The sequence below is a fragment of the Shinella sp. BE166 genome, from assembly GCF_051201095.1.
Taxonomy (GTDB): domain Bacteria; phylum Pseudomonadota; class Alphaproteobacteria; order Rhizobiales; family Rhizobiaceae; genus Shinella; species Shinella lacus.
Map to the genome: position 1 here is coordinate 280,751 of NZ_JBPEHL010000004.1, position 53,119 is coordinate 333,869.

The 53,119-nt window shown below is 61.0% G+C and carries 69 protein-coding genes and 2 pseudogenes (2 of these 71 cut by a window edge); 40 read left to right on the forward strand and 31 right to left on the reverse strand.

The annotated features are described in order from the left end of the window. From J2Y63_RS12010 to J2Y63_RS12090, 17 genes are all read right to left on the reverse strand, one after another. Nucleotides 1-198 carry the 5' portion of a hypothetical protein gene (locus tag J2Y63_RS12010; protein ID WP_435266245.1) on the reverse strand. 66 nt of this gene lie to the left of the window's left edge, so the window shows 198 of its 264 coding nt (coding positions 1-198); the start codon lies at nt 196-198; its stop codon lies off the left edge, out of view. Between the two features lie 14 nt (nt 199-212). Then, complete coding sequence (locus tag J2Y63_RS12015; protein WP_435266246.1) at nt 213-764, reverse strand: hypothetical protein; 552 nt, start codon at nt 762-764, stop codon at nt 213-215. 517 nt (nt 765-1,281) lie between these two features. After that, complete coding sequence (locus J2Y63_RS12020; protein ID WP_435266247.1) at nt 1,282-2,313, reverse strand: hypothetical protein; 1,032 nt, start codon at nt 2,311-2,313, stop codon at nt 1,282-1,284. 3 nt (nt 2,314-2,316) lie between these two features. Continuing rightward, entirely contained in the window at nt 2,317-3,027 is a 711-nt protein-coding gene (locus tag J2Y63_RS12025) for a phage adaptor protein (protein ID WP_435266248.1), read from the reverse strand. 45 nt (nt 3,028-3,072) lie between these two features. Beyond that, complete coding sequence (locus J2Y63_RS12030; RefSeq protein ID WP_435266249.1) at nt 3,073-3,315, reverse strand: hypothetical protein; 243 nt, start codon at nt 3,313-3,315, stop codon at nt 3,073-3,075. 55 nt (nt 3,316-3,370) lie between these two features. After that, a complete protein-coding gene (locus J2Y63_RS12035; RefSeq protein ID WP_435266250.1) occupies nt 3,371-4,618 on the reverse strand; it encodes a P22 phage major capsid protein family protein in 1,248 nt (415 codons plus the stop codon). 41 nt (nt 4,619-4,659) lie between these two features. Continuing rightward, complete coding sequence (locus tag J2Y63_RS12040; RefSeq protein WP_435266251.1) at nt 4,660-5,559, reverse strand: hypothetical protein; 900 nt, start codon at nt 5,557-5,559, stop codon at nt 4,660-4,662. A 47-nt stretch (nt 5,560-5,606) separates the two neighbouring features. Next, nucleotides 5,607-7,664, reverse strand: coding sequence for a portal protein (locus J2Y63_RS12045; protein WP_435266252.1), 2,058 nt, complete (start codon nt 7,662-7,664; stop codon nt 5,607-5,609). Then, a complete protein-coding gene (locus tag J2Y63_RS12050) occupies nt 7,664-8,977 on the reverse strand; it encodes a phage terminase large subunit (RefSeq protein WP_435266253.1) in 1,314 nt (437 codons plus the stop codon). Before J2Y63_RS12050 ends, J2Y63_RS12045 begins: the two co-directional genes overlap by 1 nt. Beyond that, a complete protein-coding gene (locus tag J2Y63_RS12055; protein ID WP_435266254.1) occupies nt 8,949-9,257 on the reverse strand; it encodes a hypothetical protein in 309 nt (102 codons plus the stop codon). The genes J2Y63_RS12050 and J2Y63_RS12055 overlap by 29 nt, the downstream gene beginning before the upstream one ends. Nucleotides 9,258-9,721: 464 nt before the next feature. Next, complete coding sequence (locus J2Y63_RS12060) at nt 9,722-10,369, reverse strand: transcription termination/antitermination NusG family protein (protein WP_435266255.1); 648 nt, start codon at nt 10,367-10,369, stop codon at nt 9,722-9,724. 174 nt (nt 10,370-10,543) lie between these two features. Further along, nucleotides 10,544-11,074, reverse strand: coding sequence for a helix-turn-helix domain-containing protein (locus J2Y63_RS12065; RefSeq protein ID WP_435266256.1), 531 nt, complete (start codon nt 11,072-11,074; stop codon nt 10,544-10,546). Further along, entirely contained in the window at nt 11,071-11,247 is a 177-nt protein-coding gene (locus J2Y63_RS12070) for a hypothetical protein (protein ID WP_435266257.1), read from the reverse strand. Before J2Y63_RS12070 ends, J2Y63_RS12065 begins: the two co-directional genes overlap by 4 nt. Continuing rightward, complete coding sequence (locus tag J2Y63_RS12075; RefSeq protein ID WP_435266258.1) at nt 11,244-11,603, reverse strand: hypothetical protein; 360 nt, start codon at nt 11,601-11,603, stop codon at nt 11,244-11,246. Before J2Y63_RS12075 ends, J2Y63_RS12070 begins: the two co-directional genes overlap by 4 nt. Before the next feature lie 33 nt (nt 11,604-11,636). Continuing rightward, on the reverse strand, nt 11,637-12,023 hold the full coding sequence (locus J2Y63_RS12080) for a hypothetical protein (RefSeq protein WP_435266259.1): 387 nt from the start codon (nt 12,021-12,023) through the stop codon (nt 11,637-11,639). Then, nucleotides 12,020-12,331, reverse strand: coding sequence for a VRR-NUC domain-containing protein (locus tag J2Y63_RS12085; protein WP_435266260.1), 312 nt, complete (start codon nt 12,329-12,331; stop codon nt 12,020-12,022). Before J2Y63_RS12085 ends, J2Y63_RS12080 begins: the two co-directional genes overlap by 4 nt. An 18-nt stretch (nt 12,332-12,349) precedes the next feature. After that, nucleotides 12,350-12,697, reverse strand: a complete 348-nt coding sequence (locus J2Y63_RS12090; RefSeq protein ID WP_435266261.1) for a hypothetical protein — start codon at nt 12,695-12,697, stop codon at nt 12,350-12,352. Nucleotides 12,698-12,768: 71 nt separating this feature from the next. Between J2Y63_RS12090 and J2Y63_RS12095 the strand changes: the two genes are divergently transcribed. Next, the gene (locus J2Y63_RS12095; protein WP_435266262.1) at nt 12,769-12,999 is read left to right on the forward strand and encodes a hypothetical protein; all 231 of its coding nucleotides are present in this window, start codon (nt 12,769-12,771) and stop codon (nt 12,997-12,999) included. 1 nt (nt 13,000) lies between these two features. On the opposite strand, the gene J2Y63_RS12100 is transcribed toward J2Y63_RS12095, so the two are convergent. The 4 genes from J2Y63_RS12100 to J2Y63_RS12115 all read right to left on the reverse strand — a co-directional run bounded on the left by J2Y63_RS12100 (nt 13,001) and on the right by J2Y63_RS12115 (nt 14,242). Continuing rightward, nucleotides 13,001-13,198: a hypothetical protein gene (locus tag J2Y63_RS12100; RefSeq protein WP_435266263.1), complete on the reverse strand. Its 198-nt coding sequence runs from the start codon at nt 13,196-13,198 to the stop codon at nt 13,001-13,003. Further along, entirely contained in the window at nt 13,195-13,518 is a 324-nt protein-coding gene (locus J2Y63_RS12105) for a hypothetical protein (RefSeq protein WP_435266264.1), read from the reverse strand. Before J2Y63_RS12105 ends, J2Y63_RS12100 begins: the two co-directional genes overlap by 4 nt. A gap of 143 nt (nt 13,519-13,661) precedes the next feature. After that, nucleotides 13,662-13,988: a hypothetical protein gene (locus J2Y63_RS12110; protein ID WP_435266265.1), complete on the reverse strand. Its 327-nt coding sequence runs from the start codon at nt 13,986-13,988 to the stop codon at nt 13,662-13,664. After that, nucleotides 13,985-14,242 carry a carph-isopro domain-containing protein gene (locus J2Y63_RS12115; RefSeq protein ID WP_435266266.1) on the reverse strand — a complete coding sequence of 86 codons (258 nt, stop codon included), beginning with the start codon at nt 14,240-14,242 and terminating at the stop codon, nt 13,985-13,987. Before J2Y63_RS12115 ends, J2Y63_RS12110 begins: the two co-directional genes overlap by 4 nt. A gap of 92 nt (nt 14,243-14,334) precedes the next feature. On the opposite strand from J2Y63_RS12115, the pseudogene J2Y63_RS12120 reads away from it, so the two are divergent. The 16 genes and pseudogenes from J2Y63_RS12120 to J2Y63_RS12195 all read left to right on the forward strand — a co-directional run. After that, nucleotides 14,335-14,403: pseudogene (locus tag J2Y63_RS12120) on the forward strand (hypothetical protein); the annotation flags it as partial. 144 nt (nt 14,404-14,547) lie between these two features. After that, nucleotides 14,548-15,012 (forward strand): S24 family peptidase, encoded by a 465-nt coding sequence (locus J2Y63_RS12125; RefSeq protein ID WP_435266562.1) that lies wholly within the window; start codon nt 14,548-14,550, stop codon nt 15,010-15,012. A gap of 612 nt (nt 15,013-15,624) precedes the next feature. Then, nucleotides 15,625-15,801 (forward strand): hypothetical protein, encoded by a 177-nt coding sequence (locus J2Y63_RS12130; protein WP_435266267.1) that lies wholly within the window; start codon nt 15,625-15,627, stop codon nt 15,799-15,801. A gap of 54 nt (nt 15,802-15,855) precedes the next feature. Beyond that, nucleotides 15,856-16,056, forward strand: coding sequence for a hypothetical protein (locus tag J2Y63_RS12135; RefSeq protein WP_435266268.1), 201 nt, complete (start codon nt 15,856-15,858; stop codon nt 16,054-16,056). 55 nt (nt 16,057-16,111) lie between these two features. Beyond that, on the forward strand, nt 16,112-16,651 hold the full coding sequence (locus J2Y63_RS12140) for a hypothetical protein (RefSeq protein WP_435266269.1): 540 nt from the start codon (nt 16,112-16,114) through the stop codon (nt 16,649-16,651). Between the two features lie 39 nt (nt 16,652-16,690). Next, nucleotides 16,691-17,092, forward strand: a complete 402-nt coding sequence (locus J2Y63_RS12145) for a hypothetical protein (RefSeq protein ID WP_435266270.1) — start codon at nt 16,691-16,693, stop codon at nt 17,090-17,092. 174 nt (nt 17,093-17,266) lie between these two features. Then, entirely contained in the window at nt 17,267-17,422 is a 156-nt protein-coding gene (locus J2Y63_RS12150; RefSeq protein WP_435266271.1) for a hypothetical protein, read from the forward strand. Next, nucleotides 17,422-17,673, forward strand: a complete 252-nt coding sequence (locus tag J2Y63_RS12155) for a hypothetical protein (RefSeq protein WP_435266272.1) — start codon at nt 17,422-17,424, stop codon at nt 17,671-17,673. Before J2Y63_RS12150 ends, J2Y63_RS12155 begins: the two co-directional genes overlap by 1 nt. Before the next feature lie 2 nt (nt 17,674-17,675). Beyond that, complete coding sequence (locus tag J2Y63_RS12160; RefSeq protein WP_435266273.1) at nt 17,676-18,197, forward strand: siphovirus Gp157 family protein; 522 nt, start codon at nt 17,676-17,678, stop codon at nt 18,195-18,197. Beyond that, nucleotides 18,197-19,114 carry a phage recombination protein Bet gene (gene bet / locus J2Y63_RS12165; protein ID WP_435266274.1) on the forward strand — a complete coding sequence of 306 codons (918 nt, stop codon included), beginning with the start codon at nt 18,197-18,199 and terminating at the stop codon, nt 19,112-19,114. The genes J2Y63_RS12160 and bet overlap by 1 nt, the downstream gene beginning before the upstream one ends. Beyond that, nucleotides 19,114-19,617, forward strand: coding sequence for an HNH endonuclease signature motif containing protein (locus tag J2Y63_RS12170; RefSeq protein WP_435266563.1), 504 nt, complete (start codon nt 19,114-19,116; stop codon nt 19,615-19,617). Before bet ends, J2Y63_RS12170 begins: the two co-directional genes overlap by 1 nt. Further along, nucleotides 19,607-20,068: a single-stranded DNA-binding protein gene (gene ssb / locus J2Y63_RS12175; protein ID WP_435266275.1), complete on the forward strand. Its 462-nt coding sequence runs from the start codon at nt 19,607-19,609 to the stop codon at nt 20,066-20,068. Before J2Y63_RS12170 ends, ssb begins: the two co-directional genes overlap by 11 nt. Before the next feature lie 11 nt (nt 20,069-20,079). Continuing rightward, a complete protein-coding gene (locus J2Y63_RS12180; RefSeq protein ID WP_435266276.1) occupies nt 20,080-20,634 on the forward strand; it encodes an HNH endonuclease signature motif containing protein in 555 nt (184 codons plus the stop codon). After that, the gene (locus tag J2Y63_RS12185) at nt 20,627-21,046 is read left to right on the forward strand and encodes a hypothetical protein (protein WP_435266277.1); all 420 of its coding nucleotides are present in this window, start codon (nt 20,627-20,629) and stop codon (nt 21,044-21,046) included. Before J2Y63_RS12180 ends, J2Y63_RS12185 begins: the two co-directional genes overlap by 8 nt. Further along, on the forward strand, nt 21,043-21,237 hold the full coding sequence (locus J2Y63_RS12190) for a hypothetical protein (protein WP_435266278.1): 195 nt from the start codon (nt 21,043-21,045) through the stop codon (nt 21,235-21,237). Before J2Y63_RS12185 ends, J2Y63_RS12190 begins: the two co-directional genes overlap by 4 nt. A 223-nt stretch (nt 21,238-21,460) precedes the next feature. Next, nucleotides 21,461-21,877 carry an HNH endonuclease gene (locus tag J2Y63_RS12195; RefSeq protein WP_435266279.1) on the forward strand — a complete coding sequence of 139 codons (417 nt, stop codon included), beginning with the start codon at nt 21,461-21,463 and terminating at the stop codon, nt 21,875-21,877. Between the two features lie 198 nt (nt 21,878-22,075). Here J2Y63_RS12195 and J2Y63_RS12200 read toward each other — a convergent pair whose 3' ends face one another. Next, nucleotides 22,076-23,401, reverse strand: a complete 1,326-nt coding sequence (locus J2Y63_RS12200; RefSeq protein ID WP_435266280.1) for an ISL3 family transposase — start codon at nt 23,399-23,401, stop codon at nt 22,076-22,078. 72 nt (nt 23,402-23,473) lie between these two features. Next, a complete protein-coding gene (locus J2Y63_RS12205; RefSeq protein WP_435266281.1) occupies nt 23,474-23,737 on the reverse strand; it encodes a hypothetical protein in 264 nt (87 codons plus the stop codon). Nucleotides 23,738-23,822: 85 nt separating this feature from the next. Here J2Y63_RS12205 and J2Y63_RS12210 point away from each other — a divergent pair, with 85 nt between their 5' ends. From J2Y63_RS12210 to J2Y63_RS12220, 3 genes are read left to right on the forward strand one after another with little or no spacing between them, the layout of a single operon-like run. Further along, complete coding sequence (locus J2Y63_RS12210; RefSeq protein WP_435266282.1) at nt 23,823-24,239, forward strand: hypothetical protein; 417 nt, start codon at nt 23,823-23,825, stop codon at nt 24,237-24,239. Next, entirely contained in the window at nt 24,226-24,615 is a 390-nt protein-coding gene (locus J2Y63_RS12215) for a hypothetical protein (protein WP_435266283.1), read from the forward strand. Before J2Y63_RS12210 ends, J2Y63_RS12215 begins: the two co-directional genes overlap by 14 nt. Further along, nucleotides 24,602-25,288, forward strand: coding sequence for a hypothetical protein (locus tag J2Y63_RS12220; RefSeq protein WP_435266284.1), 687 nt, complete (start codon nt 24,602-24,604; stop codon nt 25,286-25,288). The genes J2Y63_RS12215 and J2Y63_RS12220 overlap by 14 nt, the downstream gene beginning before the upstream one ends. A 1-nt stretch (nt 25,289) precedes the next feature. Here J2Y63_RS12220 and J2Y63_RS12225 read toward each other — a convergent pair whose 3' ends face one another. Next, entirely contained in the window at nt 25,290-25,439 is a 150-nt protein-coding gene (locus J2Y63_RS12225; protein ID WP_435266285.1) for a hypothetical protein, read from the reverse strand. Between the two features lie 13 nt (nt 25,440-25,452). On the opposite strand from J2Y63_RS12225, the gene J2Y63_RS12230 reads away from it, so the two are divergent. The 9 genes and pseudogenes from J2Y63_RS12230 to J2Y63_RS12270 all read left to right on the forward strand — a co-directional run bounded on the left by J2Y63_RS12230 (nt 25,453) and on the right by J2Y63_RS12270 (nt 29,955). After that, complete coding sequence (locus J2Y63_RS12230) at nt 25,453-25,875, forward strand: hypothetical protein (protein WP_435266286.1); 423 nt, start codon at nt 25,453-25,455, stop codon at nt 25,873-25,875. Beyond that, a complete protein-coding gene (locus J2Y63_RS12235; protein ID WP_435266287.1) occupies nt 25,872-26,081 on the forward strand; it encodes a hypothetical protein in 210 nt (69 codons plus the stop codon). The genes J2Y63_RS12230 and J2Y63_RS12235 overlap by 4 nt, the downstream gene beginning before the upstream one ends. After that, entirely contained in the window at nt 26,078-26,416 is a 339-nt protein-coding gene (locus J2Y63_RS12240) for a hypothetical protein (RefSeq protein ID WP_435266288.1), read from the forward strand. The genes J2Y63_RS12235 and J2Y63_RS12240 overlap by 4 nt, the downstream gene beginning before the upstream one ends. After that, on the forward strand, nt 26,409-26,852 hold the full coding sequence (locus J2Y63_RS12245; RefSeq protein WP_435266289.1) for a hypothetical protein: 444 nt from the start codon (nt 26,409-26,411) through the stop codon (nt 26,850-26,852). The genes J2Y63_RS12240 and J2Y63_RS12245 overlap by 8 nt, the downstream gene beginning before the upstream one ends. Next, nucleotides 26,842-27,240 (forward strand): HD domain-containing protein, encoded by a 399-nt coding sequence (locus tag J2Y63_RS12250; RefSeq protein ID WP_435266290.1) that lies wholly within the window; start codon nt 26,842-26,844, stop codon nt 27,238-27,240. The genes J2Y63_RS12245 and J2Y63_RS12250 overlap by 11 nt, the downstream gene beginning before the upstream one ends. 189 nt (nt 27,241-27,429) lie before the next feature. Beyond that, nucleotides 27,430-27,627, forward strand: a complete 198-nt coding sequence (locus J2Y63_RS12255; protein ID WP_435266291.1) for a hypothetical protein — start codon at nt 27,430-27,432, stop codon at nt 27,625-27,627. After that, a pseudogene (locus J2Y63_RS12260) lies at nt 27,624-27,770 on the forward strand (helix-turn-helix domain-containing protein); the annotation flags it as partial. The gene J2Y63_RS12255 and the pseudogene J2Y63_RS12260, both read left to right, overlap by 4 nt. Before the next feature lie 14 nt (nt 27,771-27,784). Continuing rightward, complete coding sequence (locus J2Y63_RS12265; RefSeq protein WP_435266292.1) at nt 27,785-28,786, forward strand: tyrosine-type recombinase/integrase; 1,002 nt, start codon at nt 27,785-27,787, stop codon at nt 28,784-28,786. 554 nt (nt 28,787-29,340) lie between these two features. Further along, nucleotides 29,341-29,955 (forward strand): hypothetical protein, encoded by a 615-nt coding sequence (locus tag J2Y63_RS12270; RefSeq protein WP_256120923.1) that lies wholly within the window; start codon nt 29,341-29,343, stop codon nt 29,953-29,955. 197 nt (nt 29,956-30,152) lie between these two features. On the opposite strand, the gene J2Y63_RS12275 is transcribed toward J2Y63_RS12270, so the two are convergent. Continuing rightward, nucleotides 30,153-31,055 (reverse strand): M10 family metallopeptidase C-terminal domain-containing protein, encoded by a 903-nt coding sequence (locus J2Y63_RS12275; RefSeq protein ID WP_435266293.1) that lies wholly within the window; start codon nt 31,053-31,055, stop codon nt 30,153-30,155. A gap of 692 nt (nt 31,056-31,747) precedes the next feature. On the opposite strand from J2Y63_RS12275, the gene J2Y63_RS12280 reads away from it, so the two are divergent. Then, nucleotides 31,748-33,232 (forward strand): nucleobase:cation symporter-2 family protein, encoded by a 1,485-nt coding sequence (locus J2Y63_RS12280; RefSeq protein ID WP_435266294.1) that lies wholly within the window; start codon nt 31,748-31,750, stop codon nt 33,230-33,232. Nucleotides 33,233-33,370: 138 nt separating this feature from the next. Continuing rightward, a complete protein-coding gene (locus J2Y63_RS12285; RefSeq protein ID WP_435266295.1) occupies nt 33,371-34,402 on the forward strand; it encodes a sensor histidine kinase in 1,032 nt (343 codons plus the stop codon). 43 nt (nt 34,403-34,445) lie between these two features. Here the strand turns inward: J2Y63_RS12285 and J2Y63_RS12290 are convergent, their stop codons facing one another. From J2Y63_RS12290 to J2Y63_RS12300, 3 genes are all read right to left on the reverse strand, one after another. After that, nucleotides 34,446-34,580 carry a hypothetical protein gene (locus tag J2Y63_RS12290; RefSeq protein WP_256120919.1) on the reverse strand — a complete coding sequence of 45 codons (135 nt, stop codon included), beginning with the start codon at nt 34,578-34,580 and terminating at the stop codon, nt 34,446-34,448. Between the two features lie 120 nt (nt 34,581-34,700). Then, nucleotides 34,701-35,849, reverse strand: coding sequence for a galactonate dehydratase (dgoD, locus tag J2Y63_RS12295; protein ID WP_435266296.1), 1,149 nt, complete (start codon nt 35,847-35,849; stop codon nt 34,701-34,703). A 16-nt stretch (nt 35,850-35,865) separates the two neighbouring features. After that, on the reverse strand, nt 35,866-36,621 hold the full coding sequence (locus J2Y63_RS12300; RefSeq protein WP_435266297.1) for a FadR/GntR family transcriptional regulator: 756 nt from the start codon (nt 36,619-36,621) through the stop codon (nt 35,866-35,868). Between the two features lie 166 nt (nt 36,622-36,787). Here J2Y63_RS12300 and J2Y63_RS12305 point away from each other — a divergent pair, with 166 nt between their 5' ends. Both J2Y63_RS12305 and J2Y63_RS12310 read left to right on the forward strand, forming a co-directional pair. After that, on the forward strand, nt 36,788-38,317 hold the full coding sequence (locus tag J2Y63_RS12305; RefSeq protein WP_435266298.1) for a UxaA family hydrolase: 1,530 nt from the start codon (nt 36,788-36,790) through the stop codon (nt 38,315-38,317). Between the two features lie 180 nt (nt 38,318-38,497). After that, nucleotides 38,498-38,872, forward strand: a complete 375-nt coding sequence (locus tag J2Y63_RS12310) for a tudor domain-containing protein (protein WP_256119765.1) — start codon at nt 38,498-38,500, stop codon at nt 38,870-38,872. A 48-nt stretch (nt 38,873-38,920) separates the two neighbouring features. Here the strand turns inward: J2Y63_RS12310 and J2Y63_RS12315 are convergent, their stop codons facing one another. Beyond that, nucleotides 38,921-39,271, reverse strand: a complete 351-nt coding sequence (locus J2Y63_RS12315; protein ID WP_435266299.1) for a VOC family protein — start codon at nt 39,269-39,271, stop codon at nt 38,921-38,923. Between the two features lie 10 nt (nt 39,272-39,281). Further along, nucleotides 39,282-40,319, reverse strand: a complete 1,038-nt coding sequence (locus tag J2Y63_RS12320; RefSeq protein ID WP_435266300.1) for a GntR family transcriptional regulator — start codon at nt 40,317-40,319, stop codon at nt 39,282-39,284. Nucleotides 40,320-40,527: 208 nt separating this feature from the next. Between J2Y63_RS12320 and ilvD the strand changes: the two genes are divergently transcribed. Beyond that, nucleotides 40,528-42,363, forward strand: coding sequence for a dihydroxy-acid dehydratase (gene ilvD / locus J2Y63_RS12325; RefSeq protein ID WP_435266301.1), 1,836 nt, complete (start codon nt 40,528-40,530; stop codon nt 42,361-42,363). A 43-nt stretch (nt 42,364-42,406) separates the two neighbouring features. Here ilvD and J2Y63_RS12330 read toward each other — a convergent pair whose 3' ends face one another. Further along, a complete protein-coding gene (locus J2Y63_RS12330) occupies nt 42,407-42,811 on the reverse strand; it encodes a GFA family protein (protein ID WP_435266302.1) in 405 nt (134 codons plus the stop codon). 84 nt (nt 42,812-42,895) lie between these two features. Between J2Y63_RS12330 and J2Y63_RS12335 the strand changes: the two genes are divergently transcribed. The 6 genes from J2Y63_RS12335 to J2Y63_RS12360 all read left to right on the forward strand — a co-directional run. Next, nucleotides 42,896-43,357 carry a MarR family winged helix-turn-helix transcriptional regulator gene (locus J2Y63_RS12335; protein WP_435266303.1) on the forward strand — a complete coding sequence of 154 codons (462 nt, stop codon included), beginning with the start codon at nt 42,896-42,898 and terminating at the stop codon, nt 43,355-43,357. Between the two features lie 81 nt (nt 43,358-43,438). Then, nucleotides 43,439-44,173, forward strand: a complete 735-nt coding sequence (locus J2Y63_RS12340) for a DUF899 domain-containing protein (RefSeq protein ID WP_435266304.1) — start codon at nt 43,439-43,441, stop codon at nt 44,171-44,173. Nucleotides 44,174-44,201: 28 nt separating this feature from the next. Continuing rightward, entirely contained in the window at nt 44,202-44,978 is a 777-nt protein-coding gene (locus J2Y63_RS12345) for a VOC family protein (RefSeq protein WP_435266305.1), read from the forward strand. A gap of 187 nt (nt 44,979-45,165) precedes the next feature. Next, on the forward strand, nt 45,166-47,418 hold the full coding sequence (locus J2Y63_RS12350; protein WP_435266306.1) for a methyl-accepting chemotaxis protein: 2,253 nt from the start codon (nt 45,166-45,168) through the stop codon (nt 47,416-47,418). A gap of 105 nt (nt 47,419-47,523) precedes the next feature. Next, on the forward strand, nt 47,524-50,853 hold the full coding sequence (locus tag J2Y63_RS12355) for a DUF2126 domain-containing protein (protein WP_435266307.1): 3,330 nt from the start codon (nt 47,524-47,526) through the stop codon (nt 50,851-50,853). A 36-nt stretch (nt 50,854-50,889) separates the two neighbouring features. Next, nucleotides 50,890-53,119: the 5' portion of a circularly permuted type 2 ATP-grasp protein gene (locus J2Y63_RS12360; protein WP_435266564.1), read on the forward strand. 164 nt of this gene lie beyond the right edge of the window; 2,230 of the gene's 2,394 nt are visible here — the first part of the coding sequence; its start codon is at nt 50,890-50,892; its stop codon lies off the right edge, out of view.

Below are 53,119 nucleotides of genomic sequence, written 5' to 3' on the forward strand. Positions count from 1 at the left end.
CGGATCCGCGGAGCACTCGGGCGCATCGGTGAAATCACAGGCGATGAGCGTGCCGGTCGGGATCGATGGCCACCACCAGAACTTGTTGCCGACGCCGACGAGCACCTTGACGAAGCTGCCCTGGTTGCCGGCCGGCGTCGTGGCATTGATGAGCCGGGTTTCGCCGTTGATGACTTTTTCGTAAATGACCTTTGCCATGGTGGTTCCCATCGTTAGACGACCCTTGTGATCTGGATGCAGATGTTGCCCGGATCGGTGGGCACTCCATCCGCTTCGGCGGTGATGACGAAATAGTCCTCGTAGCGCTCCGAGACGTAGACCCTGGAGGCGTGGTTGAAGCAGAGGACTTGGTAATCCGTGGTAGGCTGTGGCTCGGCGAAGAACACCCAGTAGACGCCGATATCGAGACGGAAGCCGCCCGCAAGCTGCGTCGACGGAACGATAGCCGAGACCGCCTCATCCGCGATTGTCATCGTCGCGAGGGCGTAAAGCTGCGGCGTCTCGGGCACATAGACCGGGGCATCCTCCAGTGTGTGCACGAACTGCACCACCTCGCCGACGCGCTCGACGGTGGTTGCCGTGATGACCTTGCCTTCAGGCACCGGGTCGGCCTCAGCGGGCACATACAGCCCCCAGTCGGCAAGAGCGCCGGCCGACCATAGCTGCTCGATGTGCAGCGGGTGGCAAACAGCATCATCGCCATCACCGATAGGCTGGCCGGTCCAGACGACAAAGCCGTCAGACGTTTCGAGATAGAGCGTCATGGATGCCTCACCTAGCCAAACCGCTGAAGAAGTTCCAACTCACTCACGGCAAGGGAAGCGTTCCCGTTGTTAGCTGTGACGTTGAGACGATGATATGAGAAGGATTGTGGCGACGGCACCACGAACTCTCTCACGACAGGAGGCGACCAACCGGTCTGACCGGAAATCGTGTCCAGATTCGTCCACGATGAACCATCGTTCGAGCCTTGCAGGGTCCAGTCCCTTGGCGCCGCGTTACCGGGCAACCCTGTCGCAATGCGAATGCGATATTTCCAGACAACAATTGCAGACGGAGTCTGCCGCTGAACCCAGCCTGTCGCCGATGGGGTCACCCAACTATCGCCGGATGCAGCGTTTATCTGATCAAGCGCCCTGTAATACGCGTATCCTCCGGAAACCGCGCTCCCAGTGGCAACATGCCCTGCGGGTGCGGTGTTGCTGGTCATTGCGGGGAGCGACTGAGTTTCCTCGTAGGTATACCCACCCACCCCCATCAGCATGCCGTCAGAGAGCATCGTCATGCCGCACCAACAGCGCGAAGCGAGTACCGAATGACCGTCGAGGACAGAACATGATAGTCGATGCAGGACGTCACGCCGGCCGTGGTATTGATCGACGGAGCAGATGCCGAGCCGAGCGCCTTCCAGTTCGATCCGAAGGACAGCGTCCTGCCGCCCGTGCCGTCCTGCGTGAAGGTGATCGTGCCCTTCTGGTTGATCTGCGTTGACTGGTTCGTCGGGTTAGCCAGCGTGCCGTTGTGGCCGAGGGTAAGTGTGAAATCGTTGTTGTCGGCAAGGTCAGGCGTGATAGTCGTGCCGCTGGTGAGCGTGGTGGCGGAGGCGCGCTGCGGCTTGCTGAACTGCTGGGCAACGTCGGTTTTTGCCGTATCCGCGTCATAGCCTTGGACGGTGGACCCAATAGCGGCGGCCTGAAGTGCGGAGTCAGCTTTCGCGCCTTGCGCTGCTGTCGCGAGCCCTGAGACAGTTAGGCCGGCATCTTTGATGAGCTTGCCCGTCGTGCCGTCGAATACCGCGATGCGCTCGTTTACGGCTGAGGCAGGGCCTACAACGTCGCCAACACCAGGGGCGGGCAGATTGTCGATCGCGTCCTGAATTGCCGCCATCGTGGCAATCTGGTCGGTGTCCGTGCCAAGCGTAGCGGTGGGCGCCTCTGGAACTCCGGTGAGAACCGGTGAATCAAGATCGGCCTTTGCAGCAAGGGCAGGCCCTATCGCGATCCCGCTGTCCTCGATGGCTTTGCCGCTCGTATCCGAGAAGACCGGTACGTTCCCCGCAACGGAGCTTGCCGGCCCCTCAACGTCGCCAAAGCCTGTGCCCTGTGCGTTGATGATCGGGTTGAGCGGGTCCAGAGCGTTGATGGTGACGTTCGAGCCGGCCTGGACGTTGGTGATTTTCTCGTCGAGCTTGGACTGTGTTTCCGTGCTGGTCCAGAGGTTGCCGGCAGAACGTACCGCCGTGCCAAGCTCTGCCGCCCTCGTGCCCGGGTCCGAAAGCCATTTGATGAGGGAGTCGATGAACTTGATTGTCATGGATCAGCCAGCCACAAATTCGGTGTCGTCGATGACGTATTCGTATCCGTCAGGAAGCGGGCCAAGCCCGGTGGAGCCGTAATTGCCCTCGCCGCAGCGACCGCGCCCTGCCGAGGTAAACATCGGGTCCACGGTCAAAATTGACTGCTTCGATCGGCTCAGGAGCGTGCGGGTCTCTTCAATGAATTCATCGAGGAGCGCCTTGTACGGGCCGGCCAATTGCGCATCGCGGACGAATGCGCCGCCCCAGACAAGGGAGGCCGCGAGATAGACATCGGGATGATCGGTTAGAAGCTTGTTGGTCGGGACGTCAGCACTGAGGGCAAAACGGCCCTGATACCGGAACCGGAACCGATATGGCTGGTCTAGCGGGCGGTCCATCCTGATCGTGTCGCCGTCAAGCGCCCAAAATCCAGGTTTCCCCGTGCTGTCAACGTCGTTGAACGCTCCAGGAGGCCGCACCACAAAATCGTATTCATCACCGAAATCTATCAGCTTCAGAACGATCGGGGCCACGATGGAGAGGGTCGAAACGTCGATATTTCGCGAGCCCGCAACACCGGTCAGGATAACATCCGTCTCGACGATCGAAAGTAGGCGGTTCAGCCGGGCCTCGGCCAGGGAAATGAACAGCGGGACGTCGCCCGCGATATCATTCCGGTCCATAAAGGACTGAACGGCGGTCGTCAGCTCGGTATAGTTGGTGATCGCCATATCATGCCCTCACAGAAGGGAAACGGGGGCCGAAACCCCCGCTCATTACGATGCGATAAGGCCCTTGGCCTTGAGATCGGCATCTGCTTTGCGGATCCACGCCACGATGGCGTCGGCCTGCGCCTGGCTGAAGCCGAAGGGCGTCGTGCTGGTCGATGCGGTAGCCGCCGGCGCGGTGTAACCCGTTGCCTGGATCGACGGGGTAGCGCCGAAGAAGGCGACCTTGTCACCGGACTGGCCGACGACAATGCCATCGGAGCTTTTGTCGGAAAGCTGCTTGGGAGCCATTTCCATTACCTCATATTGTTGGGAGGAGAGTGGCCGGGCCCGGAGGCCCGAACCGTTAGGCCGTGCCCGAAATACGGGTGGCGAGGCGCTCGTCGATGACCTTCGTCCCGTACAGGATGTCGAGACGCCATGCGCTTTCGTCGTTGACGCCGTCATAGACCGGGATCACGCGGACACTGGTGCCCTTGTAGGTCTGACGGCTGACGTCCACGGCGCCAGGGGGCTTCTCCAGAGGAACGGAGACGAGCGCGAAGGCATTCTTGTGGAAGATCATGTTCTGGCGGTAGCCGGTGGAAGCGGCGCCGATGAACGTGACGGCCTGGTCGTTCAGGTTGGTGACGCCCTGAACCGAGACGTTCTGGAACGGACCGTTCCAGATCATCGCCGGGGTGATGATGAGGTCGGTTTCCGAGCCCACGCCGACGGCGTCTTGAACGACGGTGAAGTGCTTCAGGAACGCCAGCGGCGCCTTGGTCACGGGATTGACCGCATAGACACCGGCAATGGTGAACACGTCACCGGCCGCGATGGTCTGCGTTGCGCCGCCGAGAGCATCGACGTGGATGGTCTGGAGGTTGGTGTCCTTCACATCCGCATAGCTGATCGTGCTGGCCGTGATGGACAGGTCGATCAGGATGGAGCCGGATCGCGAACCGGTGGTGTGGGTCGCGACGTTCTGCGTCATGTACAGATCGACACCGCCCACCATGCCGGACTGGCCTTCGCGATAGGCCGGCTTGTTGATGGTATCGTTGTAAAGGTTGGTCTGGGAGCCGACGAGCGCCCAGTGATCGGCCGGGCAGAGAACGCCCGTACGGCCATCCTGCGGCACTGCGCCTTCGTCCAGACGCTCGGGGCCCTTGGCGAAGTCCTGGAACGAGTTGATAAGCTCGCCCGGAGTGCCGACCCAGTTGGAAACGCCCGCGTAAAGGGCATGCAGGTCGGTATCGACCTTGTTGGCCAGCTTCACCATTGCCGGCTTGATGACGCGCTCGGAAAGTGCGTCAATCTTGAGTGTGAGATCCTGGGAGGTGAACTTGAAGGCGACGTGCTTGCGCTTGTCCACCCGGATCGTGGTCTTGCCTTCGATGACATCCTGGACGGCCATGGTGGCGCCGTCGGTCACCTCGAATTCGGTCGGCTTGCGAATGGAGATCGTGTCGCCGACCTTGTAGCCGTTGATGTTCTTCGAGAACTCTTCCTCGTAGCCGCGAAATACCTTCTTGGCCATGACGAGTTCGTTGTCGAGGATGCGCACCGCCTCTTTGGCGATGATATCCGCGGTAAGCGTAGTGTTTGCCATGATAATGGTCCTCTGGGCGGTCTATGCCGCACGCAATGGGGTTAGCGTTGGGCTCGCGCTCTCTGCGCTGCCTCCTGCCGGTTCCGGTGCGCGGCGAACTCGTCCATGTCCATCTCACCGAGCGACTTCCTTGCTGACACGCCGCTCTTTGCAGAGACCGTCGTCAGTGGCGTCACCGTGGATGGAGCAGGCTTTGAGGTAGCCTGTCGCTGAAGGGCTTTGTTGCCGACGTATGCGAGATACAGCGCCTTGTAGAACCTGGGGCTCAGCGATGATTTGATTTCCTCGGCCGTAAGACCGAGATCGCCCAACGCAAAGGACTGAATTTCGACGTCGAGCTGTTGGGTCCAGCCCTTGATTTTTTCCTGTGCGAACTTCCGAGTCTCATCGACGCGGGAACTGAAACCAGCCTCTGCATCGGCAATGCGCTTCTGCTCGGCCTCCGTCAGCTTTCCGGAGATTGTATGCTGCGCTTCCTTGAGCTGCTGGAAGCGCATGTACTGGGCCTGCGCTTCTACCGGGTCTTCCCGATTGAACCGCTGCCAGTCAACGTTCTGGAATTCCTGAAGCTGGCTGGTGATCTGGACGAGAACGCCGCGGGCCTGAAGTTCGTGCTCGGTCGCCTGCGACCTGATTTCGAGTTGCTTCTGGGCTTCGGCGATCTGCCGGCGCTCTTCAGCGGCGGCTTGCGTCTTCTGCGTGTAATCAGCGCTCTTGAGGAACGCATCCTTGAACTTGCCGGGGACTTTAAGGGTCTCACCATCAAGCTCGATATCGAAAAGCTCGGTCAGGTCCGCGCTGTCCTGCTCTTCGCCTTCCCCTCCGTTATCGTCGGGCTCAAGGTCCGGGCTGTAAAACCCGTCGCCCTTTACCTCCGGCGCCTGCGGTTCGATTGCTGGGGTCTCCAGTTCGTTGGCAATAGCCGTCAATTCTTCGCCCATGGAAGTTCTCACTCCTGTTTCAGGTTGGTGATAGAAGGATGCGCCGCTTACCCTTGGCGCGCGGGATTTTGCTGCTGGCGCTCAAACTGCCAGTCGCTGCGTGTTCCGGCATCGACAGTCTTGGCCGCGTCGAAGCGCTGTTTCTGTTCGTCGAGCTTCATGTCGCCGACAACCTTCATGCGGTTGGTTTCGGCGTTGAACTGGTCGATGGATTTATCGGCCTTCAATGACTCGACTTCCCGCTGAAGCTTCTGGATCAGCTCCATACCCTGCTGGACCTGCTGCTGGAGCTCCGGCGGCACCTGCTCTTTCTGGAGCGCCGGGTTAACCGACTGGAGGCGCTTTGCGATTTCGTCGGCTCCCGGCCAGTCGAGGTTCTTGGCAACCAAATCGCCGATAAGAGGTGCCGAGTCGGGATAGGACCGAACAAATTCGACCATCTGGGCCGCCGCCTCTTCGCGCCGGGTTGTATAGCTTGGGCCGGTCGTGACGGTCAGATCGTACTTGCCAACGGTAAGATCGTGCATCGCCATGACAGCAGTCTGGATCTTCTGCCCGTATTCATCCTGCTCTTCTTGCATGACGGGCTGGCCGCTCTCGTCCTGCTGGGGAAAGGGCTTGTTGATCTGTTTTTCATCCGGCGTTCCGTCCTCGCCGATGACGCGGACAACTCGCTCCGAGGTGTAGACCTTCGGGATGAGGTCGATCAGCACGCGGCCCGTATGGCGGATGGCTCGGGCCAGGTTGTCGATGAAGTGGAACGTCGCTACGTCCCCTTCTCGCTGGCGGGCCATGATGGCTTTGCCGCTGGTCTCATTAGACCTGGCGCCGAGCGAAGCATCATAAAGGCCAATAATCGCCTTCATGTCATCAGCGGCGTTCAGAGCCTCTTGAAGGGCGCCAGCCGCAACACCACCGTCGAGCGGCTGGCGCTGCGGGGGTGCCTTGCCCTTGGCAAACTCGATATGCGACCACGACTTAGTGTTGACGGACGACCACTTGTCCTCATCAACGGCAAAAGCGCCCTCTTCACCAATAAATGGGACGCGAGGGGCAAGCGCGACAAGCTCGGTGCTGGTCGTGCGCCAGTAGTTGAACATCCTCTGCGCGTCTTTGGCGCTATGGATCAGGCTCCGGAAATACCGCTTTCCCTCGACGACAATCTCGTCGCCGTAAACCGGGATGATCGGGATGTAACGGCCCGGCCAGACGCGCTCTTCAAGGACATCCGCCCCCGACATGATGGTCTGCGTAACCTTGTGCGACTTTGCTTTTCGGCTGGTAACGACCTGGATGGCGCCTACTTCAAGCGCTGTGGCGAGATTTTCATCGGCCGCCATCTCCTCTTTCGAGACCACCCGGCCATCGGAAAGCTTGAAGATTTCGCGCTCGACCTCTTCGCGGTGCCACCATTCGGCGATCAAAACGCCGCCGTCTTCGGCGCACTTCTGATCTTCTGACCACGCTTCGGACCACGCGTCACTGTCAAAATCGACATCAACCTGGCCACCATTAATATTCGTCTTGCCCTTGTAACGGCTTTTGAATTCCTCGCGCGGGATGCGATCGACGACAAAGGCGTCGTTCCAGTCGCACGAGTCGGCTGACATGCTGTCTGGATCGCCATAAACCGAGAACTGGTTTGCGATGCGCTCAATGCTGAGGTCCATCTCAAACGCGTCGTCGTAGGCGTAATCGAGGCCTACGCGCCAGTAACCGAAGCCGCCGGCAACGCTCTGTTCGATGGCAGTATCGTAAGCGACGTCAGCGTTCGATGTGTATTCGATGTTTCTGATCAGACCGTTGATGACGTCGGCCGTGGCAACATCAGCCCCGCTATCGACCGGGTGAACCTTGATGGACGGCTTGTTCTGCCGCGCATCGTTCACCACCTGCCGAATGAACGCATTCATTTTCGAAATGGTGAGGCAAGGGCGCCCTTCCATCTCGCGCTGCTTAACCATCTTGTCCGGCCACTGCTCTTCCAGCCGGGAGAACTTGATATCGTCGAGCGCAGTCAGCCGGTTATGGCTGTCGGCGTCCGAGCAGCGCTGGAAGGCTTTCTTCCCTGCGCTCAGACGCTCTGACATTTTGTCTTCAGCCATCAGCCCATCCATCCGCCAGCGCCGTAGCGTTGCCGTTGCTCTGGTTTCTTCTGTCGAGGTTCTTCGTAGGCCACGCACATGAGCCCGAATGCGTCGGCGCCGTGCGATGCCCAATCGTGTTCAGGGCCAAGACCGATGTTGCGGGTCTCGTCCTTCTTCTCGTGATACCAGCCGAGCGCATCGCGCCCCGCTTCCGTCGTCTCTTCGTTAAACCAGATGGCTGGGAACAGCCTGCGGGCCGCTTCAATACGAGCTGCCGCGGCGCCCTTGCCCTGGTTCGGAATGACCGTGACGTCGTAGCCGGCGTCTGTCAGCGCACTCTCGTATGAGACGGCGTAAACCTTGTCTTGCGTGCTGCCGTCATGAGGAAGCCAGAACTGCGCCTTGTCTGGCGTGAGGCCTTTGCCGCGGAGCCATGCAAGATGCGTAGCCAGCGGCTGTCCCTGCGCCTCGTAATAATCAAGGACCCGGATTTCCCTTCCGACGAACTGAGTAACCCAGATGACAAAGCTGTCGGCTTTCGCCCCCGTGCCGCCGATATCGACGAACAGGCGAATGGTCATCAAGGGGTCAGCCGAGACGCGACCTATACGGCCCTCTGCCTTGGCTGCTGTCAGGTGGCTTGCGAAGTAGGCGCCGGAAGCTACCGTCACGTACCCGCCTTCCCACACATGATCATAATCGTCTGGCGTCATGCGGAGGCAGTCGAGGCGTTCCTGCTCAAGCTCCGCGCTAAACCACGGATTGTCCCGCCAGTTGGCATTAACGACGATGGCGCCAGTCGGGATTTGCGGCCCCCTGAGCATCACATCAACCGGATCGATCTTCCGACGAGCGTTCCAGCTCCACCACATTTGAGCACCTGGCGCTCGCATGGTTGGGCGAAGCATCTTGATCGAGGTGGCGGAAGCAGATTGAGCCTCTTCCCACCAAGCCCGCTTGAAACCCTCCAGTGACTTGATCGACTCTGCCGTATAGTCCTGCATCCCCTTGAAGATGATCAGGCCATCTCGCGGCGTTGCGATGCTATCGCGGTAGATCTTGAAGCCATCGGCCTCACCAAGGCGGCAATCGTTCAGCTTTGCCTCGATCAGCGCCTTGGACGATTGGGCAAGGTCCTTCTGAACCTCACGAATACAGACGCTTCGAAGCCCCTCACCCGATATTCCCGGTTCCGCAAGGCTGTCCTCAATGAGCAGGCCGCCGAAGAAGTGGGACTTGCCGGACCCTCGGCCACCCCAAGCGCCCTTGTCACGGGCAGGCTCAAGAAGCGGCTCGAAGACCTCAGCGGTCTCGATCGCGAGGACGGACAATGCGGCGCTCGATTGTGTGGATCATCTTCAGCGGGTTTTCTTCGTCCCCTGAAATTTGCATGGGGAGAACTTTCCCTAGAAGGCTCATGAACGGGCCTGGGTTAAGTCTGGCCTGCTGCGTCAGATACTCGACTATATTGCCGCCGCCGGCTTTCTCTGCCGCCTGGATGATCGCGTCCTTGAGGAGAGCAGTCGTCTTGTTCGGGGAGCCCTTCGGCCGCCCCATGCCAGCGCGTGGCGGCTTTCTATTGACCACTACTTTAGTGGGCTCGTCATTCATTTGCAGCACTCCCGAGGGTTGGTGCTTGTTTGCGGTTATGCCCGCTCTTTCAGGATGATCTTGCCAATGCGGCAATGGCGGTCGATCGAGTTGACCACCGAGCGCTTTGCCTTGACCCTGTGCCGCTCGCTCAATCGGATAAAGCCGCAGACGCTGTCAAATTTAGCCCCGTCTCGATCTGCATGGAGAATGGCTGCTGCTCGTTCTCGGTGTACGGAACTTCATCCCACCAGGAGCGAGTGGTCATGTCATGCTCCTTGCTTGGGAGGGGTTAGAAGTACCGGACAAGCGCGATGATCGAGACGACAGCGATGATGTAGTCCTTGCGGCATTCGGGGTTGAATTTTGGCACTGTTCTCCCAACGCAAGGTGGTGAATTACCCTGCATTGGCCCGGCGAGTGTTGCCCTCATTAATCGAGGTCCGCGATCAGAACAGCCAAATCACCAAACAATCCCGTAGAAACTAAGCGACTTTATCGATTTCCGCAAGAGTCTCAGCGGCGTCAAGCGCGTCGAGCTGGGAGGTTATCGACAAAACTCTATCGCGAACAACCTCACTAAGTCGTCCAGCAACCTGATCAGCGTATTCGCGCATCGGCGTTTTGACGCTCCTGCCCTTCGGGAGGATTTTTTTGAGCTGCCCACGAAGATAGTTTTGCTTGTTGAAGCGTGCCCGCTCGATGTCGGACCACTCCTGTAGCATTCTGGACTGCTCCGCCTGGAACTCTATCAACATCAGCTCGGAAATCATGCTCTCTGGAAACCTCGCCGGCCCGGACTCCTTGGTATGCGAGAGAACACACATGACAGCATCAACCGCCCTCACCTTCTCGAACTCCAGGACGGGGAGATGCACGAACGCGTACCCGACAAGGAAGGGATATCGCTTTGCAATGAGCTTGTTCGTCCTATGGTGGCGCGTCCAATTCCAAAGAGATGGCATGAAGACGTCAATACCCTCCTGGCGCAATTGCCGTTCGAGGATACTCTCACCCTTCCGTCGCTCTGCCTCAGCTCTCTCTTGTTCGGTGATGTTCGCCGCGATGGGTAAGGGCCGCGCCATCCGTTGCGTCCCAGGTTTTGCGCGGACCGCGTACCAGTTGCTCGCCATTGTCACCCCTGATCCCATAGCGGTCTTGCCGTTTTCACCGCGCGCTTCATCAATTGGCAAATCTTCCTCATGCAGTGCTCATCGTTCGAGCCTGCACGGTAGTCGTCGATAATCCGGTGGATTGCCGTCTCCCTGCGCTTTCGGTCTCCGTTGGCGCTCTTGATGGCCTGGAGGTCAGGCTTTGCATTCATGGAGCTTCTCCATCTTCCTGACGGCGTGAATGATCGATGTATGGTCGCGACCACCGAATATCCTGCCTATCTGAGGCAATGACAGGTCTGGACGAGCCATCTTGACCGCGTAGATGCAGGTATGCCGGGCCTCAACCACCGCGACCGATCTCGATACCCCCATAATCTCCGCATATGTGATGCGCGGGAAGTCTTCGAGCGCAGCCATGATGATCTCCACCGCCGGCCGACGCTCCACGGTTCCGTCGCTGGTGTCCGTCAGACTCCGAATGGTCTTTTCGTGAGCCCTGATGATGAGATCTTTCTCGTTTACCGCGTGCAACAGGTTGCGATTGTCCACCCGCATCTCCAGAACCTTTTGCGAGAGCCGGGCTATCTCATCATGGAGCTGCTTGCGCTCGACGATGTTGATGCCCGCTATCTTCCCGCCCATCAGCCGCTTGTGGATCTCGTTCGCGCTGGCCTTCTGAGCGGCCTCGCTGACAAACGCCTTTGCCGATACCTGGATGTTCACGCCGCCTTCTCCTTCTTCTTCACCGGTCCCCAGACCTCCTCCGTGCTCCATAGGTGTGTAGAGCCTACAGGCCACTTTCCTGCTCGGAACTTCTCCCACGTCACGTCTGTCGCTATAAGCTCTCTGCCGTCTTGCTTGGCTTTGGAACGCTGGAGGATGCGGTGGTCTGTCATTCTTCCACGGCTCCCCTTGTGTTTATGGGGGATGGCTCCTCACAATCGCGGCAAAGCTGGTGCCGAGCCTCTTTGCCCGACCCATTGCAGGTCTGGCATTCGGCATTGCCCCATCGTGGATCGAGCGGGTGCGGCATGAATTCGACGGGGTCGACCGGGCTTTCTCCATCCCAGTCCCACCAGTAGTTTCGCTCTCCCTCGGTCCACGACGCCTCATAGAGGCGGCCGTCCTCATCGCGTACCCAATAGCGATCGGAGTAGCGCAGGGTGATGCCGACCTCGGCAAAGTCCTGCACGTGCGTAAAGGTCTTGTCGGCCTGCACGATCGGCAACCAGCGCGCGATAGCGTCACTCATTGGCCTGACCTTTCGTATCTGTGGCGGAACCGCTCATGCCCCTACCCCCACCTTCAGCAGCACCCGAGCCCGCTCCGCCATCTCTGCCCGCTTGGCGGGGTCGATCTGCACGACGTTCGTTTCTTGCTGGCGGCGAGCCATAGCTTCGGAAACGCGCTGCTGATACTGGCGCTCCGATACGGCCAGATCCTCGTAGGCACCACGGTTGAGCCAGGTCGATGAAAGCGGCACGAATTCCCGATCTCGCTCCTTGATGGTGCGGAAGAAGTAGGTTGCGCCGTCTACGATGTCCTGCGGTTCAGCGCCGGCCTTGACGTGCTTGGCGAATGTCTCGCGTGCCAGTCCACGGCCGTCCGTATGGCGAGCGTGTTTTCGCCAAATCTCCCAGAATGCCGGGAAGCCTTCGGGTTCCTGTCTCATGCAACGATACCCCATTCCTTCAAAACAGTGATCGGCTCATCTCGGCCGTGGGTGACGGCGAAGCGAATGTCGTTCGCCTTGCAAAGAGCCTCGAACTCCCGCTGCGGCGCGGTGAGCTTCCCCACATCGGTCTTCAGTTCGATGTATCCGTGAACACCGGGCCCGATGACGATCAGATCCGGCAGGCCCTTCGTCAGCCCGTGTTGACCGAAGGCTCCCATGTTCGGGATCGTGGCGACAAGCGTGTTCGGCTTGCCGCATGATTTCCAGTGCGAGACGACGGCCTCGTGGATGTGGGACTCCTTCACCGCATCACCCCCTCGGCCCTATCCGCGAACTTCCGCGCCTTGGCTCTCCATCGACGAGCGAGCCGCAACCGTATCCGCAGCGGCAAGTATCTCGTCCAGCGTAGCCAGACGGGCACGTAGTTCGACCTGTTCACGTTTGTGCTCCTCGATCAGCGCCGCTCTCAGCGCGTCCAGTTCTTCTCCATCCACCCGACGAGCTGCGCCCTCCTTGAGGGACCGGGCCCGCCGATAGGTGAATTCCTTTACGACCCGCTTTTTGCAGAACGCATAGGCTTCCCTGATCGCGGCCTTGGCGGAGCCGTACCGCCAAAGCGGAAAGGCCTCCTCGAATAGCTTCTGTGCCTTTGCCGTGTCCGTGATCGACATAACCTTGTCCTGCTGTGACAACACCTTGTCCGTTCCCTTCGCTAAGTTGCTCGGACCAACAGGAGCAACACATGACCAAGGGAGAAATCATTCCATTCCAGAGTGGGGACGAGACGGGCCGCTTCCGTGTTACGAACGGCGAGTTACCCGTCTCGTGCCCGGCCGCCGCATCTTCTGGCGGGTTCGAGAACTTTGACCACCTCGGCGAAGCCATCATGCCGGTCATCTTGCGCCTGCAAGGACGGCTTCCGAGGGTAAGAGTGAGGGCGACGGAAAAGGGAGTGAAACCGCCGCCCTCGTGACCTAAGCTGCGTGGGAGGAGGTGCGCGCTCTGGCCAACTGGATTACGTTGCTCTCGCCGTTCAGCTCTCTATCCAGGCTATCGACGAGGAAGCTGGTGAGGTCACCTTCCGGCGCTCCTGCCCTATCGTCGTCGTCATCGTTGAGGAACTTGCTTATGAGGGTGTGGAGGTAGGTGGAGATGCGGGTGAGGATGGTCATGCCGGGATAGCCTCCGCCGGTATACCGAGACGGTCTGCGACGATCGGGTGATGTTCCCGAAGCCATGGACCGAGATCATGTTCGGTCTCATCCATGTGCTGGAACCACGGGTATTCCTCGCCGTAAAGACCGTTCAAGTCGGCATAGGCGTTAGCGGCGGCGTAGCATTCCGGGTGTGTGTAGGTGCCGAAAACGTCACCCTCGTATTTTCCGAACGTGTACTCGGCCCGGCTCCCGGCTTCGACGCGCTTACCACACTGCTCGCAGCAATGATGCTTGCTAACAGCCTTGATTGATTTCGAACTCCAGAAGTCGGTCATCTCACACCTCGGAAGGAAATTCATGAACGTGTTTGGTGACATGGCCGGGAGTACGACGTGACTGCCGCCGCACGTCCGTCCGTTTCCACATGTCAGCTCCCTGCGTGGCCTCGATTGCATCTTGTGCGTCGAGGTCACGCGGGTCATTCGGAGACCTTCGGCGGTGCAGGGAGCGGCAGCCAGTGGGTCCAAGGAATAACCAGATGCGTCATGAACACCATCAGCGCATCATCGAACCCGATCTTGACGGAGAATTTGTCTCCATCCCACTCCCCGACCATAGTGGCACCTCCACCATGCCATTCCTCGTCGCTAAATCGAGCAAGGACAATATTCGAACCATCTCTCGGAGCCGTCTCGATCGGCTGCCACTGATCTCTCGGCGCGGGGGCCATGGCCCGGTTCATCTCGGGATGATTGGCGTATGGCCTGAGAACGGCGCCCATCTGCTGCTCGGCAAAGTTCTTCATTGCGTCGTCTCCCGTTGTTCTGTGCGCTTGGACGACCGCTTCCGCTTCTTAGCCGCCTTGGTGATCGAGACCATCCGCTCCAGGGTGAGATCCTTCCCTGCGGACTGCGCTGCCTTGATGAAGGCGGGCCAGTGCTCAACCGGGATACTGTCGCGCCGCTTCATTTCGGAGATCGTCGAAGGGCCGACGCCGAGGATACGAGCAACCGCTGTGTTGCCGCCGAGTTTGGATATGATGTCGTCTACCGTTTTCATGACACCATATATGTCATGAAAAACACGGCCATGTCAACATGATTTATGTTGCGAGGGAATGTATGTTGAGACCCATGGCTGAGTTTAAAGAAATGGGTGATCGCCTCCGGCAGGCGCGTGTTGCTGCTGGGTTCCGTAGCGCCGGAGACGCGGCCGACGCTTTGGGGTTGTCGGCGTCTACCTATCGAGCCCATGAGAATGGACAAAACAGGTTCGATCTGGATCAGGCCAAAGTCTATGCTAAACGATTTAGCTGTGACGCCATCTGGCTTTTGTCAGGTGTAGATGCTGGAGTCAGCATACCAGTGACGGATTCCGTCGTTCATTACCTTCCCAACGCTAAGATTAGGGATAGACTACCCTCGGTAGATGGGCCGAAGATACCTGTTTACGGCCAAGCAGTGGGTGGAGTGAACGGGGAGTTCATAATGAACGGGTCTGTGTTGTTCGAGATAATGGCTCCGCCATCGGTCTCGGGCGTCAAGGGTGCGTACGCTGTGCAAATTACTGGTGACAGCATGTCGCCGCGGTATGAGGATGGGGAAATCGCGATCGTGGACCCTACGCGCCGAGTGAAGCGCGGGGATTATGTGATCGTCCAGGTCCAAATGGAGGAGGAAGGCCCACTTCTTGGGTTTGTGAAGAAGTTCATAAGCCACAACGCGGAAAAGCTGACTCTTGAACAGTTCAATCCTGCCCAGCAGCTCACTTTCCCCCACCAGGCAGTGGTTTCCGTGCACTACATCGGTCTCGCCGGCCCCGATTTCTGATTTCTTCGCGGATTATACAAGCTCTAAGTAGCTGTTATTATATCCCCTGTCCTTGAGTTCAGCCCGGTTCGAAGACACAGAAAGCCCTACGCACCGATAACGATGCGCGGCTCTCTGTGCCTGTCCTTTGAGACGAACCTCGGACATACGACACATCCCCGCTACACCATATGACGGTGCATAGCCTTCGCGGTTCATGGCACGTTTCTTTTGGCTAAGGAGCCTCATGCGCTGGGATCGTGCTCCCTTTGTGCTTGCGCAGCCCTCTGGTTGTTAACGCTGACCAGCCAGCATGACACACCGCCTCGCACTCTCGACGATAGAAGGGCCCAACAGTGCCACCGGCTTCTATCATCAAAGGCTTGGCAACGAGCTGACGTAATGGTATAACGTCGCTACTGGTTTCGGTCGCCAAACCATTCTCACCAGTCACCGCCCCGAGGTCTTTCCCGACCTGCGGGGCTTTCTCTTTTATGCTCCTTGATTCGTCGGCAGTCAACATGCTCGATGTTATTTCACATCAGGCAACATATTTCGTGTTGACATGGAAAATGTTATGTGCGAGTAATTGGTCATCGAAAGACGAACACCAGCACGAAGCAGGAGACGAAAATGGAAAAGGCAATCTTCAAGAACCGCGAAGCCGCCGCCGCTCTGATGGCGAAGACCGGCAAGACCTGGACCACCGTTTCGACGAAGGGCGGCGTATTCGTCCGCGCTCTGATGCCTTGGGGCTGGTCGTTCATCACGACCGTCAACGTCGCTCACCTCGAAGCAGGTGCTTACTGACCAATCCCGGCCGATCTGCTGGATCGAAAGACGGAACGAACCCCGGAGACGAAGATGACCAACGCAAAGACGATCGAGATGGCCCGCAAGATGCTCAGCGCAGGAAATGGCGCCGCCTATGCCCGCCTGATCTCCGGAGCGATCCGATCCGCAATGAGCGACAGGGCTGCAAATGCTTTCCGCAAAGCGGTCTCCGAAGATGGTGCTGAACGTTTCTTCGACAAGCTCGACACCTCCTGCCCGACAGCGGCCTAACGCATTTTTACGAACCCCGGAGACGGGACGGCGAACACAGAGGGAAGACAAGACGATGCAACTGACCACCGCAGCACAGGAATTGCATCAGCTCCGTAAGGAGCTTGAGCAGCACGTCGCATTGTCCAAGAAGCGCGAAGACGAATTGCGCGGGCAGATCAAGCTGCACGCCAACGTTCTTTCATCCGCCGAGCAAGGCTTGGATATCGAAAAAGTTGGCCTCGCGAAGACGGTAATCTACGTCAACGGCAGCTATGATCGCGCTGGCCAGGATCGTGCGTCTGTCATTCAGGATGCCGTCAAGCAGTTGGCGACCGGTGATCCAGTCCGTCAGTTCTACGGCGATCTGTGGTCGCACTACTTCGGAACGAAGAACTATGACCGGTGGAGCGGGCAGCGATCCGATCACCAGTACGGTTACGGCCCAGGTCACGGAAGCATCGTGTTCCGCGTCGGCATCGTCGAGGACGTTCGCAAAAACCGCTCACAGGCGGATCTGACGGCCGAAGAGATCGAAGCCGCGATCTACTACCTCACAAACATCAAACGCGTCCAGGACGCCGAGGCCGACGCCGCCAAACAGGCCGCCGCCTAGCAATTCACATCCGCCCATGCGGCGCCAGAGGACAAGACGATGGCAAAGGAAATGCACCGCTCCCAGTTCTGCAATGCCCGCGAGACGATCCTCGTCAAGCTCGGGTGGGCTGATGGCTTCACCTTCGACGAGACCGACAACCACGGCAAGGTGTTCGAGACCGTCTCGGACGCTGTCACCTACCTCACCATGGATCATGCCGTCGAATACCTGCGCTTCGATCTCGATACCCTAACGGCCGAGAATGTCACCGAGGAGTTCGCCACGGAATGGCTGCGGAAGTTCGAGGGATCGCCAGAGGACGAGGATTTGCTCCCGACCTACGTCCGCACCTCGGAAGCCTGGGATGCGTTCTGCGAGGACTACACCATCCGCAATGGGATGGCCTTCACGCAGCGGAGTCACGGAACCCACCGCGTTTCCGGCGGGAGGGTGGCATGAATAGCGTGTATCTAGTTGTTCGCCTAAACGAAGATGACAGCATAGCGCAAATACTATCCGCTCATCCGAACAATCAGACGGCTGTGAGCGCCGAACGATTCTACAGATCCTACGAAGGAAAGAAGATCGATAGACTTCGCACCGACATCATACAAGTAGATTTTGAGGTTTGATGTGGACACCTTCACCATCCTCAAGAGCCAATCCGCCTACACCGGCAAGATGGCGACAGTCTTTGCGGTTGTCGCCGGGGTGATCCTCTTCTCGTTCTGCGCTTACGTCGGTGGATCTCGACAGGCTGCGGCATACGAACTGGCAGGGAGGGTTTGATGAGCAAGAAGTCCCATAAGTCGGCCCCGTTCATGTGCGGGCAGTGCAAGCACGGCTTCAATTCGGAACGGGCCGTAAAGGATCACATAAACGGCTCTCACCCAACCGTAAGAGGCGTCGGGATTTTCAGGTGCATCTCCAAGGTTGACGGGCCTGACTATGAAGAGTCGTACGCCGATAGGGCAATCGCCGCATCCCTAGCGATGGCAATGGGCGATCATACCGACGACGCTTGGCTGTTGGGAGAGTAATCATGGCGAACACAGCGTATTCCATCGCCCGCAATACCGAGGCAGCCAAGAAACTCCTGTTGAACATTCGCGCCGGCGGCGACGGCGACGACGCGGAGCTGATCGCGGACGCCATCGAAGGCGAAACCGGCCTCCTTGAAGCAATTGGCGAGGCGCTGGACACCATCGATGAAGAGGAAGTGATCCAGGTCGGCCTCAAGGCCAAGGAAGGCGAATTCGCCGCCCGCCGGCTTTCTTCCGAGAAACGCGTCGAGCGGATCCGGGCATCGATCGAGCAAGCCATGCTGGCGACGGAACAGACATCGTTCCGCCTGACAACCGGGACAGTTACGCTGTCGAAGCGTGCCCCGGGCCTCATCATCAGCAATGAGCCAGACATTCCGGCTGAGTTTTGGATCGAGCAAGAACGCCCCGCTCCCAAACTCGACAAGAAAGCCGTTCTGCGCGCGCTCAACGACAAGAAGGCTGTCCCGGGCGCTGGTCTCGACAACGGTTCCTACACCCTGTCAGTTAGGAGGAAATGATGAACGAGATTACTAAGTTCGATCTTACCGCCCGTCAGTTGTCTCTCGTAAAGGACACGGTTGCGAAGGACTGTAACGCCGACGAATTCAACCTCTTTATGGAAGTTGCGCGCGCCAAGGGGCTTGACCCTTTCCTCGGGCAGATCATCCCTATGGTCTTCTCCAAGGATAAGGCCGACAAGCGCAAACTCACGATCATCATAAGCCGTGACGGCCAGCGCGTCATTGCGCAGCGCTGCGGTGACTACCGTCCTGCCAGCAAGCCGCCGGAGTACGAGCGCGACAAGGATCTGATTTCAGCGCTCAACCCGCAGGGTATCGTTTCTGCGACGGTCTATCTCTGGAAGCAAGACCAGAAGTCCGGCGACTGGTACGAGGTTGCCGGCCAGGCATTCTGGGAAGAGTTCGCGCCCGTCTCTGACGAATGGGTCTACGACGAAAATGCGGGAAAGAGGAAGCCTACCGGCAAAAAGGTGCTCGACGGTTCCGGCAACTGGTGCCGCATGCCTCGCCTTATGGTCGCCAAATGCGCCGAGATGCAGGCCCTGCGTGCTGGGTGGCCCGAGCAGTTCACCGGTCTCTATGACGAGGCCGAAATGGATCGCGCCAAGGTTCTCGATCTATCCGCGACCGAGATCGTTGAGCACGAACGTGAAGAACATCGCCTGAAGGCAGTAGGAGCAAAGGACGCAATCACCGTCACCTGGGGCGACAACTGGACGTTGGAAAACGTCCCCGTTGGTCAGTTGGCCGATCGAGCGATCGAATTCATCAAGGCCGAGCCAGCCGACAAGGTTGCCAAGTGGCGCGATGCCAACCGCGAACCATTGCGCGAGTTTTGGGCTCGCAACTCCGGCGACGCGCTGGAGGTGAAAAAAGCCATCGAGGCTAAACTCAAGAAGCAGGAGGCCGCGTGATGCCCGCTCCCTGCCCTCCCTTCAAGAGACTGCTCAGCGGATATACCGAGAACGATAAAACTGGATGCTGGGAGTGGACCGGGCATAAATATCGTAACGGATATGGCGTGCTGAAAGTATTCGGCCGTGACGTATCAGCTCATAGGTATTCTTACGAGCTTCATAACGGGCCGATAAAGGCCGGGTTCTCGATCCTGCACTCCTGCGACAATAAGAGCTGCATTAACCCTGAGCATCTTCGCCAAGGAACTCATGCCGAGAATATGGCGGAGGCGAAGGAGCGCGGCCTGATGAAGTCAAAACAGAAAGGGCGCCCTAGCCCTGCCAAAGGTATTCGGAACGTGAGCGCAAAGCCAGTTTACGTTTTGGGCCGCGTCTATGGAAGTATGAATGAAGCAGAACGAGAACTGTGCTTGGGAAGCGGAACTGTTCGCTTCTGGACGCTAAACAACCCCCAAAAAGCTAAGTTGATCAGCCGGGAGGAATACCAGAATGCTCAATAAATGCCTATTCATCGGCCACGTCGGCGCCGATCCCGAAATTAGATCAACGCAGAACGGCAAACGCATTGCGAATATGCGTCTTGCCGTTACCGAAAAGTGGCGCGACGGCGACGGGAACCGGAAAGAAAAGACTGAATGGGTTTCGGTCGTGATCTTCTCCGAAGGCCTGTGCAAGATCGTCGAGGCCTACGTAAAGAAGGGCTCCAAGATCTATATCGAGGGCGCTCTCCAGACCAGAAAGTGGCAGGACCAGGCCGGCAACGACCGGTATTCCACTGAGGTTGTCCTTCAAGGCTTCAACTGCGCTCTGACGCTGCTCGATAGCCCAAGGGGTGAGGACAAGTCGAGCGGGGACTACGGGAAGGCCAGCGGGCGCGAGCAGGCGAAGAAACCTGAGCGGGACAGCTACGGCAACGACCCTGATCCTTTCGACGACACAATACCGTTTTAGGGGGTGCTCAAATGGCCAAGACCGAACAGCTGCCAAGCTTGCAAGATGTGTTGAAACGCCTGTCTTACGACAGCAGCACTGGATTGTTCATATGGAAAGAGCGCCCGAGATCGGACTTCGGATCCGATAGAGCATGGAATGTGTTCAACGCTTCGTGGAAAGGCAAAATCGCCGGGCACACCAGCACAGACGGATACACGCGTATCGAAGTAGACGGGCGAAACATACGGGCTCATCGCCTAGCTTGGTTTGTCGCCACGGGCGAGTGGCCCAGGGAAATCGACCACATCAATGGTGATCGCAAGGATAACAGAATTGCCAACCTTCGAAATGTTAACAGGCGAGAGAACAGCCGGAATAGATGTATTAGGAGTGATAATACCACAGGGGCCACTGGTATTTTTTGGTCAGAGAAAACCAACCGGTGGATTGCAAAAATCTCATCTGATCAGGGAGCGTTCTTTATAGGAGCTTACCCGGAATACGGCGATGCAGTATTTGCAAGGAAAGTTGCCGAAAAATGCTTCGGGTACCACCAAAATCACGGGAGGAAAGCCAATGGCTAAGTCAGAATTTGCTCCCGTCTACTGCCTACGCCGCGGCGACACCCTCATAGGGGAAATGGAAGCCGACCGGGAATGGATACGCCAGCAGCCGCACGATCAGCGCATCAAGGTTGCGCTCTCCACCGGCCGCTCTCCGTCGAAGCTCCGTTTCTACTGGTCGTTCCTCGGCAAGGTCGTCAAGGCAACGCACTGCGCCCCGTCCACGGAGACCCTGCACGACGTTGTGAAGCTGCATACCGGCTTTGTCACGCCGGTCATGGTTAAGGGCTTCACCGTCGCCGTCCCGAAATCGATCAGCTTCGCCAGCATGACGGAAAGCGAATTCAACACGTTCCTGGAGACGGCAATCGAGTGGATTGCCCAGACCTACGGTATTACGCCGGAGATGGCTTTTGCGGAGGAAGCGGCATGAACACGATCATCCGTCGCGTCGTGAACGCCTGGATCCTCTGGCGCATCGACCGCCGCCTCTACCGGGCAAACCCAAAACTCCGTACGCGCCGCGCCGAAATCAAGGCCGCCCGCAAGTCCCACAAGAGCACAAAGCCCCTGCTTGATGAGCAGCAGCGGGAAATGCTGCGCATGCTGAGGAGTGGCCTCTGATGGGCAGATACATCAACCTCAAGCACGAGTGCGACTATTGCGGCGAGCTAGCGCGTCGGGAGCGCCACCCCGATGTACCGGCAACCTGGCACGACGGCCAGCCCATCAAGCCTATCCGTAACAAGACGCTCGGCATCAAGTGCGCCGATTGCCAGTGGGCGAGCTTTGATGACTTTTGCCAGTCGCAGGGATGCAGTGCGTCAAATCCTGTGAGGTACTACCCATGAGCCGCGCTATCCCCGAATGGACTGGCAAGCACGACGATGCCGCTATCCCCGGTGACGTAAAGCTCCGTATCTGGAACCGCGCCAAGGGCTTTTGCGAGATTTGCACCCGCAAGATCCTGGCCGGCGAGCCGAAGCACTTCGACCACATCAAGCCGCTGGCTGATGGCGGGCGCCACGCTGAAAAGAACCTGCAAATCGCCTGTGTCGCGTGCCACGCCGATAAGACGGCAGCCGAGGCGACGGAGCGGGCGAAGGTCAAGGCGGTGGCGAAATCCGTGCTTGGTCTCAAGGCCAGTCCGGCAAAACCTCTGCGCGGCGCGGCATTCCCGAAATCATCGAAGCCCGAGCGCCGCGACCCCAACAAAGGTCTGCCGGAATTGCCGCGCCGCAAGCTATACGAGGAGCGAGCATGAGGAAAACCCGGAAATTCTCAGGCCCTGCCACCGGGTGGGGACCGGAAACCGCCCGCCGCAAAATTTGCACACACCTCACGACGGAACTTCTCCAGCGGGTCAGTGACGAAGCTGAGCGCCGTGGGCAGTCCATTTCGGCCACTATTGCTGCTTTGGTGCAGTCCGGCCTTTCCCAATCCAAAGGACCGGAAGCATGGGCTATCCGGATTTAGGTGTGGAAAAGCCCCAATGATCCATCATCCTCACATTGTGGACATCAATGGTGCAAGGGCGGCACAAGAGCCGCATCTTGCCCGGATGGTTCGGGTCCTCTTGGATCGACGAGTGGCTCATGTCGTTCTCAAATCGTCGAAGGCACAACTCGCAGACAACCAAGGGCTGGCTTGTGAGTGGCTGGGCCAGCACCGCCTTCGCTCTGATCTTCGGAAAGCGGTACCCTCGACCAGCCCGCGCAAAGTCTTTCACAAGCCTGTTCCGAGCTTCGGTGTAGGCGTTGGTGAAGGGGCGCTTGAAGTAGTTGAATATCTCGACATGCCAGTCACGCACCGTCTTGGCGAGGTCCTTGAACTCCGGGACGGTGTCCGGAATGGATTTCTCCCACGCCACAAATCGCCGCTCGGCCTCGGCCCGATCATTCGTTTCCCAGATCGCGTAGAACCCCTCCTTGGCGTTCCAGGCATCGTTCAGGAGCGGGTTGTTGAGCAACACGCCGTCCAACAGGAAACGTCGCTGGACGGTGAGGTTCTTCCCATGCGCGTGGAGCAAACGGCGTCCACGATGCGGGTTCCGGCGGTCCCGCTTGTTCGTGGCCGTGCGACGAAAGCGGTTGCGGACGGCGTCGAGCTTGCCGTTCGCTTTGCTGACGATGTGCCACTTGTCGACGACGCAGATTGCCCACGGCATGACCTCTGCGACGACGTTTCGGTACGCGCCCCACATATCCATTGTCACCACCTGGACACGTTCCTTGTTCGGGAGGTTGTTCATCCAGCGAACGACAGCCTGTTTGTCCATCGAGTCGATAATGTCGAGCAGCTTTTTGTCAACGATATCAACGAAGATGGACCGCTTCTTGCCGAGGATCGTAAGTTCATCAACGCCGAGGACGAGCGGGGCTTCGACGACATGAGCCTTCATGGCTCGAATGAGATACGCATCTCCGATCTCGCGGATCGTCTTCTCGTCAACGCCGAGGATGCGTTCCAGGCTGGCTGCCGTCTGGTAGATCGATTGCTCCTCGATGTACCGGATCAACCGTTCTGTCATCGACCTTCTGCTGTCGATCCCCGGGAGCGGCTGCATCATAGTCTTTCCGCAATCGCGACAACGATAGCGTTGGACAACGGCCTTGATGACAACACGGTGACCGAACGCGGGCGCGTCCTTGTACTCGACCGTCAAGGGGCCGTGCTTGTAAAGCCGTCCGATAACGCCGCAGTGTTTGCACGCTTCAGGCGCTTCCGAGCATTCGGCGGTGAAGACCTTCGGCTCGTCGAAGGTCCCGGGCTCCGTTTCGTCCAGCACGTTCCAGTTCCTAAGCCAAAGTCCGTTTGCCATGCTCGCCCCTCGTTTGAGGGAACACATATCTCAACCGGATTACGCTGTGGAGTCTCTGAGGCTAAGCTGCCTACGCAGATCGTCGTCGCTCTCGCCACGATGAAGGTTCCAGAGCATCGCGATCCTCTCTGCGGCTTCCGTCAGCTCGGCATATCCGAGCTTGTAGGAATACGCCGTAGTCGCCAAGCCGATGTCTTCTTCAGCCAGGCGTACGGATCGATGCCCATCCCAATATGCAAGCTGATCGGACAGCGGGTTGTTGTGCCCGAAACGGGGCATTGTTCTCTGATCGTCGTAAAGCACTGTAGCACCCTTTCCACACTGAAATCCGGAAGAAGGATAGCACATGTCAGGCCGAATTACACATCAAAATCCGGATACCCGAAGCATGACCACCTCCGACAACATAGCCGCTATCGAGCGGAAAGCACCTGGGCTGCACGTGACTGTAATCGCCCGCCTTGCCGGCTCGTTCGATGTCGGGCAGCATCCCGCGTGGGTTCGTGTCGAGCAGGATGGTAACGGCGTCAACGGCGGCTTCTATACCTGCGCAGCCGCCACAGAGACCAGCCCCGCTTACATTCGTGCGGACATTGCAGCCGATCTGGCCCGTAAGGCGGAGGCGATGGAGCGGGAGATTGCGGAGCTGCGGGACGTCATGCGTGGTTGCCACGCTGCTCTGAAAATGATGATCGATCCGGGCGATATTTCCGGGTCCACCGTCTCCACCGCATTCGCCGCCGCGACTTCCGCTGAATCCCGCGCCCGCACTCTCCTCAATGGAGGCTCCGATGCGGCACGATAACTACGCTGACATGAATTATCTGTCGGTAGCTGTTCTCAAGGTTCCGACTGATCAGACCGTGATGTTCGCGGCCAATGTCCTCGGGCACCGCCTCATGCTCGGCCCCTGGTGGCTTCGCGGCCTACATCGGGCCGTCACATGGGCGCGCGGCTGGCAGGACACTGTGACATGGTGGCTGCTCCTTGACCGATTGAATCGACGTGGCGTCAATCTTGTCGACGACGTCATTACCGGGTTTTCACACCATATCCGCCACGGCAAAGACCACTCAGACCCGCGTAGCGTCGGCGGCCTCAATCAAGAAGAGGTCGATTTGACCATGCTGCTTCTCGGATCGGTTTTCCCAACCAATGGAGGCTCCGATGCGCAGGGATGAGCGAGTAACCGACGAGATGGTTGAGGCTGCATGCAAGGCAGTCGTTCTTGGCGAAGATGAGCGGGGCAACCCGGTCCACCTCTCACCGCAGGAAGCACGGCTGGCCCTCTCCGCAGCCCTTTCGGATCAGGCGCTGCCGGTAAGGGTGAAGGGGCTGACGTGGGAGCCTGGTGTGGTTGATTATGCCAAACCGCTCCCCGGGATGAAATATGTCGCGTGTAGCACAACTCCACCGGGCGCATGGGCTTGGTGGCTGGACAGCGCGCCCGAGACGCGCGCCGTTCACCCTTCCGAGGAAGCCGCCAAAGCCTCCGCTCAGCAGGACTACGAGACCCGCATCCGCTCCGCTCTCGTCGATAACTCACATGCCAGTGAGGCGGTGGTGGAGACATGGCAGCCGATCGAAACGGCGCCGAAGGATGGGACCCCAATCGATTTGTGGGGTGTAAACCACCTCCACCCAGCCAAAACCGGACGACGAGCGACAAACGTAACGTGGGGCCGCATCCGCGATTGGATGGGTAACGAGCGCGACGACTGGCAACACGGCCAAACCGAAGATTTCGAGCCCACCCACTGGATGCGTTTCCCCGCTCCTCCCGCCCTCTCCTCCCTCCGCCCTGCCGAGGTGGGCTCCGCCACAGATACGACTGGCACCGGGGGTGGCGAATGAATCAGTCTTCGCCTTTTTCCGCTTCACGCCGAGCAAGCACCTCTTCGACCGCCTCTCGGATGAATTGCGCGCGCCGGTTCTTGCCGACAAGCGCGTCAATGCGGTCCGGCACGTCATCCGGAAGCCGCACAAGAATTGGTGTCACGTTCATCGGAGGCCTGCCCATGCGTCGTGGGCTATCCGATATCGGTAAACGAGTCAAAGGCCGTCTCCTCAAAATAAAAGCGATATCGCTTATTGACCTTATAACCGATATCGCTTATACCTTCAATCACAAACTGATTGGAGCGAAAGACATGGCCAAATTCAAATATTTTGCAGGCGAAAAAGAACTCTCCGGCGTCTACCAGGAAGGCCGCAACTCCTTCTTCGGCTACATCTCGAAGGAAGATTTGGTGTTCGTTCCCGGAAAGGGCTGGACTGGCTACGTCAAGGCCGACCGTGTGATCGAATACAAGTCCAACCCGTCGCGCCATGAATGTGACGCCCGCTGCATGAACGCCACGGGCCGCGTCATGAAGTGCGAATGCTCCTGCGGCGGCAAGAACCACGGCCGCGGTTCCTCGATCATCTGCGAGGCAGCATGAGCTACAATCTGAAACCCATCAAAGACGAATATCTCCAGGCGGACCAGCGGCTCCGCCCCGGAGATCGATTGCACCGTCTCGTTTGCCGTCTTGCTGACACCTATTACGACGACCTCGACGACCAGCGTATCGAAGAGCTTGAGCGCAAAGTCGACGAGTGGCGGTGGATGCACGCCGACGGCTCACGGTTTGAGGGGCAGCGATGAAGCCCGGCGCTCGCAAATCTCTCGGCGAATACAAACCGCTGATCATCCACCCGAATGGCCGGACGGAAGTCCTCGGACAGGCTGGCCACCTCCAGCGCATTCAGGCGCAGACGAAGTTCTACGGCGGTCCGGACCAGATATGGCACGGCGAGCGCGGCAAGACTTTTCCCACCCGTGGAGAGGCCGTCGCCTATGCCGAGAAGCAAATCGCCGCCCGTGCCGCCCGTGACGCTGAAAGAGCTGCTGCTCATGCGGCGCGTCTGGAAAGCTATGCCCGGCAGCGCGCCTCCATAAACACGAGTGGAACCCCCAACGGAGAGCAGCAGCATGGATGATATCGTGGACGTTTTGCGGTCGAAGCAGCCGCTGCCCATCTGCCCGTTCGATCGCCGCTCTCCGGAATATTGGACGACGCCCAACGACAAGCCATGCAAGTTCTGCGGAAGTCTTCCTGAGGGGGAGGACAAATGCACCGGCGCCGACACCCGCATTATGGGGCTAGCCGCCGATCTCATCGAAGCCCTCCGCTCCGACATATCCCGCCTGACCAAGGCGCTGGACGAGGCGCGGAAGGCGCTGGAGCCGTTTGCTGAATGTGCGCCGGAATGGGACGGAGAGCCGGATTCGCTTCACGTGTTCCTTGAGTGGAACGACGAGAACCAGCCTGTTCCCAGCATCCCAGTCGCGGACTTCCGCCGCGCCGCCGCCATCCGCCATAACGCAACCGCCACGACCGACGATCTGCCGGAAGGAGGAAATGATGCTGAGTAGAGCAATAGCGCTGGCCGCCAAGGCCCACGACGGCCAGACCGACAAGAACGGCGCACCCTATATTTTCCACCCGGTCCGGGTAGCTTCAACGTTCTCCGACGAGACGTTGCAGACCATCGCTGTTCTGCACGACGTGGTGGAGGATACGGCGATCACCTTGAGCGATCTGGATGCGCATTTCCCGCAGGGCGTCGTGAACGCCGTTGACGCCCTCACCCGCCGTCCTGGCGAGACCTACGAGGACTTCATTCTTCGCGTCAGCCGCAACCCCGATGCCCGGAAGGTCAAAATCGCCGACCTCCGCGACAACCTCCGGCCCGGAGCGGAGCATCTGCGCCCGCGGTACGAGGCGGCTCTGAAGGTTCTGGAAGGAGGGAGCGAGACATGACGCTGGACGGATTGCTTGACGAATGGGGGAAGTTGGAGGCGAGCATCCAAAGGGTACTTGTGTCCCAGCCGTCAACCATGACCGCGAACTCTGAGCGAATGGATGAAGCGCGCCTAGCCTTCGGTAAGGCGCTTCGCGATTACTCTCGAAACCCTGCTGGCCTCTCCGCTCTGTCGAAGGAGCCGGGAGATGGCTGAAGCTGCCCTGCCCTACATCTACCGATGGAACCGCCAGGGCCGCAAAGGCCAGCCCTGCGAGGTAACGGCGCGCGGCACCATGAATTCGTGCGCCGTCCGGTTCCCCGATGGGTACACCATGGTCACGAGCCGCAACGCCTTGATGAAGAACAAGGCCGCGACCGTTCCACTACAGGAGCAGACAAAATGAACCAGGAGCCTGAAATATTCACTCCGACGACGCTGGCCGAACGCTGGCAATGTTCGGAACAGCACATCAGAAACATGATCGAAAAAGGGCACTTGCCCTATTTCAAGATCGGAGAAAAACTGCTCCGTATTCGTCGAGAGCACGTGGAGGAGCTTGAATGCCCGACTGGAGAATTACCAAGCTCCGAGGCGAATTCTGCATTGCCTGGGATGATGAGCGAGGCGTCAGGAGACGTTATCGACTTGGAACAGCGGACGCAAAAGAGGCGGCCCGCCTCGCCCCGGCTCGATACTCGGAACTCTCGCGCCCGGCCGGTTCGACAGTAAGGGAGCTTTGGAAAGCCTACACGATAGATCTAGACGGTCGCGCGGTTATAAAAACGATGACGCACACGTGGAAGGCCATTGAGCCCCGCTTCGGGGACATGGAGGCGGCCGGTATAACTATAGCCGACTGCCGGGCGCATATTGCTGAACGTCGCGTCAAGACCGATCGTTTTCCAAACGGGATCAGTGACGGCACCATCCACACGGAGCTTGGTCACCTAAGGATGGTCTTGCTGTGGGCCAAGAAGCACCGCCTCATCGACAATGTGCCCGCTATAGAGAGGCCGACGAAGCCGGAGGCTAAGGATGCATTCCTGACGCGCGCGGAGATCAGGCGCCTGATGGATGCAGCGAAGGCGCCGCACATAGACCTTGCCATCCGGCTCCTCATCGGCACTGGAGCGCGAATAGAGGCCGCGTTGCAGCTTACATGGGACCGGGTGGACTTTCCTCGCCGGATGATCCAGCTGCGAAACCCGTTCGACAAGGCGAAGCGGAAAGGGCGTGCAACCGTTCCGATGAACGAGGCGCTCCAGGAGGCCCTGACGAAGGCCAAGGGCGAGGCGATGACCCCGTTTGTCATTGAGTGGGCCGGCGAGCCCGTGAAATCCATAAAGAAGGGTCTGAAGACAGCGGGCAAGCAGATCGGTAGACCTGACGTGTCACCTCATATGCTACGACATAGCGCAGCTGTCTGGCTTGCAGAGGATGGGCATTCCATGTGGGAGATAAGTCAATTTCTAGGCCACAACGATATAAAGACGACGACCAGGATCTATGCTAAATTTTCGCCGACGCATTTGAGGAAGTTGGCGGACAGTTTATCGGTGTAGCGCACGTAGTTCCCTTTGGCACACTGAACCGCCAGACAATGTTCTCATCCGCACACGTTGGTGTATATTGGCGAAATAGAAATGGGCGAAGTTCTCCTTTACTGGGTTTTGGGGATGTTGTGCTATAGGAAATACGTTGACATCGTAGGGGTCACAGGTTCAATCCCTGTCACGCCCACCATTCGATCCCCTTCGGAAACATTTGCGTTTTCGCCGGGGACCTTCTTTCGAGATAATTGGCCGAGTTCTCTGCCGTTCCGAGCAGACGAAGAAATGGCTACTGTTCGAAAGCAAGGCGGCAAATGTCTGTTTCAGACCGGCCCCCAGCACTTCCCCAAAATCTGTCGTTTGCGGTGAAACGGCTCTCGTGTCGAAATTGCCGTTAAGGTCTGCCTCGATGCGCTGCACCCAGCACAAGATTGGGTCTTTAGAGTTGGGCAGTGTTTTTTTCACAGCACAGACTGATGAAACTGTTACGGTAATTCGTAACGGCGCAGCTGTTTTGGAGAACGGCGTCTACCGAGGCTGTCAATGGTTGTCGAAAAGGGTGCGGCATGCTGAACGCAGAATATACAAACGCTAGTTTCTACAGCCTGCCGAAAAGCCATCAGGCAGGTTTCGCTCCCGGATCTTGGCGCGTGGTCACGGTCCCTGCCGGTACGAAGCTTTTTAAGCTCAGCCAATTCGATATTACAAGCAAATGGGGAACGACACCGTGGTGGAGCCCCGTCGACCCATTCCTAGACGATAAGTCGGGGGTACGCGGGACCTTCCAGAAAGCCATGTCTGATGGCCAAACGTTGGCACAAGTCATCCGACATCTTTCGTCCGTGTGTATTGATTGGAACGAACTCACGAAATTTCAGCAGATCAAACTTCGCGTCGACGCGAAAGCATTCTGGGGCACGTTTAATCCCATGCCGAAGTTCTCCAACGCTCCTTGGCTTGTCGGAAATGATAATCCGGATTCCACCGAGACGTTGAAAAAGGTCAAGAAGATGAACGAAATCGAGAAGAAGGATGGGCTCAGAAACAAGTCCGAAGTCAAAGGCGCGAAATCGTGGCAGCTCCACATCGCAAACATGAAGCCAGAGCACTTCGAAGTTCTGCCCGAAATTCCTAGCCATGAGACAGCGGCAATCGGGATCGCGTTAGGGTTCATCAAATAAGAATGTTTGCAGCAAGACCGACCGACCAATCGAGATTGCCGCACGCCATCGACGACATCCGCCTTGCGACACCGCTGGCAAAAATTGAAGCCACCGGCGATTGATCAAAGCTTTGGTGGTGGGCCACAGAAAGCGGCAACTGTCGGAGAAGACGTGCTCGTCGAGCGCTGGCATACGCACGCGGCGACGCTGTTGCCCTAAAGGATGAAGTCGCTGGCTTTCAGGTTTACGCTAGAATCCAACACAATCGAAAAATCGGCTTTCCCGTCGCCATTGACGTCAGTGAATACGAACGTATCACCTTGCTTCTTTTCGTAGCGCAATTCGCCGGCCTTCTTATGGAAGCCGTCGGTCCCGATAAATTTGAAAGCCTGATCGCCGCCCGACTTGGTGTTCGCGTCGATTTTCGTTAGATCGATTTTGTCCTTTTGCGTCTGCTTGAAATCGAAAATCGTATCTCGCCGTTTCGCGCTGGTCGTCGAATCCTTCGTGCTCTCGAACACAAACGAGTCCGCGCCGCTTCCTCCGTAGAGTTTGTCGGCGCCGCTCCCTCCTTCAAGCCTGTCATTTCCGGCACTGCCTTTCAGCACGTCATCGTCACTTCCGCCGATGAGGTAATCGTCGCCGGAGCCGCCTTCGACAGTATCCCTCCCGGTATAACCAATCAGAAAGTCGTCGCCGGAGCCGCCCAGGATTCGATCATGTCCCGCATTGCCATTGATGGTGTCGTCTCTCCACGTTCCGGTGATGACGTCATTTCCGCCTAGAACTATATCGCTGAATGGATTGTCGTTATCTTCCCAGTTCACGGCCTCCCAGAGAGGGTTAAAAGCAACATTCAACTCGTCAAACAAACCATAGAGCTGTCGCTCTGCCCCGAAGACGGTCAACGAATCGACCGTTCCAGAGTTCAGATTCCTCGAAAGGCCCTTTCCCGTAATGACGATAGTCGCTTCAGGGTTTTCGAGATCGGACTCGCTATAGAAATCGATGACGAGTTCCGTCGAGGATGCCTGCTTCACCTGCTTGGTCAGGCCACCCAAATAGGGGTAGGGGAACATCCGGCCATACAGCATGCTGGTCCAAAGAACGTTTGCCATCAAAACGGCTCCTTTACCGCAAGCTGACGTGTCATTGCCCGAGCGATATCACGTATATGGAGGGCGAGATAGGAAGCCAAATGCGGTCTTCGAGACGATCGTGAGAACGTGTCTTCGCTCGTGCGACAGATGGTCCTCGAGGCGGAAGGAGCCTGGCCTGGTCGGATCGTATGCTGGCGGTCTCGACAAGGATTCCAGAGCCGTTCGAAACGCGATCACCTCACGGTTATCGAATTGGCAGCTTGAGGGGCAGATCACACACCACAAGCTTTCCGGCGGTTTTGGCGTCGATACGTTCGTCCTCGGGAAAGCCGAAGGCGACGAGATCATCACGGCTTCGCTTTGCCCAGCCTCCAGGCACAGCAACATCTCTCGCATGACCTTCAGATCGGCTGCGTGGCAATACACATATGCCATAGAGGAAAGAGTTGACGGCGGGGGCTGTTTTGCTGTCAGATAATGGTCGTTCATCTGGTGCATTTCGCCACAAAACGGCGCCGAACGGGCGGGAATTCAGCCGCTTTGCCGATATACGGGCAGCACAGGACCGAAATACGCGACTAACGATTTCCCCATGAATGCGTAAAGTGTTTATTGCCTGGCTATACTTGCGGCTTGAAGCCCGACGCGAAAGATAGCGCACCCCGTTGGAGGACGGGCTGTGGTTGGTCGACGTGATGGGAGGAGTATCCATGAGCGACATATCCAGCATACACCCGGTGGACGAGAAGCTGCCTGCGAGCAGGCTCGCGACGCTGGGCATCCAGCATGTGCTCGTCATGTATGGCGGCGCCGTCGCGGTGCCGCTGATCGTCGGGCGGGCCTTGCAGCTGAGCCCGCAGGACGTGGCCTTCCTGATTTCCGCCGACCTCTTCGTCTGCGGCCTGGTCACCATCATCCAGTCGCTCGGCATCAGCCGCCATGTCGGCATCCGCCTGCCCGTCATGATGGGCGTCACCTTCGCTTCCGTCGGCCCGATGGTCTCCATGGCGACCATGGCACCCGGAGCGGAAGGGGCGCGCATGATCTTCGGCGCCATCATCGGGGCCGGTTTCGTCGCCCTGCTGATCGCGCCCATCATGGGGCGGCTGCTGCGCTTCTTCCCGCCCGTGGTGACAGGCACCATCATCCTCGTCATCGGCGTGTCGCTGATGCGCGTGGGCATCAACTGGACCTTCGGCAACCCCTTCGGCCCGACCGCGCCCAAGCTGATCGACCCCACCCATACCGAGTGGCTCGCCCAGATGAAGACGCTTGCGGAGACCGGCGGTCCCGCCGTTCCGGATGGTTTCGCCATCGCGCCGACCGTTTCCAACCCGGTCTATGCCGAGCCGAGCCACATCGCGCTTTCGGCGCTGGTGCTGATCTCCATCCTGGTCATCGCCCGCTATGGCCGCGGCCTGATCAGCAACATCGCGGTGCTGGCCGGTGTCGTCATCGGCTGCATCGCCGCGTCGATCCTCGGCATGATGCATTTCGACCGTGTCGCCGATGCCGGCTGGTTCGCCGTGGTCACACCGCTGCGCTTCGGCATGCCGATCTTCGATCCGGTGCTGATCGCCACCATGACGCTCGTGATGATCGTCGTCATGATCGAATCGACCGGCATGTTCCTGGCGCTCGGGGAAATCACCGACAGGCCGGTGTCGCAGCAGCAGCTCACCGCGGGCTTGCGCGTCGATGGCATCGGCACGATGATCGGCGGCCTGTTCAACACCTTCCCTTACACGAGCTTCTCGCAGAATGTCGGCCTCGTCGGCGTCACCGGCGTGAAGAGCCGCTACGTCTGCGTCGCCGCCGGCATCATCATGATCATCCTCGGTGTCATCCCGAAGATGGGCGCGCTGGTGGAAGCCGTGCCGACCTTCGTTCTCGGCGGCGCCGGCCTCGTGATGTTCGGCATGGTGGCGGCAACGGGCGTGCGCATCCTCTCGAATGTCGACTTCAAGACCTCGCGCAACAACCTCTTCGTGGTCGCGGTCTCCGTCGGCTTCGGCCTGATCCCGCTGCTTGCGCCGAACTACCTGATGTGGATGCCGCATGCGATCCACCCGATCATCGAATCGGGCATCGTGCTCGCGTCCATCGTCGCGGTGCTGCTGAACGCCTTCTTCAACGGCGTTCGCTTCGAGCAGGCCGACGCCGTGGAAGCAGCCCGCCTGGCCGACAGCCACTAGGCAAGCCACGCTCTTCAGGAAAACCCGGCTTGCCGCGAGCGAGCCGGGTTTTTTCATGCCCAATGCGAGCCACGGCATTTTCTTGCGCAGGCTTACAAGGCATAGCAGGGGAAAGAAACCGCGGCTTCGGGAGCATCCATGGCGGGCATGATGAGGGCGCGCGAGGCGCTCATTCTGGCGATCACGCTCTGGACGGCGCTTTCCATCAACGATTTCCTGCTGCTGCCGGGCGGATTTCTTATCCTCGCACCCGGCTGGATGAGCAGTATCCTGCTGGCCCTCCTGCTGGCGCAGGTGCTTCAACGCCTGGAAAACCTGCCGCGGCAACAGGCGATCGGCTTCGGCGTGCTGGCTGTGATGGCAACGGCGGCAAGCCAGGCCGCCTTCGATGTCACCGCCATCATGACGATCGGCCCGCATGTGCTTCCCGGCGGCGCCGGCGTGCCCGGCTTTGCGATCGCCGACACCTTCGACAAGGCCATCCTGCAATTCCGCATGGGCCTGATGTGGAACACCGTGGCCTTCGGTTTCTATGCCGCCGCAATCTCGCTGCTCAATGCGCAGCGGCGAAAGCTCGATGCGGAAATGCGGGCGCTGCGCTACGAGCTCAATCCGCACTTCCTTTTCAACACGCTGAATTCCATTGCCGGCCTCATCGAGGAGGGATCGGGCGGGCGGGCGGACCGCATGGTGCTGTCGCTCTCGCGCTTTCTCCAGACGACGCTCACGCTCGATCCGTTGCATGATGTGCCGCTTGTCGACGAGATCGGGCTCCAGCGCGACTATCTGGAAATCGAGCGCGAACGCTTTGCAGACCGCATGGCCTTTGACATCCGCTTGCCGGCGGGGCTGGAGACGGCGCTCGTTCCAAGCCTCATTCTCCAGCCACTGATCGAGAATGCGGTGAAACACGGCGTTGCCGCATCGCGCAGACCGGTGACCATCGTGCTGGAAGCGCGGCGGGAGGCGGATCGTCTTGTGCTGAGCGTCGAAAACGGACTGCCGGAGAAGGGTTCGGCTTATGGCAAGCCCGCGGGCATGGGGGTTGGTCTCAGGAACATCGCCGACCGGTTGCAGGCGCGTTTCGGAAACCGGTGGCGTTTTTCGACAGGTCCGGTGGAGGGTGGGCTTTACCGCGCCTCAATCGAACTGCCGCTTCGAATGAGCTAGGATGCAGTCCCGGCGAAATCCGGCCGGAACTGCATGGCGCCTATCAGTTCAGCGGGATCTGAAAGCCGCCCGAATCCGCGGGCCGGGCATAGGTCGTGTTGTTGGCTGCGGTCGTGCTGCAGCCTGCGAGCGCCAGAACCGCGAGTGCCGCGACGACGAAACCAGATATGGGGCGCATGTGCCTCTCCTTTGTGTTTGCCCGTATGACATAGGGATGCGAAGCGCTTCCGTCTACCGAGGTGCGGACATGAAAAAGCCCGGCACGGGGCCGGGCTTCTCCAATTCGTTCTTAGGGCAGTTACCACTCGGCGACGCTGCCATCCTCATGACGCCAGACGGGGTTGCGCCAGCGGTGGCCTTCCTTCGCCCGCTCGATGACATAGGCCTCGTCCACCTCGATGCCGAGGCCCGGCCCCTGCGGGATCGACACGAAACCATCCGCATAATGGAACACCTCCTTGTTCGAGATGTAGTCGAGGATGTCGTTGCCCTTGTTGTAATGAATGCCGAGGCTCTGTTCCTGGATGAACGCGTTGTAGCTGACGGCATCCACCTGCAAACACGCCGCGAGCGCGATCGGACCCAGCGGGCAATGCGGCGCCAGCGCCACATCGTAGGCCTCCGCCATCGCCGCGATCTTGCGGCATTCCGTGATGCCCCCGGCATGGCTGAGATCCGGTTGCAGGATGTCGACGTAACCGTCCGCCAGCACCGACTTGAAGTCCCAGCGCGAATAGAGCCGTTCCCCCAAGGCAATCGGCGTCGAGCAATGGTTGGCGATCTCCTTCAGCGCCTCGCGGTTTTCCGACAGCACCGGCTCCTCGATGAACATCAGCTTGAACTGTTCGAGTTCCTTGGCGAGCACCTTGGCCATCGGCCGGTGCACGCGGCCATGGAAATCGACACCGATGCCGATATAGGGGCCGACCGCCTCGCGGATCGTCGCGATGGTTTCCACCGCCTTCTCCACCTTGTCCCAGGTGTCGACGATCTGCATCTCCTCGCAGCCATTGAGCTTGATGGCCTTGAAGCCGCGGGAAACCACCTCGCGCGCATTGTTGGCGACGTCGGCCGGGCGATCGCCGCCGATCCACGAATAGACCTTGATCTTGTCGCGCACCCGCCCGCCGAGGAGCGCATGGATCGGCTGGCCATAGGCCTTGCCCTTGATGTCCCACAACGCCTGGTCGATGCCGGCGAGGGCCGACATATGCACCGCCCCGCCGCGATAGAAGCCGCCGCGGTACATGACCTGCCAATGGTCTTCGATCAGCAGCGGGTCCTTGCCGATAAGATAGTCCGACAGTTCCTCCACGGCAGCCTGCACGGTCAGCGCGCGGCCTTCCACCACCGGTTCACCCCAGCCGATGATACCCTCGTCCGTCTCAACCTTCAGGAACAGCCACCGCGGCGGCACGATGTAAGTGGTGAGCTTCGTGATCTTCATGGGTTTCCGTCCCTCGTCAGTGTGTCTTCAGATCGCCGGCATCGCCCATCAGGCGGGAGAGGTCGCGTGCGGCGAGATCGAGAATGTGGCGCGAACAGGTTTCCGCCCGCGCGCCATCGCGCAGGCGCAGCGCATCGACGAGCTCGCGGTGCACGTCTAGCGCCTCGTCGCGCTTGACCGCCGCGCGGTTGGACGCGTGCAGCGCATAGGAAAGCGCTGCGTGGATGATCGAGGAGAGCTGGTGGAAAACCTTGTTGTGGCTGGCCTTCAGCAGGGTTTCGTGAAAGCGGGCATCGGCGGCGGTGAAGGCTTCGAGGTCGCCTTCCGCATCGCCCATGTCGTCGCAGGCCCGTTCGAGGTCGGCGATCTCCTGCGCCGTGGCGCGCGAGGCCGCGAGGAAGGCCGCCGCGGGCTCAACGGTGCGGCGCGCTTCGAGGATCGAACCGAGCAGTTCCGCCGACAGCACGTCCGGCCCCATCCATTCGAGGATCTGTGCGTCGAGCACCTTCCATTCCGCCCGGTCGCAGACGAGCGTGCCGACCCGCGGGCGGCCGCGCACGAGACCCTTGGTCTCCAGCACCTTCAGCGATTCGCGGATGACCGTGCGGCTGACGCCGTAAGTCTCGCAAAGGTCGCTTTCGCGTGGCAGAACCGTGCCGGGCGGAAAACGCCCGCCGCAGATATCCGCGCCGATCGCCGCCGTCACGTTATGGCGCACGCGCGGGCGGCGCGCCGGCGACCGCTGCGCCTGTCTCGTTGCCTTGTCCGCCAAAGTGCCTCCCGCAAGCAATGCTAAATCATCATACAATTAGTCAATAATTATACGACAAATTGATGGCATAGGCCAAGATACCTGGCCTCATCGGCGCGCAAAATTCCTGATATTGACTTTTGCTGACAGAGTGCATAATGCGCCGAACCCAACCGCAGGAGCCGCCATGCTCGCCGAACTTCCCGCCGTTCTCGTCCTCAACGCGAAAGACAATGTCGGGGTCGCGCCCGGCAATGTCGATGCCGGCCGGACACTCGTCAACGGCGTGACGGCCGCGGAGCGCATACCACGCGGCCACAAGGTGGCGCTCGCGCCGATCGCCGAAGGCGCGCCCATCCTGAAATACGGCCAGATCATCGGTTATGCGACGAAGGCGATCCGTCCCGGCGAACATGTGCACCTGCAGAACCTCGCCATTCTCGACGTCGCGCTGAAACACGAATTCTGCGTCGACAACGCCCCGCCGGTGATGGTGCCGGAGGCCGAGCGCCGCACCTTCGAGGGCTATGATCGCGGCAATGGCCGCATCGGCACGCGCAACTATATCGGCATCCTCTCCACGGTGAACTGTTCCGCCACGGTCTCGCGTTATGTGGCGGAGCACTATGCCCGCAAGTTCCGCGAGACCGGCCACGAGAACATCGACGGCGTGGTGGCCCTCACCTATGGCGGGGGCTGCGCGCTGAACCTGAAATCCGAAGGCGGGCGCATCCTGACGCGCACCTTCAAGGGCTATGCCCGCAACCCGAATTTCGGCGGCATCCTGATGATCGGGCTCGGTTGCGAGACCTTTCAGTATGGCCCGCTCGTCGAAGAGGCCGGGCTGGAGGAGGGAAAGACCTTCCGCAAGATGATGATCCAGGAACAGGGCGGCACGCGCAAGACGATCGAGGCGGCCTGCGCGATGATCGACGACATGCTGCCGGATGTCGGCCGCATCCGCCGCACGCCGCAGCCGCTCTCCGGTATTCGGCTGGCGCTCGAATGCGGCGGTTCGGACGGCTATTCCGGCATTTCCGCCAATCCGGCGCTGGGCGTCGCCTCGGACCTCCTGGTCAAGGAAGGGGCGACGACCGTGCTCTCCGAAACGCCGGAAATCTACGGTGCCGAACACCTTTTGACACGCCGCGCCGCCCGGCCGGAGGTCGCCGAAAAGCTGCTTTCCCGCATCGACTGGTGGCGTGACTACACCGCCAGGAACGATGCCGAGCTCAACAACAACCCGTCCTTCGGCAACAAGGCGGGCGGCCTCACCACCATTCTGGAAAAGTCGCTCGGCGCCGTCGCCAAGGGCGGCTCCATGCCGCTCAACGCCGTCTACGAATATGCCGAGGAGGTGACGGAGACGGGCTTCGTCTTCATGGACACGCCGGGCTACGACCCGGCCGCCGTCACCGGCCAGATCGCCGGCGGCTGCAACCTCGTTGCCTTCACCACCGGCCGCGGCTCGGTCTCCGGCTACAAGCCGGCGCCCTGCATCAAGATCGCCACCAACACGCCCATGTACGAGCACATCAAGGAAGACATGGACATCAATTGCGGCACCATCGTCGACGGCACGGAAACGATCGAACAGGCCGGCCGCCGCATCTTCGAATTCGTCATCGACACCGCCTCCGGCCGCAAGACGGCCAGCGAAGCCTATGACTACGGCGACAACGAATTCGTCCCCTGGCAGGTCGGCGCCATTACCTGAAGCGGCCTCCAAAACACACCAAGCAACGAGAATAAATCTCCCCTGAAATATCCATTATAAAACAGTGAATTATCAGCAGTTTCAAACCGTTCTGGTAATGCCGTTACCAAACATGCCTGGTGCGGTTTCCCCAGCCATTTTGGTTAGGGAGGACGGGCGAGAGCCCAGAGGAGTACTTTCTTGAAGAAACTGGTGATGTTCGTGCTTGCCGCAGGCCTGTTCTCTTGCGGTAGCGCAATCGCTCACGCCCAGACGAAGGGCGACTGGGTACTCGGAAACTACAAGGGCGCCGGCTACTGGTTCCCGGGGGTCGTCGAAAAAATCGGCGGTGGCCAGATCACCATTCGCTACGACGATGGCGACCGGGAAACCGTATCGGTCAACGACGTCCGGCCCTACGACTGGATGATCGGCATGAAGGTCGAATGCAACTACAAGGGTCAGGGCGAATGGTACGGCGGCACGATCGCGTCGCTGGCCGGCGAGAAGATCGGCATCGCCTATGATGACGGCGACAAGGAAACGACCAAGACCGGCCGTTGTCGCACGCAATAAAAGGCTTGGAAAAAGGGGGCGGGTTCGACCTGCCCCCAGATTCGAGCGTCACGCGTGCATGAGGATATTGACGAGCGTGCCGGCGGGATCGCGCACGAAGAAGCGCCGCACGCCCCAAGGCTCGTCCGCCGGACCGTATTCGATCGCGTAGCCGCCGTTCAGCGCGGACTGATAGGCCGCCTCCACGTCGTCTACCTCGACCGAAAGCCCCGGCACCGGCGTGCCGGAGCCGCCTTCGGAGGCAAAGCTCACCTGCAAGGGCATGGTGCCGCCGGTGCCGTAGGTGGCGATCCAGCCGTGATCCATGAGAAGATCGAGGCCAAGGATGTCTTTGTAGAATTTCGCGACGGCCGCCGGGTCGGCTGTTTCGACATTCGCGACGATGCGCTTGATCTTCATGACGACCTCCTCAGCGCGCAATGGGGCTGGCATAGACCGGCATGTCGGGCCGATGCGCCGCGCGCAGCTCCGCGACGCGCTGGATGACCTTGGGCAGCGACACGGTGATGTGGTGTTGCAGGGTCTCGGCGGCACGCGCGCTGTCGTCCACGTCGAGCGCGCGGAACACCGCGAGATGCTCGGCGATGAAGGGCTCGCTTTCGGGCATGCGGTGCGAGACGCCGATGATGTGCTTGCTGACATTCAGCATGAAACGCGCACGCCGCAGCGCGATCAGCAGCTCCCGGTTGGGGCAATAGCCGAGGCAGGTGATGTGCAGGTCGGTTTCGAGATCGTCCATCGCCGGAACGGAGAGGTCCGGATAGACCGCCAGCGCCTCCTCCAGCCGGTGCGTCATCGCACGGCGCTCGGCGGGCGGAATGAAGGGCGCGGCCCGGGTCAGCGCCAAAGGCTCCAGCGCCACGCGGATATCGTGCAGGTCGCGCATGCGGCTTTCGTCGAGCGGAACCAGCGTCCAGCGCATGCGCTCGTCCTTTTCCACGATGCCGAGCGCTTCGAGCCGCGTCAGCGCATCGCGCGCCACCTGCCGGCCGACGCCGCGGGCGCGCGCCAATTCCACCTCGTTGATCCGGTGGCGGCCGAAGACGGAGATATGCACCATCTCGCGCTCCAGGCTCTCATAGATCGCCTCCCAGCCGGGCGCCTTGCGCAGGCCCGGCGCCTCCTCGTCGAGGCCGAGCATCTCGGCGGTCAGCGCCACGCGCTTCGGACCGCTGCGCCCCTGCCCCACCAGGAAACCGCGCCCATCGAAACGCCGGATCGAACCCGCCGCCTCCAACAGCGCAAAGGCCTGGCGGACCGGCGTGCGCGTGGAGGCAAAAACGCCGGCGACCGGGCCTTCGAGCAGCAGTGCGCCCCGTGGCAGGCGGCCGGCGGATATGGCTTCGGCCAAAACATCGCGAATGCGGAGGTAAAGCGGGCTCTTGTCGAGCGCCGCTTCGGCGCTTTCCGCGCCCGTCTCCGCCAAAACCTGACCCGCTTCGTTCATGGCGCGGACCATGGCATGAATGCCTTATGCCGACAACGGTCATGTCCGGCGCGGGCAGGCAGCAAGGAAATTGCGCCGCACCGTCAAAAAATCGTCATTCCTTTCGTGACGCGCGGGGCGTTTTGCGCTAGGGAAACCCTCTCAAGGCTCGCAATCCGGCCCTAGAAGGGCCATATGCGAGCAACGTCCTATGTCAAGGAATGGAACCATGCCCGCATACCGCTCCCGAACCACCACCCACGGCCGCAACATGGCCGGTGCCCGCGGCCTCTGGCGCGCGACCGGCATGAAGGATTCGGATTTCGGCAAGCCGATTATCGCGGTGGTGAACTCCTTTACCCAGTTCGTGCCCGGCCACGTGCACCTGAAGGACCTCGGCCAGCTCGTCGCGCGCGAGATCGAGGCTGCCGGCGGCGTCGCCAAGGAATTCAACACGATCGCCGTCGACGACGGCATCGCCATGGGCCATGACGGCATGCTCTACTCGCTGCCGTCGCGCGAAATCATCGCCGACTCGGTCGAGTACATGGTCAACGCGCATTGCGCCGACGCCATGGTCTGCATCTCGAACTGCGACAAGATCACGCCCGGCATGCTGAACGCCGCCATGCGCCTCAACATCCCGGCCGTCTTCGTTTCCGGCGGCCCGATGGAGGCCGGCAAGGTCGTGTTGCACGGCAAGACGGTTGCGCTCGACCTCGTGGACGCCATGGTTGCCGCCGCCGACGACAAGATTTCCGACGAGGACGTCAAGGTCATCGAACGATCGGCCTGTCCGACCTGCGGCTCCTGCTCCGGCATGTTCACGGCCAATTCGATGAACTGCCTGACCGAAGCCCTCGGCCTGTCGCTGCCCGGCAACGGCTCGACGCTGGCGACGCATGCCGACCGCAAGCGCCTCTTCGTCGAGGCCGGCCACCTGATCGTCGATCTCGCACGGCGCTATTACGAGCAAGAAGACGACAGCATCCTGCCCCGCTCGGTCGCCAACAAGCGCGCCTTCGAGAACGCCATGTCGCTCGACGTCGCCATGGGCGGCTCGACCAACACCGTGCTGCACATTCTCGCGGCCGCCTATGAAGGCGGCATCGATTTCGACCTCAGCGACATCGACGCGCTGTCGCGTCGTGTGCCCTGCCTCTCCAAGGTCGCCCCCGCCAAGCAGGACGTGCACATGGAAGACGTACACCGGGCCGGCGGCATCATGCGCATCCTCGGCGAACTCGACCGCGGCGGCCTCATCCACCGCGACACGCCGACCGTGCATGCCGAAACGCTCGGTCACGCGATCGACCGCTGGGACATCACCCGCACGACCAGCGAGACGGTCCGCACCTTCTTCCGCGCGGCGCCGGGTGGCATCCCGACGCAGGTCGCGTTCAGCCAGTCGGCCCGCTGGGACGAACTGGATACGGACGGCGAAAACGGCGTCATTCGCTCCGTCGAACACCCGTTCTCCAAGGATGGCGGCCTCGCCGTGCTTTCGGGCAACATCGCGCTCGACGGCTGCATCGTGAAGACGGCGGGCGTCGATGAATCGATCCTGAAATTCTCCGGCCCGGCTGTCGTCTTCGAAAGCCAGGACGCGGCGGTCAAGGGCATCCTCGCCAACGAGGTGAAGGCCGGCGACGTCGTGGTCATCCGCTACGAAGGCCCGAAGGGCGGCCCCGGCATGCAGGAAATGCTCTATCCGACGAGCTACCTGAAGTCGAAGGGTCTCGGAAAGGCCTGCGCGCTCGTCACCGACGGCCGCTTCTCCGGCGGCACCTCGGGCCTGTCGATCGGCCATGCTTCGCCGGAAGCCGCCCAGGGCGGCACGATCGGCCTCGTGCGCCAGGGCGACCTCATCGAGATCGACATTCCGAACCGCACCATCAACCTCGCGGTTTCGGAGGAAGAGCTGGCCGTGCGCCGTGCCGAGCAGGACAAGCTCGGCTGGAAGCCGGCGGCACCGCGCAAGCGCAACGTCACGACGGCGCTGAAGGCCTATGCCGCCTTCGCCGCCAGCGCCGACAAGGGCGCCGTGCGCATCCTGCCGGAATAAGCGTTTTGCCGGGCGCCAGGTTTTCCTCGCGCCCGGTCTCGTCTCAGAGGTGGCGCGTCTCTTCCGGCGTGTTCCACCAGGCATTGTTCCGGCCATCGAAATATTGCACCGGCAATGCCGCAAGCTCGCTGTGCTCGATATCGTCGAGGCAGGCGACGTTGATCGAGACATAGGCGCCGCCGATCGCCTCGACATAGCCCCGGCCGAACGACGAGACGCCGCAGGTCTTGCAGAAGTGATGGTGCGCGCTCATCGTGCCGAACTGGTAGTCGCCGAGATCCGCCTCGTCGCATTGCAGGCGAAAGGCATCCGGCTTGATCTGGGCACCCCAATAGCGCTTCTTCGAGCAGATCGAGCAATTGCAGCGGCCCGTGCCGGCGGAAAGGTCGATATCCGCCTCGTAGCGGATCTTTCCGCAATGGCAGCTTCCCTTGTAGGTCTTCAACATGATGTTTCCTCGCTTGCGCCACGCGCCCATAAATGACAATATGCTGTCAAATTCACTTTTGCAGAATGACAACATGTTGTCAATATGAATTCGGACCGCACCCCCGCCGGCGACGCTTTCGCCGCCTTCGCCATTTCCGTGCTGCGCCTTGCCGGGCACTTGCAGACGGCCGGCGATGCACTGGCCAAACCCGCTGGCCAGACCAGCGCGCGCTGGCAGGTTCTCGCCGCCGCCGACCATGCGCCGATGTCCGTGGCGGATGCCGGCCGGGCACTCGGCATGACGCGGCAGGGTGTACAGCGCGTCGCCGACCTGCTCGAAAAGGACGGCCTGATCCTCTATGCGGAAAACCCCGCACACCAGCGCGCCAAGCTGATGGTGCTGACCGAGGCGGGCAAGACGACGCTCGACGCCATCAAGGCCCGCCAGTCCGTCTGGGCCAACGCGCTCGGCGAGCTCTTCGATAAAAAGCAGCTCCGCGAGGCAACCGAGATCGTCATCACGGCGTTACAGGCCGTTGAGAAACAGTCCGTGCCGGACGACTGAAACCGGTCGATGCTTTGACACGGGCGATAAATGTTGATACCAACTTATTTGTCGAAAGCCCGCGAAAGAGGAGTCCCGAGCATGAGACCGAACCACGAGATCGTATCCCAGGAAGAATGGCTCGCCGCCCGCAAGGCCCTGCTGGCCCTGGAGAAGGAAGAGACGAAGCTGCGCGACAAGGTGCGCGCCGAACGCCTCACACTGCCCTGGGTCAAGGTGGAGAAGGACTACACCTTCGAAACGCCCGAAGGACGCAAGACGCTGGCGGAACTGTTCGATGGCCGCAGCCAGCTCATCGTCTACCACTTCATGTATGGTCCGGACTGGGATGCCGGCTGCCCCGGCTGTTCCTTCATGGCCGACCATATCGACGGCATGCTGCCGCATCTCAACAATCACGACGTGACGATGATCGCCGCCGCCCGCGCGCCGCTGGAAAAGCTTGAGGCCTACAAGAAGCGCATGGGCTGGGAATTCCCCTGGGTCTCGTCCTTCGGCAGCGATTTCAACTTCGACTACCACGTCTCCTTCACCAAGGAGGAGCTGGCGCGCGGCAAGGTGATGTATAACTTCCGCGAGACCGACGCCGCCGATGCGCATGACGAGCTTCCGGGCCTCAGCGCCTTCTTCAAGGACGAAGACGGCATCGTCTACCACACCTACTCGGACTATGCCCGCGGTGGCGAAGAAGCGCTCGGCACCCTGATGATCCTCGACCGCGCGCCAAAAGGCCGCAACGAGACGGGAACGCTCAGCTTCGTCAAGCGCAAGGACGAATATGACGATGCGCCGAAGGCGCATTCCTGCTGCGACTAAGCCCAGAAGACAACGAAGGAACGACGACATGCACAAGGACTATGGCCGGTTCTGCTGGTACGAACTGATGACGAACGACGTCGCGGCCGCCGAGCGTTTCTACGCGTCGGTCGTCGGCTGGTCGATCCGCGATTCCGGCATGCCGGATATGAACTACCTGCTCGCCTATGCCGGCGACACGCAGATCGCCGGCATGATGGCCTTGCCGGCGGAAGCGAGCGGCATGCCGCCGGCCTGGATGGGCTATATCTTCACCGACCGGATCGAGGAGACAGCCCGGGAGATCACCCAAAACGGCGGCTCGGTCATGCGCGAACCGGCCGACATTCCCGGCATCGGCGGCTTCGCCGTCGTCGCCGATCCGCACGGCGCCGTCTTCTCGCTCTTCGCTACCCAGGACGAGAGCCCGGCCCGGCCTGAAATGATGACGCCCGGCCATATCGGCTGGAACGAGCTGATGGCGGGCGACCTCGACACCGCCTGGGAGTTCTATTCGAAGACCTTCGGCTGGACCAAGGACCAGGCCGTCGACATGTCGGACGCCGGCATGGGCACCTACCAGACCTTCGCCGCTGGCGGCGGCAATGCCATCGGCGGCATGATGACCACTCCGCCCGGCATGCCCATGCCGCCCGCCTGGGGCTATTATTTCGTGGTCGAAGGCCTCGATGCCGCGGGCAAACGCGTCACGGACGGCGGCGGCAGCCTCATGATGGAGCCGATGGAAGTGCCCGGCGGCGCCTGGATTCTCAATTGCGTCGATCCGCAGGGCGCCTATTTCTCGCTGGTCTCCATGACCCGCTAGAACTCTGTTCTGCGTGGGGCGGCCTTGCCTGCTCCACGCAGCTTTCACAAAACCGTCACAGACCCGTCATGACCAAGGGCCATACTGAGGACGGTCAGAACCGGGCGTCGCCCCGGCCGCAGGATGCGCTTTCTGGCAGCCGCTATCGGCATGATCTGTAGCTGCGTATCTTTCAGAAACCATTCCCATGCGTCTTTCCATAAAGCTTTCGCTTGCAGCCCTGCTGCTGGCCGTCATTGCCATTTCCGCAACCAGCGTCGCGAGCCTTTATCTCAGCGCCAGCCAATCGACCGAGGCGGCGGTGACGAAGCTCGAAACGCTGGCCGATGGCCGGCGCAACGAACTGGCGCAGTACCTGCAATCGATCGTCAAGGAGACCCGCGACCTCGCCGGCCAGAAGGTCGTCGCCAAGGCGCTCGACGATCTTTCGGGTGAACTCGACGCAATCGAGGGCGACCGCGCCGCCGAGTTGCAGCGGCGCTATGGCGGCAAGGCCGATCTGAAATCCGCCGAGATCGACAAGTTCGACCAGATGCACGGCCGCTACCACGGCTTCTTCCTGCGGCAGGCCGAAGCGCAGGGTTTCGACGACATGCTGCTCGTCAATCTCAGCGGCGACATCGTCTATTCGCTGAAGAAACACAATGATTTCGGCGCCAATCTGGTGACCGATGCGCGCTTCGCCGGCACCGGCCTTGCCAAGGTCTTTGCCGAAGCGGCACCCAGCACGGAAACCGCCATCGTCGCCTTCGGCGATTACCAGGCCTATGCGCCAGCCGGCCGTGCCATGGCCTTCCTCGCCGCCCCCGTCGCCTCCGTCGCCGGCAAGATCGGCGTGCTCGTCGTGGCCCTGCCGACCGAGCGCATCACCGCCCGGCTGAACAATCCGGTCGGCCTCGGCGAGACCGGCGAAGCCATGCTGCTGAACGCCGATGGCACATTCCTCACCCGCCCCTCGCACGGCGCGGATGCCGACGTGCTCTCGATGCGCATCGCGCCGGAGCTGCTTGCGGCCGACGACGGTGCGATCGCCAAGGCCACCCTGCCCGATCATCGCGGCCGCGAGGTGAAACTCGCCGCCGCCAGCTTCGATTTCCTCGGCCGCACCTGGACCGTCGCCGCCGTTATGGCGTCGAGTGAAGTCTTCGCCGGCCTCACCCGCCTCGTCCATTGGACGCTGCTCGTCTCGCTCTGCGTGCTCGTGGTGACGGCCGCCGTCGGCTTCCTCTTCGCCAGCCGCCTGTCGTGCCCGATCACCGCGCTTGTCTCGGACATGAACCGGCTTGCCGGCGGCGACACGACGATTGCCTGCGACGGCCAGGCGCGGCGCGACGAGATCGGCGATATGGCACGCTCCGTGCTCGTCTTCCGCGACGCCGCAATCGAAAAGGAACGCCTGCAACGCGAAACCGCGTCGATCCGCGAGGAGGCCGACAACGAGCGGGTGGCCCGCGAGAGCGCCAAGCAGGCGGAAGACGCCGAGACCGAGGCGGCCGTGCTGCGCCTCGCCGGCGCGCTGCAGCACCTCGCCCGCGGCGACCTCACGCAGCGCATCGACACGCCCTTTATGCCCGCGCTCGACCGCATCCGCACGGACTACAACGCCTCCATCGAGCGGCTCGCCGAGGCGATGACGACCGTGCGCGTCAACACGCACCGCATCCGCGACGATTCCAGCGAGATGCAGGAGGCGCTCGTCCAGCTCTCCAGCCGCACCGAGCGGCAGGCCGCCTCTTTGGGCGAGGCCGCGACGGCGCTTGCAGAAATGACGCAGGCCGTACAGTCCGCCGCCGAGCGCACGACGGTCGCCGAACGCCTCGCCTCCGACACCAAGAAGAGCTCGGCCACCTCCGAACAGGTCGTCGACAACGTCGTCAACGCCATCGGCAAGATCGAGACGTCCTCGCACGAGATCGGCAACATCATCGGCGTCATCGACGACATCGCCTTCCAGACCAACCTTTTGGCGCTGAATGCAGGCGTGGAAGCGGCGCGGGCGGGTGAAGCCGGCAAGGGTTTCGCCGTCGTCGCGCAGGAGGTGCGGGAACTGGCGCAGCGCACGGCTAGTGCAGCACGCGAGGTGAAGGCGCTGATCACCAAATCCGCCGACGAAGTGGCGCGCGGCGCGGGCCTGGTGCGCGAGACCGGCAGCGTGCTGCGCGACATCGCCGGCAAGATCAACGCGATCGATACGGAGATCAAGGAGATCGCGCGCGCCGCACGCGACCAGTCCGTCGGCATCCACGAGATCAACACGACGATCCGCCAGCTCGACGCGGTGACCCAGCAGAATGCCGCGATGGTCGAGGAAAGCAGCGCCGTCACGCACCGCCTTTCCGACGAGTCCGCCACGCTTGCCCGCCTCGTCGGCCAGTTCGAGACGCCCGGCGAGGCGGCGCGCCACCCGGCAGCAAGGCCGCACCTGCGGGCCATCGCCTGATCGACGGTGACAGCGGGCAGCGATCCCGCTTGCAATCTCTCTTCGCATTGCACAAACTCCCCTCGATGGCGGCAACAGACCGTCACCGAGGGGAAAAGAGAGCGCATGTCGATCAAGGCCGGTATCTACCACCTCACCCATTACAAGTACGACAACCCGGTCCGGCTCGGACCCCAGATCATCCGGCTGAAGCCGGCCGCCCATTCCAAGACCAAGGTCATCAGCCATTCGTTGAAGGTTTCACCGGCAAACCATTTCGTGAACCTCCAGCAGGATCCCTACGGCAACTATCTCGCCCGCTACGTCTTCCCCGATCCGGTCACCGAGCTGAAGATCGAAGTCGATCTCGTCGCCGACATGACGGTCTACAATCCCTTCGACTTCTTCATCGAGGAGGAGGCCGAGCACTGGCCCTTCGATTATCCGGAGGACCTGCGCGAAGACCTGAAGATTTATCGCGCACCCGAGCCGATGGACCCGGCGCTCGAAGCCTATATGAAGACGATCGACCGCTCGCGCCGGCGCACGCTGGACATGGTCGTCGCCCTCAATGCACAGGTCCAGCAGTCGGTCGGCTACGTCATCCGCATGGAGCCCGGCGTGCAGACGCCGCAGGAGACGCTGACGACGGCGCTCGGTTCGTGCCGCGATTCGAGCTGGCTGCTCGTGCAGATCCTGCGCAATCTCGGCTTCGCCGCCCGCTTCGTCTCCGGCTATCTCATCCAGCTCAGCCCGGACCTCAAGGCGCTGGACGGCCCCTCCGGCACGGAGGTCGACTTTACGGACCTGCATGCCTGGTGCGAGGTCTATCTTCCGGGCGCCGGCTGGATCGGCCTCGACCCGACCTCAGGGCTGCTCACCGGCGAAAGCCACATCCCGCTAGCCGCCACCCCGCATTTTCGGAATGCAGCGCCGATCAGCGGCGGTTATTTCGGCGAGGCGAACACCGAATTCGACTTCGCCATGACGGTGGCGCGTGTCGCCGAGCACCCGCGCATCACCAAGCCCTTCTCCGACGAGAGCTGGGAGGCGCTGAATGCGCTGGGCCGCAAGGTCGACACCGTGCTTTCGGAAAACGACGTGCGCCTCACCATGGGCGGCGAGCCGACCTTCGTCTCCATCGACGACTTCGAATCGGAGGAATGGAACACCGCCGCCGTCGGCCCGACCAAGCGCGAAAAGGCCGACGAGCTGATCCGGCGCCTGCGCGAGCGCTTCGCGCCCGGCGGCTTCCTGCATTATGGCCAGGGCAAATGGTATCCCGGCGAAAGCCTGCCGCGCTGGACCTTCTCGCTCTACTGGCGCAAGGACGGCAAGCCGATCTGGCACAACCCGGACCTGATCGCCACCGAGGGCGCCGACAACGAGGTCACCGAAAAGCAGGCCCAGGCGCTTCTCGCCGGCATCGCCGCCGAGCTTGAGATCGAGCCCGACATGATCATCCCCGCCTTCGAGGATCCGGCGGAATGGATCATCAAGGAAGGCAGCCTGCCGGAAAATGTCGACCCGTCGAACTCCAAGCTCGAAAGCCCGGAAGAGCGGGCGCGCATCGCCAAGGTCTTCGAGCGCGGCCTGACGACCGCGACCGGCTACATTCTGCCGGTGCAGGCCTGGAACGCCAAGGCCGGCGGGCGGCGCTGGGTGAGCGAGCGGTGGCGCACCCGCCGCGGCAAGATCTTCCTCATTCCCGGCGATTCGCCGATCGGCTTCCGCATGCCGCTCGGCACCCTGCCCTACGTGCCGCCGTCACAGTATCCCTACATCCACCAGGCCGATCCCTCGATCCCGCGCGAGCCGCTGCCCGACTACAGCGCCCCGGCGAGGACATTGGCGCAGGCATCGCTCCGCGCGAGCGAGCCCCAGCAGGACCGCAACGAACAGAACATCGCCGGATCGACGGGCGACATCCGCGGCGCCGTGCGCACGGCGCTGAGCGTCGAGCCGCGCGACGGCCGCCTGTGCGTCTTCATGCCGCCCGTCGAGCGCATCGAGGACTATCTCGACCTGATCGCGGCGGCCGAAAAGGCCGCGACCGATCTCGGCCTGCCGGTCCATATCGAAGGCTATGCGCCGCCGCATGACGAGCGCATCAACGTCATGCGGGTGGCACCTGACCCGGGCGTCATCGAGGTCAATATCCACCCCGCCGCCAACTGGCAGGATTGCGTGGACATCACCACCGCGGCCTATGAGGAAGCCCGCCTCACCCGGCTCGGCGCCGACAAGTTCATGATCGACGGCCGCCACACCGGTACGGGCGGCGGCAACCATGTGGTCGTCGGCGGCGACAATCCGAACAACAGCCCGTTCCTGCGCCGGCCGGACCTCCTGAAAAGCCTCATCCTGCATTGGCAGCGGCATCCGTCGCTCTCCTATCTCTTTTCCGGCATGTTCATCGGCCCGACCAGCCAGGCGCCGCGCATCGACGAAGCGCGGCACGACACGCTTTACGAGATGGAAATCGCCTTCGCGCAGGTCCCGCCGCCCGGCCAGGGTGCGGCACCCCTGCCCTGGCTCGTCGATCGCCTTTTCCGCAACCTGCTAACCGACGGCACCGGCAACACCCACCGTTCGGAAATCTGCATCGACAAGCTGTTCTCGCCGGACGGCCCGACCGGCCGTCTCGGCCTCGTCGAGTTCCGCGGCTTCGAAATGCCGCCGAATGCCCGCATGAGCCTTGCCCAGCAATTGCTGATCCGCGCGCTCATCGCCCGGTTCTGGCAGAACCCGGCGGATGGCGGCTTCGTGCGCTGGGGCACCACGCTGCACGACCGCTTCATGCTGCCGCACTATGTCTGGCAGGACTTCCTCGACGTGCTGGCGGACCTCAAGACGAACGGCTTCGACCTCAAGTCCGAATGGTTCGCCGCCCAGCTCGAATTCCGCTTCCCCTTCTGCGGCGAGGTCGAATATGAGGGCGCCAACCTGGAAGTACGCCAGGCGCTGGAACCCTGGCATGTTATGGGCGAACAGGGTGCGGTCGGCGGCACCGTGCGCTACGTCGATTCGTCCGTCGAACGCCTCCAGGTGAAGCTGGAGACCGCCAATCCGGAACGCTACACCGTCGCCTGCAACGGCAGGCCCGTCCCGCTGCGCTCCACAGGCACCAAGGGCGTCTCCGTCGCCGGCGTGCGCTACAAGGCCTGGCAGCCCGCTTCCGGCCTGCATCCGGCGCTGCCCGTCAACACACCGCTTACATTTGACATTTATGATACATGGTCGCGGCGGGCGATCGGGGGCTGCATCTACCACGTTGCCCATCCGGGCGGACGCAGCTATGACACCTTCCCGGTGAACGGAAACGAGGCTGAAGCGCGCCGGCTGGCGCGATTCGAGCCCTGGGGGCACAGGGCGGGCGGCTATACGCTGTGGCCGGAGCCACCGTCGGCGGATTTCCCGCTGACGCTGGATCTGCGTCGGCCGTCCGGCATCTAGCCCTCCATTGGAGTACAGGAATTGAAGACCACGAGTGTGGAGGCAGAACGCGTCAAGGCCGGTACGGCGCAAAAGCCGACGCGCGCCTATGCACCGCCTCCGGGCGTCGCCGACGAGATGGTCGATACGAACGGCGAAGTACGCCCGGTCTGGCGGCATTTTCTCGCCGCGCTCGGCAAGATGGACGAGACCGAGCTTGCCGGCCGCTTCGCCCGCGCCGACCGCTACCTGCGCGATGCCGGCGTCTTCTACCGGGCCTACGGCAAGGAGGCCGGCGCCGAGCGCGCCTGGCCGCTCTCCCACATTCCCGTGCTCATCGACGATGCCGAGTGGGAGACCCTGTCGCGCGGCCTCATCCAGCGGGCGGAGCTGCTGGAGGCGGTCGTCGCCGACATCTACGGCAAGAACGAGCTCGTCGCCAACGGCCTGCTGCCCCCGGCCCTCGTCGCCTCCAACAGCGAATTCCTGCGTCCGCTCGTCGGCGTGCAGCCCGCCGGCAAACATTTCCTGCACTTCGTCTCCTTCGAAATCGGCCGCGGGCCTGACGGCAACTGGTGGGTGCTCTCCGACCGCACGCAGGCGCCTTCCGGCGCCGGCTTCGCGGTGGAAAACCGCGTGGCGACGACGCGCGCCTTCTCCGATGTCTTCGCGGAAACCCACGTCCACCGCCTCGCCGGCTTCTTCGGCGCCTTCCGCAGCACGCTGCAGGGCAACAAATCCGCGGAAGACCGCATCGCGGTCCTGACGCCGGGCCTCGCCAACGAAACCTATTTCGAACACGCCTATATCGCCCGCTATCTCGGCTTCATGCTGCTGGAAGGCGAAGACCTGACGGTCGTCGGCGGCAAGGTCATGGTGCGCACCGTTGCCGGCCTCAAGCCGGTCGGCGTGCTCTGGCGCCGCCTCGATGCCGCCTTCGCCGATCCGCTGGAGTTGAACCAAAACTCCCATATCGGCACGCCCGGCATCGTCGAGGCGCTGCGCTCCGGCTCCGTCAGCATCGTCAACGCGCTCGGCGCCGGCGTCGTCGAGACCCGCGCCATGCTCGCCTTCCTGCCCAACATCTGTCGCCAACTGCTCGGCGAGGACCAGATGCTGCCCTCGGTCGCCACCTGGTGGTGCGGCCAGAAGAGCGAACGCGAGCACGTCGCGGCCAATATCGAGCGCATGGTCATCGGCCCCGCCTATTCGACCCGCCCATTCTTCGACGACAACGAGCAGTCCGTGCTCGGCTCCTCGCTGCGCGACACGGCCAAACAGTCGATCGCTGAGTGGCTTGCGACGGACGGCGTGAAACTGGTCGGCCAGGAAGCGGTGACGCTCTCCACGACACCCGCCTTCGTCGATGGCAAGCTCGTGCCGCGGCCGATGTCGCTGCGCGTCTTCGCCGCCCGCACGCGGAGCGGCTGGCAGATCATGCCTGGCGGCTTTGCCCGCATCGGCGCCGGCGACAATGTCGCGGCGATCGCCATGCAGGAGGGCGGCTCGGCGGCGGATGTGTGGATCGTCAGCCGCAAACCGGTCGAGCGCACCTCGCTGCTGCCGGCCGAAGAGATGTTTACCCGCAACATGCCCGGCAGCCTGCCGAGCCGCGCGGCCGACAACCTCTTCTGGCTCGGCCGCTATATCGAGCGGGCGGAAGGCGCGCTGCGCGTGCTGCGCGCCTGGCATGGCCGCTACGCCGAATACGCCAATCCCGAACAGCCGCTGCTGAAGGACGTCAGCGACTATCTCGACGCGCTCGGCATCGACACGGCGGAAGCCATGCCGACGAGCCTGATCCGCAGCATCGACAGCGCCGTCTTCTCCGCCGGCAACATCCGCGACCGTTTCTCGCCGGACGGCTGGCTAGCGCTGAACGACCTGTCGAAGACCGCCCGCCGCTTCCACGTCAGCGTCCAGCCCGGCGACGACGCGACGCGCGCCATGACCGTGCTCCTGCGCAAGCTCGCGGGCTTCGCCGGCCTCGTGCACGAAAACATGTACCGCTTCACCGGCTGGCGCTTCCTCTCGATCGGCCGCTATCTCGAACGCGGCCTGCACATGACGCGCCTGCTCGGCCACATGTCCGGCGAGGATGCCCCCGACGGCGCACTCGACATGTTGCTGGAGATCGGCGACAGCGTGATGACCCATCGCCGCCGCTATAACGTGGCGACGGCGCGGCTGACGGTCACCGACCTCCTGGCGCTCGACGCCCTCAACCCCCGCTCGATCCTCTATCAATTGAACGAGATCAAGAATGAGGTCGAGCAACTGCCGAACG

What these genes read in the sequence shown, in the direction of transcription:
- J2Y63_RS12320 (WP_435266300.1), bottom strand. Translation starts at nt 40,319, where the DNA reads ATGAACGAAGCGGGTCAGGTTTTGGCGGAGACGGGCGCGGAAAGCGCC.
- J2Y63_RS12090 (WP_435266261.1), bottom strand. Translation starts at nt 12,697, where the DNA reads ATGTCGATCACGGACACGGCAAAGGCACAGAAGCTATTCGAGGAGGCC.
- J2Y63_RS12350 (WP_435266306.1), top strand. Translation starts at nt 45,166, where the DNA reads ATGCGTCTTTCCATAAAGCTTTCGCTTGCAGCCCTGCTGCTGGCCGTC.
- J2Y63_RS12100 (WP_435266263.1), bottom strand. Translation starts at nt 13,198, where the DNA reads ATGACCATCCTCACCCGCATCTCCACCTACCTCCACACCCTCATAAGC.
- J2Y63_RS12160 (WP_435266273.1), top strand. Translation starts at nt 17,676, where the DNA reads ATGGCGAACACAGCGTATTCCATCGCCCGCAATACCGAGGCAGCCAAG.
- J2Y63_RS12140 (WP_435266269.1), top strand. Translation starts at nt 16,112, where the DNA reads ATGCAACTGACCACCGCAGCACAGGAATTGCATCAGCTCCGTAAGGAG.
- J2Y63_RS12070 (WP_435266257.1), bottom strand. Translation starts at nt 11,247, where the DNA reads ATGACAGACCACCGCATCCTCCAGCGTTCCAAAGCCAAGCAAGACGGC.
- J2Y63_RS12145 (WP_435266270.1), top strand. Translation starts at nt 16,691, where the DNA reads ATGGCAAAGGAAATGCACCGCTCCCAGTTCTGCAATGCCCGCGAGACG.
- J2Y63_RS12155 (WP_435266272.1), top strand. Translation starts at nt 17,422, where the DNA reads ATGAGCAAGAAGTCCCATAAGTCGGCCCCGTTCATGTGCGGGCAGTGC.
- J2Y63_RS12020 (WP_435266247.1), bottom strand. Translation starts at nt 2,313, where the DNA reads ATGACAATCAAGTTCATCGACTCCCTCATCAAATGGCTTTCGGACCCG.
- J2Y63_RS12305 (WP_435266298.1), top strand. Translation starts at nt 36,788, where the DNA reads ATGCTCGCCGAACTTCCCGCCGTTCTCGTCCTCAACGCGAAAGACAAT.
- J2Y63_RS12240 (WP_435266288.1), top strand. Translation starts at nt 26,078, where the DNA reads ATGAAGCCCGGCGCTCGCAAATCTCTCGGCGAATACAAACCGCTGATC.
- J2Y63_RS12185 (WP_435266277.1), top strand. Translation starts at nt 20,627, where the DNA reads ATGGCTAAGTCAGAATTTGCTCCCGTCTACTGCCTACGCCGCGGCGAC.
- J2Y63_RS12265 (WP_435266292.1), top strand. Translation starts at nt 27,785, where the DNA reads ATGCCCGACTGGAGAATTACCAAGCTCCGAGGCGAATTCTGCATTGCC.
- J2Y63_RS12190 (WP_435266278.1), top strand. Translation starts at nt 21,043, where the DNA reads ATGAACACGATCATCCGTCGCGTCGTGAACGCCTGGATCCTCTGGCGC.
- J2Y63_RS12170 (WP_435266563.1), top strand. Translation starts at nt 19,114, where the DNA reads ATGCCCGCTCCCTGCCCTCCCTTCAAGAGACTGCTCAGCGGATATACC.
- J2Y63_RS12275 (WP_435266293.1), bottom strand. Translation starts at nt 31,055, where the DNA reads ATGGCAAACGTTCTTTGGACCAGCATGCTGTATGGCCGGATGTTCCCC.
- J2Y63_RS12045 (WP_435266252.1), bottom strand. Translation starts at nt 7,664, where the DNA reads ATGGCTGAAGACAAAATGTCAGAGCGTCTGAGCGCAGGGAAGAAAGCC.
- J2Y63_RS12030 (WP_435266249.1), bottom strand. Translation starts at nt 3,315, where the DNA reads ATGGCTCCCAAGCAGCTTTCCGACAAAAGCTCCGATGGCATTGTCGTC.
- J2Y63_RS12270 (WP_256120923.1), top strand. Translation starts at nt 29,341, where the DNA reads ATGCTGAACGCAGAATATACAAACGCTAGTTTCTACAGCCTGCCGAAA.
- bet (WP_435266274.1), top strand. Translation starts at nt 18,197, where the DNA reads ATGAACGAGATTACTAAGTTCGATCTTACCGCCCGTCAGTTGTCTCTC.
- J2Y63_RS12355 (WP_435266307.1), top strand. Translation starts at nt 47,524, where the DNA reads ATGTCGATCAAGGCCGGTATCTACCACCTCACCCATTACAAGTACGAC.
- J2Y63_RS12130 (WP_435266267.1), top strand. Translation starts at nt 15,625, where the DNA reads ATGGAAAAGGCAATCTTCAAGAACCGCGAAGCCGCCGCCGCTCTGATG.
- J2Y63_RS12285 (WP_435266295.1), top strand. Translation starts at nt 33,371, where the DNA reads ATGGCGGGCATGATGAGGGCGCGCGAGGCGCTCATTCTGGCGATCACG.
- J2Y63_RS12080 (WP_435266259.1), bottom strand. Translation starts at nt 12,023, where the DNA reads ATGAGACAGGAACCCGAAGGCTTCCCGGCATTCTGGGAGATTTGGCGA.
- J2Y63_RS12040 (WP_435266251.1), bottom strand. Translation starts at nt 5,559, where the DNA reads ATGGGCGAAGAATTGACGGCTATTGCCAACGAACTGGAGACCCCAGCA.
- J2Y63_RS12115 (WP_435266266.1), bottom strand. Translation starts at nt 14,242, where the DNA reads ATGAAAACGGTAGACGACATCATATCCAAACTCGGCGGCAACACAGCG.
- ilvD (WP_435266301.1), top strand. Translation starts at nt 40,528, where the DNA reads ATGCCCGCATACCGCTCCCGAACCACCACCCACGGCCGCAACATGGCC.
- J2Y63_RS12035 (WP_435266250.1), bottom strand. Translation starts at nt 4,618, where the DNA reads ATGGCAAACACTACGCTTACCGCGGATATCATCGCCAAAGAGGCGGTG.
- J2Y63_RS12075 (WP_435266258.1), bottom strand. Translation starts at nt 11,603, where the DNA reads ATGAGTGACGCTATCGCGCGCTGGTTGCCGATCGTGCAGGCCGACAAG.
- J2Y63_RS12220 (WP_435266284.1), top strand. Translation starts at nt 24,602, where the DNA reads ATGCGCAGGGATGAGCGAGTAACCGACGAGATGGTTGAGGCTGCATGC.
- J2Y63_RS12250 (WP_435266290.1), top strand. Translation starts at nt 26,842, where the DNA reads ATGCTGAGTAGAGCAATAGCGCTGGCCGCCAAGGCCCACGACGGCCAG.
- J2Y63_RS12280 (WP_435266294.1), top strand. Translation starts at nt 31,748, where the DNA reads ATGAGCGACATATCCAGCATACACCCGGTGGACGAGAAGCTGCCTGCG.
- J2Y63_RS12195 (WP_435266279.1), top strand. Translation starts at nt 21,461, where the DNA reads ATGAGCCGCGCTATCCCCGAATGGACTGGCAAGCACGACGATGCCGCT.
- J2Y63_RS12335 (WP_435266303.1), top strand. Translation starts at nt 42,896, where the DNA reads ATGAATTCGGACCGCACCCCCGCCGGCGACGCTTTCGCCGCCTTCGCC.
- J2Y63_RS12105 (WP_435266264.1), bottom strand. Translation starts at nt 13,518, where the DNA reads ATGACCGACTTCTGGAGTTCGAAATCAATCAAGGCTGTTAGCAAGCAT.
- J2Y63_RS12210 (WP_435266282.1), top strand. Translation starts at nt 23,823, where the DNA reads ATGACCACCTCCGACAACATAGCCGCTATCGAGCGGAAAGCACCTGGG.
- J2Y63_RS12225 (WP_435266285.1), bottom strand. Translation starts at nt 25,439, where the DNA reads ATGAACGTGACACCAATTCTTGTGCGGCTTCCGGATGACGTGCCGGAC.
- J2Y63_RS12235 (WP_435266287.1), top strand. Translation starts at nt 25,872, where the DNA reads ATGAGCTACAATCTGAAACCCATCAAAGACGAATATCTCCAGGCGGAC.
- J2Y63_RS12135 (WP_435266268.1), top strand. Translation starts at nt 15,856, where the DNA reads ATGACCAACGCAAAGACGATCGAGATGGCCCGCAAGATGCTCAGCGCA.
- J2Y63_RS12290 (WP_256120919.1), bottom strand. Translation starts at nt 34,580, where the DNA reads ATGCGCCCCATATCTGGTTTCGTCGTCGCGGCACTCGCGGTTCTGGCG.
- J2Y63_RS12345 (WP_435266305.1), top strand. Translation starts at nt 44,202, where the DNA reads ATGCACAAGGACTATGGCCGGTTCTGCTGGTACGAACTGATGACGAAC.
- ssb (WP_435266275.1), top strand. Translation starts at nt 19,607, where the DNA reads ATGCTCAATAAATGCCTATTCATCGGCCACGTCGGCGCCGATCCCGAA.
- dgoD (WP_435266296.1), bottom strand. Translation starts at nt 35,849, where the DNA reads ATGAAGATCACGAAGCTCACCACTTACATCGTGCCGCCGCGGTGGCTG.
- J2Y63_RS12255 (WP_435266291.1), top strand. Translation starts at nt 27,430, where the DNA reads ATGGCTGAAGCTGCCCTGCCCTACATCTACCGATGGAACCGCCAGGGC.
- J2Y63_RS12110 (WP_435266265.1), bottom strand. Translation starts at nt 13,988, where the DNA reads ATGAAGAACTTTGCCGAGCAGCAGATGGGCGCCGTTCTCAGGCCATAC.
- J2Y63_RS12330 (WP_435266302.1), bottom strand. Translation starts at nt 42,811, where the DNA reads ATGTTGAAGACCTACAAGGGAAGCTGCCATTGCGGAAAGATCCGCTAC.
- J2Y63_RS12230 (WP_435266286.1), top strand. Translation starts at nt 25,453, where the DNA reads ATGCGTCGTGGGCTATCCGATATCGGTAAACGAGTCAAAGGCCGTCTC.
- J2Y63_RS12215 (WP_435266283.1), top strand. Translation starts at nt 24,226, where the DNA reads ATGCGGCACGATAACTACGCTGACATGAATTATCTGTCGGTAGCTGTT.
- J2Y63_RS12340 (WP_435266304.1), top strand. Translation starts at nt 43,439, where the DNA reads ATGAGACCGAACCACGAGATCGTATCCCAGGAAGAATGGCTCGCCGCC.
- J2Y63_RS12015 (WP_435266246.1), bottom strand. Translation starts at nt 764, where the DNA reads ATGACGCTCTATCTCGAAACGTCTGACGGCTTTGTCGTCTGGACCGGC.
- J2Y63_RS12095 (WP_435266262.1), top strand. Translation starts at nt 12,769, where the DNA reads ATGACCAAGGGAGAAATCATTCCATTCCAGAGTGGGGACGAGACGGGC.
- J2Y63_RS12245 (WP_435266289.1), top strand. Translation starts at nt 26,409, where the DNA reads ATGGATGATATCGTGGACGTTTTGCGGTCGAAGCAGCCGCTGCCCATC.
- J2Y63_RS12055 (WP_435266254.1), bottom strand. Translation starts at nt 9,257, where the DNA reads ATGAATGACGAGCCCACTAAAGTAGTGGTCAATAGAAAGCCGCCACGC.
- J2Y63_RS12025 (WP_435266248.1), bottom strand. Translation starts at nt 3,027, where the DNA reads ATGGCGATCACCAACTATACCGAGCTGACGACCGCCGTTCAGTCCTTT.
- J2Y63_RS12060 (WP_435266255.1), bottom strand. Translation starts at nt 10,369, where the DNA reads ATGGCGAGCAACTGGTACGCGGTCCGCGCAAAACCTGGGACGCAACGG.
- J2Y63_RS12180 (WP_435266276.1), top strand. Translation starts at nt 20,080, where the DNA reads ATGGCCAAGACCGAACAGCTGCCAAGCTTGCAAGATGTGTTGAAACGC.
- J2Y63_RS12315 (WP_435266299.1), bottom strand. Translation starts at nt 39,271, where the DNA reads ATGAAGATCAAGCGCATCGTCGCGAATGTCGAAACAGCCGACCCGGCG.